Origin of the sequence: Paraburkholderia aspalathi (genome assembly GCF_905220735.1) — a bacterium.
Classification (GTDB): Bacteria; Pseudomonadota; Gammaproteobacteria; order Burkholderiales; family Burkholderiaceae; genus Paraburkholderia; species Paraburkholderia aspalathi.
The window spans coordinates 739,888-796,878 of sequence record NZ_CAJNBA010000003.1 but is presented as its reverse complement, the minus strand read 5'-3'; the positions used below and the strand labels follow the sequence as shown (position 1 = coordinate 796,878).

54 protein-coding genes and 2 tRNA genes (1 of these 56 only partly in view) are annotated in these 56,991 nt (G+C 62.3%); 30 read left to right on the top strand and 26 right to left on the bottom strand.

Features of this window, described 5'->3' with window-relative positions; all coding sequences use genetic code 11:
- Positions 1 to 238 carry the final stretch of an acyl-CoA dehydrogenase family protein gene (locus KHO30_RS22520; RefSeq protein WP_211702370.1) on the top strand. It extends 893 nt beyond the left edge of the window, so the window shows 238 of its 1,131 coding nt (coding positions 894-1,131); its start codon lies beyond the left edge, outside the window; its stop codon occupies positions 236 to 238.
- An 80-nt stretch (positions 239 to 318) separates the two neighbouring features.
- Here the strand turns inward: KHO30_RS22520 and KHO30_RS22515 are convergent, their stop codons facing one another.
- Positions 319 to 927 (bottom strand): ANTAR domain-containing response regulator, encoded by a 609-nt coding sequence (locus KHO30_RS22515; protein WP_093643238.1) that lies wholly within the window; start codon positions 925 to 927, stop codon positions 319 to 321.
- A complete protein-coding gene (locus tag KHO30_RS22510; RefSeq protein ID WP_093643241.1) occupies positions 924 to 2,090 on the bottom strand; it encodes a transporter substrate-binding domain-containing protein in 1,167 nt (388 codons plus the stop codon). Before KHO30_RS22510 ends, KHO30_RS22515 begins: the two co-directional genes overlap by 4 nt.
- 427 nt (positions 2,091 to 2,517) lie before the next feature.
- On the opposite strand from KHO30_RS22510, the gene urtA reads away from it, so the two are divergent.
- From urtA to KHO30_RS22435, 15 genes are all read left to right on the top strand, one after another.
- The gene (urtA, locus tag KHO30_RS22505) at positions 2,518 to 3,711 is read left to right on the top strand and encodes an urea ABC transporter substrate-binding protein (protein ID WP_211702368.1); all 1,194 of its coding nucleotides are present in this window, start codon (positions 2,518 to 2,520) and stop codon (positions 3,709 to 3,711) included.
- Between the two features lie 90 nt (positions 3,712 to 3,801).
- Entirely contained in the window at positions 3,802 to 4,704 is a 903-nt protein-coding gene (gene urtB / locus KHO30_RS22500) for an urea ABC transporter permease subunit UrtB (protein ID WP_211702366.1), read from the top strand.
- Between the two features lie 2 nt (positions 4,705 to 4,706).
- A complete protein-coding gene (urtC, locus tag KHO30_RS22495; RefSeq protein WP_211702364.1) occupies positions 4,707 to 5,846 on the top strand; it encodes an urea ABC transporter permease subunit UrtC in 1,140 nt (379 codons plus the stop codon).
- On the top strand, positions 5,843 to 6,580 hold the full coding sequence (gene urtD, locus KHO30_RS22490; RefSeq protein WP_211702362.1) for an urea ABC transporter ATP-binding protein UrtD: 738 nt from the start codon (positions 5,843 to 5,845) through the stop codon (positions 6,578 to 6,580). Before urtC ends, urtD begins: the two co-directional genes overlap by 4 nt.
- A 2-nt stretch (positions 6,581 to 6,582) precedes the next feature.
- Positions 6,583 to 7,272: an urea ABC transporter ATP-binding subunit UrtE gene (urtE, locus tag KHO30_RS22485; protein WP_093643254.1), complete on the top strand. Its 690-nt coding sequence runs from the start codon at positions 6,583 to 6,585 to the stop codon at positions 7,270 to 7,272.
- Positions 7,273 to 7,335: 63 nt separating this feature from the next.
- Positions 7,336 to 8,376 carry an aliphatic amidase gene (locus KHO30_RS22480; protein ID WP_093643257.1) on the top strand — a complete coding sequence of 347 codons (1,041 nt, stop codon included), beginning with the start codon at positions 7,336 to 7,338 and terminating at the stop codon, positions 8,374 to 8,376.
- 24 nt (positions 8,377 to 8,400) lie between these two features.
- Complete coding sequence (gene ureE / locus KHO30_RS22475; RefSeq protein ID WP_211702360.1) at positions 8,401 to 8,877, top strand: urease accessory protein UreE; 477 nt, start codon at positions 8,401 to 8,403, stop codon at positions 8,875 to 8,877.
- On the top strand, positions 8,870 to 9,598 hold the full coding sequence (locus tag KHO30_RS22470; RefSeq protein WP_211702359.1) for an urease accessory protein UreF: 729 nt from the start codon (positions 8,870 to 8,872) through the stop codon (positions 9,596 to 9,598). The genes ureE and KHO30_RS22470 overlap by 8 nt, the downstream gene beginning before the upstream one ends.
- Before the next feature lie 17 nt (positions 9,599 to 9,615).
- Positions 9,616 to 10,314, top strand: a complete 699-nt coding sequence (gene ureB, locus KHO30_RS22465) for an urease subunit beta (RefSeq protein ID WP_093643268.1) — start codon at positions 9,616 to 9,618, stop codon at positions 10,312 to 10,314.
- A 9-nt stretch (positions 10,315 to 10,323) separates the two neighbouring features.
- Positions 10,324 to 12,027: an urease subunit alpha gene (ureC, locus tag KHO30_RS22460; protein ID WP_280531447.1), complete on the top strand. Its 1,704-nt coding sequence runs from the start codon at positions 10,324 to 10,326 to the stop codon at positions 12,025 to 12,027.
- Between the two features lie 31 nt (positions 12,028 to 12,058).
- Entirely contained in the window at positions 12,059 to 12,754 is a 696-nt protein-coding gene (gene ureG / locus KHO30_RS22455; protein ID WP_244864103.1) for an urease accessory protein UreG, read from the top strand.
- Positions 12,744 to 13,757, top strand: coding sequence for an urease accessory protein UreD (locus tag KHO30_RS22450; RefSeq protein ID WP_211702357.1), 1,014 nt, complete (start codon positions 12,744 to 12,746; stop codon positions 13,755 to 13,757). The genes ureG and KHO30_RS22450 overlap by 11 nt, the downstream gene beginning before the upstream one ends.
- Positions 13,748 to 15,274: an amidase gene (locus tag KHO30_RS22445; RefSeq protein ID WP_093643277.1), complete on the top strand. Its 1,527-nt coding sequence runs from the start codon at positions 13,748 to 13,750 to the stop codon at positions 15,272 to 15,274. Before KHO30_RS22450 ends, KHO30_RS22445 begins: the two co-directional genes overlap by 10 nt.
- Positions 15,271 to 16,101 carry a CbbQ/NirQ/NorQ/GpvN family protein gene (locus KHO30_RS22440; protein ID WP_211702355.1) on the top strand — a complete coding sequence of 277 codons (831 nt, stop codon included), beginning with the start codon at positions 15,271 to 15,273 and terminating at the stop codon, positions 16,099 to 16,101. The genes KHO30_RS22445 and KHO30_RS22440 overlap by 4 nt, the downstream gene beginning before the upstream one ends.
- The gene (locus tag KHO30_RS22435; protein ID WP_211702353.1) at positions 16,098 to 17,885 is read left to right on the top strand and encodes a nitric oxide reductase activation protein NorD; all 1,788 of its coding nucleotides are present in this window, start codon (positions 16,098 to 16,100) and stop codon (positions 17,883 to 17,885) included. Before KHO30_RS22440 ends, KHO30_RS22435 begins: the two co-directional genes overlap by 4 nt.
- Positions 17,886 to 18,036: 151 nt before the next feature.
- Here KHO30_RS22435 and KHO30_RS22430 read toward each other — a convergent pair.
- From KHO30_RS22430 to KHO30_RS22360, 15 genes are all read right to left on the bottom strand, one after another.
- Positions 18,037 to 18,113: transfer RNA gene (locus KHO30_RS22430), tRNA-Pro, on the bottom strand.
- 63 nt (positions 18,114 to 18,176) lie between these two features.
- Positions 18,177 to 18,584 carry a MerR family transcriptional regulator gene (locus KHO30_RS22425; RefSeq protein WP_093643284.1) on the bottom strand — a complete coding sequence of 136 codons (408 nt, stop codon included), beginning with the start codon at positions 18,582 to 18,584 and terminating at the stop codon, positions 18,177 to 18,179.
- A 46-nt stretch (positions 18,585 to 18,630) separates the two neighbouring features.
- Positions 18,631 to 19,041 carry an integration host factor subunit alpha gene (locus KHO30_RS22420; protein WP_054040433.1) on the bottom strand — a complete coding sequence of 137 codons (411 nt, stop codon included), beginning with the start codon at positions 19,039 to 19,041 and terminating at the stop codon, positions 18,631 to 18,633.
- Positions 19,042 to 19,110: 69 nt separating this feature from the next.
- Positions 19,111 to 21,546, bottom strand: coding sequence for a phenylalanine--tRNA ligase subunit beta (gene pheT, locus KHO30_RS22415; protein WP_211702351.1), 2,436 nt, complete (start codon positions 21,544 to 21,546; stop codon positions 19,111 to 19,113).
- A gap of 137 nt (positions 21,547 to 21,683) precedes the next feature.
- Positions 21,684 to 22,697: a phenylalanine--tRNA ligase subunit alpha gene (pheS, locus tag KHO30_RS22410; protein ID WP_028200200.1), complete on the bottom strand. Its 1,014-nt coding sequence runs from the start codon at positions 22,695 to 22,697 to the stop codon at positions 21,684 to 21,686.
- A gap of 157 nt (positions 22,698 to 22,854) precedes the next feature.
- The gene (gene rplT, locus KHO30_RS22405) at positions 22,855 to 23,214 is read right to left on the bottom strand and encodes a 50S ribosomal protein L20 (RefSeq protein ID WP_006052502.1); all 360 of its coding nucleotides are present in this window, start codon (positions 23,212 to 23,214) and stop codon (positions 22,855 to 22,857) included.
- Positions 23,215 to 23,243: 29 nt separating this feature from the next.
- Positions 23,244 to 23,441, bottom strand: a complete 198-nt coding sequence (gene rpmI, locus KHO30_RS22400; protein ID WP_028200199.1) for a 50S ribosomal protein L35 — start codon at positions 23,439 to 23,441, stop codon at positions 23,244 to 23,246.
- A gap of 248 nt (positions 23,442 to 23,689) precedes the next feature.
- Positions 23,690 to 24,214 carry a translation initiation factor IF-3 gene (gene infC, locus KHO30_RS22395; protein ID WP_074263967.1) on the bottom strand — a complete coding sequence of 175 codons (525 nt, stop codon included), beginning with the start codon at positions 24,212 to 24,214 and terminating at the stop codon, positions 23,690 to 23,692.
- Between the two features lie 49 nt (positions 24,215 to 24,263).
- Positions 24,264 to 26,171: a threonine--tRNA ligase gene (gene thrS / locus KHO30_RS22390; RefSeq protein ID WP_211702349.1), complete on the bottom strand. Its 1,908-nt coding sequence runs from the start codon at positions 26,169 to 26,171 to the stop codon at positions 24,264 to 24,266.
- 252 nt (positions 26,172 to 26,423) lie between these two features.
- Positions 26,424 to 26,500 (bottom strand) — tRNA-Val (locus tag KHO30_RS22385).
- Positions 26,501 to 26,650: 150 nt separating this feature from the next.
- Positions 26,651 to 28,894 (bottom strand): RelA/SpoT family protein, encoded by a 2,244-nt coding sequence (locus KHO30_RS22380; RefSeq protein WP_211702347.1) that lies wholly within the window; start codon positions 28,892 to 28,894, stop codon positions 26,651 to 26,653.
- An 84-nt stretch (positions 28,895 to 28,978) separates the two neighbouring features.
- Positions 28,979 to 29,332, bottom strand: a complete 354-nt coding sequence (locus KHO30_RS22375; protein ID WP_028200195.1) for a RidA family protein — start codon at positions 29,330 to 29,332, stop codon at positions 28,979 to 28,981.
- A gap of 106 nt (positions 29,333 to 29,438) precedes the next feature.
- A complete protein-coding gene (locus KHO30_RS22370; RefSeq protein ID WP_211702345.1) occupies positions 29,439 to 30,350 on the bottom strand; it encodes an alpha/beta fold hydrolase in 912 nt (303 codons plus the stop codon).
- 355 nt (positions 30,351 to 30,705) lie between these two features.
- Entirely contained in the window at positions 30,706 to 31,347 is a 642-nt protein-coding gene (locus KHO30_RS22365; protein WP_093643302.1) for a CoA transferase subunit B, read from the bottom strand.
- A 2-nt stretch (positions 31,348 to 31,349) separates the two neighbouring features.
- Positions 31,350 to 32,054, bottom strand: a complete 705-nt coding sequence (locus tag KHO30_RS22360; protein ID WP_054040428.1) for a CoA transferase subunit A — start codon at positions 32,052 to 32,054, stop codon at positions 31,350 to 31,352.
- 250 nt (positions 32,055 to 32,304) lie between these two features.
- Between KHO30_RS22360 and KHO30_RS22355 the strand changes: the two genes are divergently transcribed.
- Positions 32,305 to 32,850, top strand: coding sequence for a LuxR C-terminal-related transcriptional regulator (locus tag KHO30_RS22355; RefSeq protein WP_054040426.1), 546 nt, complete (start codon positions 32,305 to 32,307; stop codon positions 32,848 to 32,850).
- Between the two features lie 37 nt (positions 32,851 to 32,887).
- On the opposite strand, the gene KHO30_RS22350 is transcribed toward KHO30_RS22355, so the two are convergent.
- Together KHO30_RS22350 and KHO30_RS22345 are read right to left on the bottom strand one after the other, a co-directional pair.
- Entirely contained in the window at positions 32,888 to 33,319 is a 432-nt protein-coding gene (locus KHO30_RS22350; protein WP_200651070.1) for an acyl-CoA thioesterase, read from the bottom strand.
- Between the two features lie 91 nt (positions 33,320 to 33,410).
- Complete coding sequence (locus KHO30_RS22345; protein ID WP_093643305.1) at positions 33,411 to 34,187, bottom strand: SDR family oxidoreductase; 777 nt, start codon at positions 34,185 to 34,187, stop codon at positions 33,411 to 33,413.
- 190 nt (positions 34,188 to 34,377) lie between these two features.
- Between KHO30_RS22345 and KHO30_RS22340 the strand changes: the two genes are divergently transcribed.
- Positions 34,378 to 36,051: an electron transfer flavoprotein-ubiquinone oxidoreductase gene (locus tag KHO30_RS22340; RefSeq protein ID WP_200651069.1), complete on the top strand. Its 1,674-nt coding sequence runs from the start codon at positions 34,378 to 34,380 to the stop codon at positions 36,049 to 36,051.
- 134 nt (positions 36,052 to 36,185) lie between these two features.
- Here the strand turns inward: KHO30_RS22340 and KHO30_RS22335 are convergent, their stop codons facing one another.
- The 4 genes from KHO30_RS22335 to KHO30_RS22320 all read right to left on the bottom strand — a co-directional run bounded on the left by KHO30_RS22335 (position 36,186) and on the right by KHO30_RS22320 (position 41,423).
- On the bottom strand, positions 36,186 to 37,661 hold the full coding sequence (locus KHO30_RS22335) for a tetratricopeptide repeat protein (RefSeq protein ID WP_211702343.1): 1,476 nt from the start codon (positions 37,659 to 37,661) through the stop codon (positions 36,186 to 36,188).
- Positions 37,662 to 37,708: 47 nt separating this feature from the next.
- A complete protein-coding gene (gene aroC / locus KHO30_RS22330; RefSeq protein ID WP_093643314.1) occupies positions 37,709 to 38,809 on the bottom strand; it encodes a chorismate synthase in 1,101 nt (366 codons plus the stop codon).
- Positions 38,810 to 38,879: 70 nt separating this feature from the next.
- On the bottom strand, positions 38,880 to 40,817 hold the full coding sequence (locus tag KHO30_RS22325; protein WP_211702341.1) for an MFS transporter: 1,938 nt from the start codon (positions 40,815 to 40,817) through the stop codon (positions 38,880 to 38,882).
- 141 nt (positions 40,818 to 40,958) lie between these two features.
- Positions 40,959 to 41,423: a CBS domain-containing protein gene (locus KHO30_RS22320; RefSeq protein ID WP_054042287.1), complete on the bottom strand. Its 465-nt coding sequence runs from the start codon at positions 41,421 to 41,423 to the stop codon at positions 40,959 to 40,961.
- A gap of 250 nt (positions 41,424 to 41,673) precedes the next feature.
- Between KHO30_RS22320 and KHO30_RS22315 the strand changes: the two genes are divergently transcribed.
- The 3 genes from KHO30_RS22315 (at position 41,674) to KHO30_RS22305 (ending at position 44,466) form a co-directional block, all read left to right on the top strand.
- Positions 41,674 to 43,104 (top strand): O-acetylhomoserine aminocarboxypropyltransferase, encoded by a 1,431-nt coding sequence (locus KHO30_RS22315; RefSeq protein WP_211702339.1) that lies wholly within the window; start codon positions 41,674 to 41,676, stop codon positions 43,102 to 43,104.
- Entirely contained in the window at positions 43,101 to 43,946 is an 846-nt protein-coding gene (locus KHO30_RS22310) for an alpha/beta fold hydrolase (protein WP_211702337.1), read from the top strand. The genes KHO30_RS22315 and KHO30_RS22310 overlap by 4 nt, the downstream gene beginning before the upstream one ends.
- 199 nt (positions 43,947 to 44,145) lie before the next feature.
- A complete protein-coding gene (locus tag KHO30_RS22305; RefSeq protein WP_093643326.1) occupies positions 44,146 to 44,466 on the top strand; it encodes an Mpo1-like protein in 321 nt (106 codons plus the stop codon).
- Positions 44,467 to 44,492: 26 nt separating this feature from the next.
- On the opposite strand, the gene KHO30_RS22300 is transcribed toward KHO30_RS22305, so the two are convergent.
- Positions 44,493 to 45,806, bottom strand: a complete 1,314-nt coding sequence (locus KHO30_RS22300; RefSeq protein WP_211702335.1) for a YihY family inner membrane protein — start codon at positions 45,804 to 45,806, stop codon at positions 44,493 to 44,495.
- Positions 45,807 to 45,926: 120 nt separating this feature from the next.
- Here KHO30_RS22300 and wrbA point away from each other — a divergent pair, with 120 nt between their 5' ends.
- The 5 genes from wrbA (at position 45,927) to KHO30_RS22275 (ending at position 50,186) form a co-directional block, all read left to right on the top strand.
- Complete coding sequence (gene wrbA / locus KHO30_RS22295) at positions 45,927 to 46,529, top strand: NAD(P)H:quinone oxidoreductase (RefSeq protein ID WP_115780521.1); 603 nt, start codon at positions 45,927 to 45,929, stop codon at positions 46,527 to 46,529.
- A complete protein-coding gene (locus KHO30_RS22290; RefSeq protein ID WP_211702333.1) occupies positions 46,526 to 46,978 on the top strand; it encodes a DUF2069 domain-containing protein in 453 nt (150 codons plus the stop codon). The genes wrbA and KHO30_RS22290 overlap by 4 nt, the downstream gene beginning before the upstream one ends.
- An 89-nt stretch (positions 46,979 to 47,067) precedes the next feature.
- Positions 47,068 to 48,486, top strand: a complete 1,419-nt coding sequence (locus KHO30_RS22285) for an FAD-binding oxidoreductase (protein ID WP_211702331.1) — start codon at positions 47,068 to 47,070, stop codon at positions 48,484 to 48,486.
- 51 nt (positions 48,487 to 48,537) lie between these two features.
- Complete coding sequence (locus KHO30_RS22280) at positions 48,538 to 49,344, top strand: metallophosphoesterase (protein ID WP_211702329.1); 807 nt, start codon at positions 48,538 to 48,540, stop codon at positions 49,342 to 49,344.
- A gap of 122 nt (positions 49,345 to 49,466) precedes the next feature.
- The gene (locus tag KHO30_RS22275) at positions 49,467 to 50,186 is read left to right on the top strand and encodes an SOS response-associated peptidase (RefSeq protein WP_211702327.1); all 720 of its coding nucleotides are present in this window, start codon (positions 49,467 to 49,469) and stop codon (positions 50,184 to 50,186) included.
- 135 nt (positions 50,187 to 50,321) lie between these two features.
- Here KHO30_RS22275 and KHO30_RS22270 read toward each other — a convergent pair whose 3' ends face one another.
- Positions 50,322 to 50,480 carry a hypothetical protein gene (locus tag KHO30_RS22270; RefSeq protein ID WP_175051215.1) on the bottom strand — a complete coding sequence of 53 codons (159 nt, stop codon included), beginning with the start codon at positions 50,478 to 50,480 and terminating at the stop codon, positions 50,322 to 50,324.
- A gap of 220 nt (positions 50,481 to 50,700) precedes the next feature.
- Complete coding sequence (locus KHO30_RS22265) at positions 50,701 to 51,639, bottom strand: LysR family transcriptional regulator (protein ID WP_093643346.1); 939 nt, start codon at positions 51,637 to 51,639, stop codon at positions 50,701 to 50,703.
- Positions 51,640 to 51,794: 155 nt separating this feature from the next.
- On the opposite strand from KHO30_RS22265, the gene KHO30_RS22260 reads away from it, so the two are divergent.
- From KHO30_RS22260 to KHO30_RS22245, 4 genes are read left to right on the top strand one after another with little or no spacing between them, the layout of a single operon-like run.
- A complete protein-coding gene (locus tag KHO30_RS22260; RefSeq protein ID WP_244864102.1) occupies positions 51,795 to 53,432 on the top strand; it encodes an efflux transporter outer membrane subunit in 1,638 nt (545 codons plus the stop codon).
- Positions 53,433 to 53,443: 11 nt separating this feature from the next.
- Positions 53,444 to 55,651 (top strand): FUSC family protein, encoded by a 2,208-nt coding sequence (locus KHO30_RS22255; protein WP_211702323.1) that lies wholly within the window; start codon positions 53,444 to 53,446, stop codon positions 55,649 to 55,651.
- A complete protein-coding gene (locus KHO30_RS22250; RefSeq protein ID WP_054042269.1) occupies positions 55,641 to 55,841 on the top strand; it encodes a DUF1656 domain-containing protein in 201 nt (66 codons plus the stop codon). Before KHO30_RS22255 ends, KHO30_RS22250 begins: the two co-directional genes overlap by 11 nt.
- A gap of 13 nt (positions 55,842 to 55,854) precedes the next feature.
- Complete coding sequence (locus KHO30_RS22245; RefSeq protein WP_211702321.1) at positions 55,855 to 56,715, top strand: efflux RND transporter periplasmic adaptor subunit; 861 nt, start codon at positions 55,855 to 55,857, stop codon at positions 56,713 to 56,715.
- Positions 56,716 to 56,991: the final 276 nt, after the last annotated feature.

Genomic DNA, 56,991 nt, shown 5'->3' with positions numbered 1-56,991 from the left:
TGCGGCAGCGCTTGGCGCTGAGCGTACGGCGCGGGAACGCGCGGTGTCAGCGGCGAAATACAGTATCGGCAGGATAGGGACGATGGTCGCCGAGGAATGTATTCAGTTGCATGGCGGTATCGGCATGACGTGGGAGTTGCCGATGGCGCACTATGCGAAGCGGCTTGTGATGATCGACCATCAGTTGGGCGATGAGGATCATCATCTCGAGCGGTTTATCGCGCTTGGTAGAGGGTGAGAGCTGGTTTCCAGGCTTGCTTCGAATCGGCGCCGCTGTGGTGGTTTTCCGGCGGCGCTGCCCTCGTCCGTTTGCATCTGTCAAAATCGCAACACCTCATCCGCCTTGATGATCGCCTCGGCGACGGTTTCGATGTGTTCGCGCTTCACCATGGCTTGTGAGCGCAACAGGTCGTAGGCCTCCTGCTCGGAAAGATTGCGCGTTTCCATAAGAATGGTCTTGGCCCGCTGGATCTGTCGTTGCTCGGCGAGCTTGTCCTCAACGCGCCGCACATAGCGCTCCATTTGCAGGCGGTTGCGGTGCTGATTGAGCGTGACGGCAATCGCCGTCAGCAGGCCGAACGAGCGCACCGGTGACGGCACCACGCAATACGCGCCAAGCTGCATGACCGCCTCGATGATGATCGGATTCTCGTAGCTGACGACCGGAATCACCGGGGGGGCGCCCTTCGCATTCATCCACGGCAGGCTCACCGAAAGTGTCTCTGGACGGACCGCGAGAAACACGACATCGGTGGCGTCCGGCAATGTGTCGAGCGCGGGCCAGGTCATCTGGACCTTGCAGCCGATACGGCACAGCTGCCCCAGTAGTTCCTCCCCGTCCTGATCCTGAGGGTGGATGGCCAGCACGCTTAGCGAGCGGATATCGCGAAGCGCCTGAGGGGTGCGGGAAGACGAGCGCTGCTTCATGAGCGCACCTCGTCTGGTCCACCGTGCGATTCCGCCTCGTCGACTAGCGAGTGCGAAATGACAAACGGATCCGCTCGCGTCCACCCGGGTGAATCGCTCAGGATATCGAACTGGCCATGCCGGTTAAGGCGCCCTATACGAGGATGCAGATAGGTATGGTGATTGTGTTCGTCAATCCGGATACGCCCCTGCGGCGCATTCAGCTCGAGCCCCGGCAGCGTCTTGAGCAAGGCATTGGTGTCATCCCCGCCTGTGATACGCATTGCGTTGGCGAGCACATGCATCTGGAAATAAGCCGCTTCCCAGCACATATCGGTCACGACGCCACTGCCGAAGCGCTGGTGATAGTTGGCGAGGCAACGCTGATTGACGGGGTCGCTCACCGATTGAAAGTAAGTCGCCGCGGTGATGTGCCCTTCGCCGAGCGCGGCGCCCATCGCGGCGACTTCCGTTTCACTGGTTGTCAGGCTCGCGATCGGCGTCTTGTAAGGATCGAGCCCTGCCTCCGCAAACGCGCGGTACATGTGCGAGATACCGCTGCCCACTACGGTCGAGAAGACAAAGTCCGGCGCCTGCGCCGCGATCTTCTTCGCCACGCTTAGATAGCTGGACCAGCCGGCATCGAGCGGCAGATAGATTTCTTCGAGTTTCTCGCCCCCCCGCTCGAACACGAGATCGCTCATGATGCGGTTCGACTCGTAAGGGTAAATGTAATCTGAGCCCACCATGAACACGCGCGAACCGAAGTGGCCCAGCATGTAGTCCGCGAGCGGCAAGCTGTTCTGGTTCGGCGCGGCGCCGGTGTAGATCACGTTGCGGCTGTACTCGAAGCCTTCATAGAGCGTCGGATAGAACAGCAATGCGTTGTGCCGCTCGACGATCGGAATCACCGCCTTGCGCGTGCTCGACATATAGCAGCCCACCACAACACGGATCTGCTCCTCGACGATCAACTGTTCAATCAGTGCGGCGTAACGGGCCGGCGTCGAAGCCGGATCGCGAAACACCAGTTGCAGCTCACGACCATTGATGCCACCGGCGTGGTTGATTTCTTCGGCTGCCAGGATCGTCGCGCGCTGCTGCGACAACTCGATCGGCGCGGTCACACCGGACGAAGAGAACAACACGCCGACCTTGATCGGTTCATTGGGTGATGAGGTCATAGTTCAGCCAGAGAGTGACGGCAGGTTGAGCGGCCCACCAGCGCGCAGCGCTGTGCACGACTCCGGTTCCATGCACGGGCATTGTGCGTGTTCACCCCAGCTTGGGGAACGCACTGCGCGGCGAAGAATGAAACCGGAACGGCGATCACGGCCTGCGAGCTGACGGTAATGTACTGTTCCAAAAGGCATTGCGCGCGGATTGCTTGCATGAGGCCATCAGAAATTCGCATGCACGCTGCCAATGGCACAGCTTTTGCGTTATCGCTGCTCGTGATCGAGTGTGAAGCCGAGACCTGCACCCTCGATCCTAACGAGTTTCGTTGTGCGAGACAAAGGCGTCTTGCATGACACCGGCCAAAAAAGCCCGAAAACCAGCTAATCGCTGGTTTCGGGCTTTTTTTTGTCTTTAACTTTTGTGAAGGGCGCCATGAAGAACAACAGACGTGACTTTTTGAAGACCGCGATCGCCACCGCCGCAGCTGGTGCAATTCCCGGGTCGCTGATGCTGGCCTCGCGTTCTGCTGCGGCTGCGGACCCGGTGAAGGTCGGCATCCTGCACTCGCTTACGGGGACGGTCGCGATTGCTGAAGCCCACGTCGTCGATGCCGAGAAGCTCGCGATCGACGAAATCAACGCCGCGGGTGGCGTCCTCGGCCGCCCGATCCAGGCAATCGTTGAAGACGGTGCGAGCGATTGGCCGACCTTCGCGGAGAAGGCGCAAAAGTTGATGGAAAGCGACAAGGTCGCCGCTGTATTCGGCTGCTACACGTCAGCGTCGCGCAAGGCCGTACTGCCTGTGTTCGAACGCTATAACGGCCTGCTCTACTATCCGACGTACTACGAAGGGCTCGAGATGTCGAAGAACATCATGTACACGGGTCAGGAAGCCACTCAATCGGTGATCCCGGCCGTCAACTGGCTGGCCAAAAACAAGGGCAAGAAGTTCTATCTGATCGGTTCGGACTACATCTGGCCGCGCACGACCAACCGCATCGCGCACCCGACCATTGCGAAAGCAGGCGGCACTGTTGTCGGCGAAGACTACTTCCCGCTCGGCACCGTCGAGTTCTCCTCGGTCATCAACAAGATCAAGGCCGCCAAGCCCGACGTGATTCTTTCGACGATCGTGGGCGGCTCGAATGTGGCGTTCTACAAGCAACTGAACTCGGTCGGCATCACCGGCCAGAATCAGCCGATCATGGCGCTCGCGGTGACCGAAGAGGAAGCCATCGGCATCGGCCGCGACAACCTGACCGGCGTGCTCTCGTGCATGGGCTACTTCCAGAGCGTGCAGAACCCGGTGAACGCGAAGTTCGTTCCTGCGTTCAAGGCAAAGTACGGCGCCGACCGCGTGATTGGCGACACGATGGAAGCGGCCTACACGTCCGTCTATCTGTGGAAGCTGGCGGCGGAAAAGGCCAAAAGCTTCGCCGTGGAGAAGGTGGTAGCGGCGTCGTCGAATCTCAGCTGGGACGCACCAGAAGGACAGATCCATTTCCACGTCAGCAACCATCACCTGTGGAAGCACGCGCGGATCGGCGCCTTCAAACCGGACGGACAGGTCGACATTCTTTACGAATCGCCGCTCATCGAACCGAATCCGTTCCCGAAACTCGGCTGAGCGAATTCTCATGTCATACCCGGCGCCGATGGGTCGCCCCTGCCTATCGCGCCTTGTTTTCCAGGCATCCTTTCCGGCAAAAGAACTGCGATGACTCTCGATACTTTTCTGACCCAGGTCTTCAACGGCTTGTCGCTCTTCACGGTGCTGGCGCTGATGGCCATCGGTCTTGCGATCGTGTTCGGCCTGATGGGCGTCATCAACATGGCGCACGGCGAATTGATGGCGCTCGGCGCGTATATGACTTATCTCACCTCGCTCGTGTTCGCCCGCTATCTGCCTTCGCTGATGGGCGCGTATTTCCTCGTCGGTATCGTGGTGGCGTTCGTGGTAACGGGGGCAGTCGGTTTCGTATTGGAACGCTCGATGATCCGCTTTCTCTACCACCGGCCACTCGACACGATGCTGGCAACCTGGGGGTTGTCGCTGGTGTTGCAGCAGCTCTACCGTCAACTATTCGGACCGATCGATGTGAGTGTGCCCACCGTGACATGGTTGCAGGGTGCATGGAATCCGACGCCTGGGATCGCGATTCCGCTCTCCCGCATCTTCATCATTGGTCTCACGCTGGCGGTGGCGCTCGCGGTGTATCTCTTTCTGTTTCGCAGCCGCTGGGGGCTGCGCATCCGCTCGGTGATGCAGAACCGCGCGATGGCAGGCGCCGCCGGCATCAATACCGAGCGCGTGGACGCAGTGACCTTCGCAGTGGGCTGCGGCCTCGCCGGAATTGCAGGCAGCGCCCTCACGATGCTGGCCTCGACCGGACCGGTAACCGGGCAGCAATACATTGTCGACACCTTCATCGTTGTCGTGTTCGGCGGCGTCGAGAGTCTCGTCGGCACATTCCTCTCGGCGTTTTCGATCGGACAGTTGCAATCGATGTTCGAGCTGGTGCTGAGCGGTTCGATGGCGAAGGCAGCCATTCTGCTGCTGGTGATCGTCGCACTGTACTTCCGGCCCAATGGGCTCTTCGCACTCAAGGTTCGCCGCTAACCATGAAAGACCTCCCTATTTCATCGCCGCGTGCTTCGAGTCCCGCCGCGTCGGCGCATAGCGCTGGATTGCGTGCCACGCTGCTGCTCGAACGCTATTCCGTGGTGATCCTCGCGCTGCTTCTGCTGGTCGCCATTCCGGCGGTGTCCGGCTCGTTCCGCCTCGGCCTGTTCGCGAAGTATCTGAGCTTCGCGTTCTGCGCGGCGGGGCTCGTGCTCACCTGGGGCTACGGCGGCATTCTGAGTCTCGGACAAGGCATTTTCTTCGGCCTCGGCAGCTACATGATGGCGATGTACATGAAGCTCGAGGCGACCTCCGCCGATCCGGCGGCGGCCGTGTTCGGCAATGGCGGGCCGCCTGTGCCCGACTTCATGACCTGGAACAGCATCGACAAGCTGCCCTGGTGGTGGGCGCCCTTCGAGCACGCGTGGTTTGCCCTGCCCGCCATCGTGATCCTGCCGACGCTGCTCGCCTTCATCCTGGCGTACGCGAATTTTCGCAAGCGCGTGGGCGGTGTGTACTTTTCGATCGTGACGCTGGCGCTCGCATCGATCATGTCGATCGTGATCATCGGGCAACAAGGCTACACGGGTGGCATCAACGGCATCACGAATCTGCCCACCTTCATGGGTTACAGCGTGCAGAGCGACACCGCCGTCTACGTGCTGTACTACGTGAGCGCGTGCCTGTTGCTGGCCGCGATCCTTGCCGGCCGGTTCATTCTGAAAAGCCGCCTCGGCAAGGTGTTGATCGCGATCCGCGACCGCGAGGACCGCATCCGTTTCTCGGGCTATGACCCCGCCCTCTTCAAGGGCTTCATCTTCGCCGTGGCAGCGTTGTTCTCGGCGATCGGCGGCGCGATGTTCACGCTGCAGGTCGGCTTCGCGTCGCCCTCGGTCTGCGGCATCGTGCCGTCGATCGAAATGGTGATCTACGCAGCGGTGGGTGGACGGCTATCGCTGGTCGGCGCGGTTTATGGCGCGATCCTCGTCGGTGCCGCCAAGAGTTTCCTGTCCGAGAACTTTGTCGGCTTCTGGCTGTACCTGATCGGCGCCCTCTTTATCTTCGTGCCGATGTTCCTGCCCAAGGGACTCGCCGGCGTCATCGAATGGCTGCGCGAGCGCCAGGGAGCGGCCCAATGAGTCAGATGATCCTTTCGGTCGAGAACCTGACCGTGTCGTTCGACGGCTTCAAGGCGGTCGACGATCTGAATTTCTACGTCGAAGAAAACGAGTTGCACGTCGTGATTGGCCCAAACGGCGCCGGCAAGACCACGCTGCTCGACATGATCTGCGGCAAAACGAAACCCACCTACGGAACGATTGCGTTTAAGGGCTTGAACCTCGAACGCTTGCTCGAATATCAGATCACCCGTGCGGGCGTCGGCCGAAAATTCCAGAACCCGCTCGTCTACGAAGATCTGACCGTGGCCGAGAATCTGGAAATTTCCTACCCGAAGAAACGCGATGTGATCGGCTGCCTGTTCTTTCACCGCGACGATACCGTGCGCAACGAAATCGACCGGGTCGCGCAAATGATTTTCCTCGCCGATCAACTCGACCGCAAGGCGGCACAGTTATCGCACGGCCAGAAGCAGTGGCTCGAAATCGGCATGTTGCTGATGCAGGATCCCGAACTGCTGCTGCTCGACGAGCCTGTTGCCGGCATGAGCGCGAAGGAGCGCGAACAGACCGGCGCGCTGTTGCGCGAGATTGCAAGGGGACGTTCGGTCGTGGTCATCGAGCACGACATGGAATTCGTAAAAGCCGTCGCACACAAGGTCACCGTTCTGCACCAGGGCAAAAAGCTCGCCGAAGGCACGATGGACCAGGTGCAGAACGACCCGCGTGTCATCGAAGTCTATCTGGGACACTGAACATGCTCGCGATCCAGAACCTCAACGTGTTCTACGGCGAAAGCCATATTCTTCACGACCTCAGTTTCGAGCTGACGGCGGGCGAAACGATCGCCGTGATGGGCCGCAACGGTATGGGCAAGACCACCTTGCTGAAGTCGCTGATCGGCATGATTCCGTCGCGCAGCGGCGAAATACGTCTGGGCGGACGCGATCTCGCGGGAACCAAAAGCTACGAGCGGGTTGCCGCGGGCTTCGGCTATGTGCCACAGGGACGGATGATCTTCCCTTATCTCAGCGTGGAAGAAAATATCCTCACGGGCATGGACCGGATGCGCAAGCCGAAGATTCCCGAGTACATCTACGACTCGTTTCCGGTGCTCGCGGAAATGCGCAACCGGCGCGGCGGCAATCTCTCCGGTGGCCAGCAACAGCAGCTTGCGATTGCCCGCGCCCTCGTCTCCGAACCCAAGGTGCTGATCCTCGACGAGCCGACGGAAGGCATCCAGCCGTCGATCATCAAGGACATCGCCCGCGCGCTCAACCGCCTGAAGAAGGAACGCAACTTCGCCCTGATCGTATCGGAGCAGGTGTTGACCTTCACGCTCGAAATCGCCGATCGCTTCCTCATCATCGAGAAGGGGCGCTTCGTGCACGCCGACCGGCGTGAGAACGTCGACGCGGAACGGATCATGCGCTATCTGACCATCTGAGTCGACCAACTGGATTCATGACGCTCCCGCACGGGAGTTCATTCTTACCAAAAAGGAGTACTTATGTTACACGGCGACATTTCAAGCAGTCTCGACACGGTTGGCGTAGCGGTGGTCAACTACAAGATGCCCCGTCTTCACACCAGGGCGGAGGTGCTCGCGAACGCGCGCAAGATCGCCGAGATGGTCAAGGGCATGAAGATCGGCTTGCCCGGCATGGATCTCGTGATTTTCCCCGAATACAGTACACACGGCATCATGTACGACCAGCAGGAGATGTACGACACCGCGGCCGCCGTGCCTGGCGAGGAAACGGAAATTTTCGCCGAAGCATGCCGCAGCGCCGGCGTGTGGGGCGTGTTTTCGCTCACGGGCGAGCGGCACGAGGAGCATCCGCACAAGGCCCCGTATAACACGCTGATCCTGATGAACGACAAGGGCGAGATCGTGCAGAAGTACCGCAAGATCATGCCGTGGGTGCCGATCGAGGGCTGGTATCCCGGCAACTGCACGTATGTATCCGATGGTCCGAAGGGCCTGAAAATCAGTCTGATCATCTGCGACGACGGTAACTACCCGGAGATCTGGCGCGACTGCGCGATGAAAGGCGCCGAACTGATCGTGCGCTGTCAGGGCTACATGTACCCCGCCAAGGAGCAACAGGTGCTCATGGCGAAATCGATGGCGTGGGCAAACAACGTCTACGTGGCCGTCGCCAACGCCGCCGGCTTCGATGGCGTCTACTCCTACTTCGGCCACTCGGCAATCATCGGCTTCGACGGCCGCACGCTGGGCGAATGCGGTGAGGAGGAATTCGGCATCCAGTACGGCGCGCTCTCGAAGAGCCTGATCCGCGATGCGCGCAAAAACATGCAGTCGGAGAACCATCTGTACAAGCTGCTGCATCGCGGCTACACCGGCAAGATCAATTCGCGCGAGGACGCCGACGGAGTCGCCGACTGTCCGTACGACTTCTACTCGAAGTGGATTACCGATCCGGAAGGCACCCGCAAGATGGTCGAGGCACTGACGCGCGGCACGCCAGGCACAGAGGAATGTCCGATCCCCGGCATTCCTAACCCATCCGATCTGGCACACCGCTAAACCGGCCGGCGGGAGCGACACGCGATGATTACCTACACGTCGATCATAGGCAGTGCGGCCGAACCGCGCATTGCCGATCTGTTGCACTCGCTCGAGCATCACGGGCGGGTGGATTATGTGACGCTCGCCGCCGACGATATCAAGCGGCACCGCCTGCGAGCGCGCACTCAGCGCGGCGATGAGTGCGGCATCGCGCTCGATCGCGATATGCATCTGTTCGACGGCGCGGTGCTGCGGCTCGACCGCGACGCGGCGCTTGTCGTGCGCACCGAGGACACGCGCTGGCTGCGGCTTGCGCCACGCGACGCGGCGGCGGCGCTCGAACTCGGCTACTTCGCGGGCAATATGCACTGGAAGGTGCGCTTCGATCGAGGCGCACTGGAAATCGCGGTGAAAGGCGCGCTCGACGACTATCTGCAAAGGCTCGCGCCGATGCTGGCGGATCAACGTATTCGCCTCGCGAACGACGTGTCTGACGGCAGGGAGCATCACCATGTCTGACCTGTCCTCCGCCCGGGCAACCGGCGCAAACCATGGCATCACGGCGTGCCCCGTCAGCCTGCTTGCCAGCTTGCAACAGTCGGACAGCTTCTTTCCGGGCGGCACGATGGCTTTCTCGTGGGGTCTCGAAGGCCTCATGCGTGACGCGCTTGTCACCGACGCTGCAACGCTGTTTGCATTCGTCGAGTCGCAGGCACTGTCGCGCTGGGCCAGTCTGGATCAGGGACTTGTGTGCGCCGCCTGGCGTGCCGGGGATTCATTCGACGCATGGCGTGAGGTCGATGCCCTCGCCGAGGCTACCGCCTTGCCGCCGGCCCTGCGCAATGGCTCGCGCCGGCTCGGGCGCACGCTCGCAGATGTGCACGCGCGGCTCGGCTCGGAAACCGCGAGCCGGATCCGCGAGGCCATCGTGGATGGCCGCACGCGTGGCCATCTCGCCGCTGTTCAAGGTGCCATATGGCGAAGCCTGCACATCACTGAGAACGAGGCGCGCGCCATCACCGCGCACATGACCTGTACCGGCGCGGTGAGTTCAGCCGTGCGCCTCGGCATCGTCGGGCATCTCGACGCGCAGCGTGTGCTCGCGCTCCTGCGCGCGCCGCTTGCACAAGTCCTCGCTCAGCCGGCGCCGCCTCTCGACGACCTGCATGCCACCACCTTCGCGGCCGACATTGCCGCGCTGCGCAGCCAGACCCACGATGCGCGGCTCTTTGCCAACTGACAGGAAGGAAGACCGCGATGCTGCTGACCCCGACCGAATACGAGCGCCTGACACTCTTCACCGCCGCGCAGCTCGCCCGCCGTCATCGCGACAAGGGCCTGAAGCTCAATCATCCGGAAGCCGTCGCGCTGATCGCCGATGAGATTCTGGAGGGCGCGCGCGAAGGCCGCAGCGTGGCCGATCTGATCGCGTACGGATCGACGCTGCTTTGCGAGGACGATGTACTGCCCGGCGTCGCCGATCTGGTGCCGATGCTGCAGGTGGAAGGCTCGTTTCCCGATGGCACCAAGCTCGTCACCGTGCATCAACCGATCCGGCCCGGCATGCACGCGAGCGCCGCCGACGCCGTGGTCCCCGGCGAAATCCTCGCCGCGGAAGGCGAGATCGAACTGAACGCAGGCCGCGTTCGCACCACCGTGCGCGCCGTCAACACGGGCGACCGGCCCATTCAGGTGGGCAGTCATTTCCACTTCTTCGAAGTCAATCGTGCGCTGCGCTTCGACCGTGCCACCGCGTTCGGCATGCGGCTCGATATTCCGGCGGGCACGGCCGTGCGCTTCGAGCCCGGCGATGCGAAGGACGTAACGCTGGTCGCCTTCGGTGGCACACAGGAGATTTTCGGTCTCAATGGTTTGACCGACGGTGCGCTCGACGACCCCGGCCGCCGCGAGGCTGCCATCGCACGCGCCGCACAGCGCGGCTTCGAAGGAGCCTGAATGGTTACGATGACACGCAAGGCCTACGCCGAGATGTTCGGCCCGACCACCGGCGACGCAGTGCGGCTAGGCGACACGTCGCTTCTCGCCGAGATCGAGCACGACTATGCGGTGCCGGGTGACGAATGCCTGCACGGGGGCGGCAAGACGCTGCGCGACGGCATGGGCCTGAAGGCCGGACACGACAGCGCAGACGGCGCACTCGACATGCTGATCTGCAACGCGACGATCATCGATCCGGTACTCGGCATCGTGAAAGGCGACATCGGCGTCAAAGACGGCCGGATCGTGGCGATCGGCAAGGCGGGCAATCCACAGGTGATGGACGGCGTCGATCCGCGCCTCGTGTGCGGCGTCGCAACGACCGTCAAGGACGCCGAGGGGCTGATCGCCACCCCAGGCGGTATCGACGTCCACGTGCATTTCGATTCGGCGCAGCTCTGCGAACACGCGCTCGCCTCCGGCCTCACCACGTTGATTGGCGGTTCGCTTGGCCCCATCACGGTCGGCATCGATTGCGGCGGCGAGTGGAACGTGGGGCGCATGATGCAGGCCTCCGAGCAGTGGCCACTCAACTTCGGTTTTCTCGGGCGCGGCAACTCGAGCAAGCCGGGTTCGCTCATCGGCCAGCTGCGGGGCGGCTGCCTCGGGCTGAAGATTCACGAAGACTGGGGCGCCATGCCCGCGGTGATCGACACGTGTCTGACGGTCGCCGATGAATACGATTTTCAGGTGCAACTGCATAGCGACACGTTGAACGAGTCCGGCTTTCTCGAAGACACCGTTGCAGCGATGAAGGACCGCACGATCCACATGTACCACACCGAAGGCGCGGGCGGCGGCCATGCGCCCGACATCATCGCGGTGGCGGGACGTATGAACTGCCTGCCGTCGTCAACCAATCCGACCAATCCGTACACCGTGAACACCTTCGATGAGCATCTCGACATGATCATGGTGTGTCACCACCTGAACCCGGCGGTGCCCGAAGACGTCGCGTTCGCTGAATCGCGCATCCGCGCGCAGACGATTTCCGCCGAAGACGTATTGCACGATCTCGGGGCGATCTCGATGCTCGGTTCGGACAGCCAGGGGATGGGGCGTATCAATGAGGTGATCTGCCGGACCTGGCAGCTGGCCTCGAAGATGAAGGACCAACGCGGGCGTCTTTCAAGCGAGCGCACGGCGCGCGGCGACAACGAGCGGATCAAGCGCTACATCGCAAAGTACACGATCAACGCCGCGCGCACCTTCGGTATTGCCGACACGGTCGGATCGCTCGAAGACGGCAAGCTCGCCGACATCGTGCTGTGGCGGCCCGCGTTCTTCGGCATCAAGCCCGAGGTCGTGATCAAGGGTGGCTTCATTGCGTGGGGGGCGATGGGCGATTCGGCAGCATCGCTCATGACCTGTGAGCCGCTTGCGATGCGTCCGCAATGGGGAGCGTTCGGACGCGCGCCCGCCTCGCTCGCGGTCAACTTCGTGAATCCGCTTGCGCTCGGCGCCGATTTGCACGGCCGGCTAGGCATCACGCGCAGGCTGGTCGGCGCACATGGCACACGAAGCCTTAGCAAGCGCGACATGCTGCATAACGACGCGTGTCCGTCCATCTCCGTCAATGCGCAGACGTTCGAAGTGTCGGTGGACGGCCAGGTGATCCGCTGCGACCCCGCACGCGAAGTGCCGCTTAGCCGGCGTTACATGTTGCGTTAGCGGCATCGGACGCGATAGAGGAGTGTTTTCGATGAGCACCGATTCTGATTTCTCCGGCAGCATGCAGCTTGCAACGAATCCCTTTGAGAACGCCGCGCGGTCTACTGTGCATGCCGCACGTGCGGCCCGCGTCGGCATAGGCGGTCCAGTGGGATCGGGCAAAACGCGCCTGCTCGAGCAGTTGATTCCGCGTTTCGCCGCACGCGGGATCGACCTCGCGGTGATCACCAACGATCTCGTCACGCGCGAAGACGCCGAACGCGTGCGTCGCAGCGGCCTGATCGATCCGGCACGCGTGCTGGCCGTCGAAACGGGCGCGTGTCCACACACTGCGATCCGCGAAGACCCGACCCTCAACCTGCAGGCGGCCGACGAACTGGACGCGCGTTACCCCGGCTTGCGGCTGGTACTGATCGAATCGGGCGGTGACAATCTCGCGTCGTCGTTCTCGCTCGATCTGGTCGACTACTGGATCTTCGTCATCGACGTTGCGGCCGGTGACGACATCCCTCGCAAACGCGGCCTCGGTGTGCTGTCCTGCGATCTGCTCGTGATCAATAAGTTCGACCTCGCGCCTCACGTGGGTGTCGATCTGCGGCGGATGGTTAGCGAGGCGCGCGAAGTGCGCGGCGAGCGGCCCGTGCTGTTGACCAACTGCGCAACGGGCGACGGGGTCGATGCGGTGGCCGATGCCATTATCGAGAACGTGCTCTTCGATGCGCTCTGAAACACTGCCCGATCACGCCGGCGCGGGCGCTTGCACAGCGTCCTGCATGGATGCCGACCTGTGCGCTCCTCGCGCCCTTGCGGCGGTCCACGGCCATGCGGATGCCGCGCAACTCGATCTGTGTTTCGAACGCGCACCGTCCGGCAAGACGTGGCTCTCGCGGCAACGCAACGGTTATCCGTTCCATGTCGGCCGTATCTTGCCGGTAACACGGTGTATCGATCGTGCGCCGGCCTCCGATGCGACGGCGGAAGTGATCGTGCAGTCTTCATCGGGCGGCCTGTTCGAGGGCGACCGCGTGTTTCAGCGCTTCGTGGCGATGCCGCGCGCGCAAGCTGCCATTCGCACAGCGGCAGCAACCATCGTGCATACGATGACACACGGCATCGCGCATTCGCGGGTCGCCATTGAAGCGCATCCGCAATCGCGATTCGACTATCTGCCGCAGCCGACCATCCTGTTTCCCGCCGCCCGGCTGGTGAGCACCATCGATGTCGTGTTGCATGGCGGCGCGACGGTTCTCATCGCCGATACGTGGCTCACTCACGACCCCACGCGTCGCGCCGCGAGCTTCGGCATGCTGGATGCGACCATCAACATACGCAACGCCGACGCACGACTGCTGGCGCGCGACCGCTTTCGCCTCGCGCCTGGCGCGTCACGCGGTTCGCTCTCCGGCGTGCGCCAGATGTATGGCGCGCACGGCGGCCTGCTCGTGCTCAGGCTCGACGACGGCGATGCAGGCAGCGAAGCAGTGGCGCACGCCATCAACGCAGCCCTTCAGACACTCGACATGCCCCTCTCAATGGCCTATGCCGCAGCCGGTGTGCTGCCGGGCGCGTGCGGCACGTTCGTCAGGATGCTGGCCGCCGACAGCGTCGCGTTGCGCGCCATCTTTTCCACCGCCGTCGAGGCTGTCCATCGGACGCTCGACGGTGTCCACGAAGGGGCGCCGCGCGCGTCCCATTCGTCCCAGAACCGCAACCGAGAGGTATGCCCGTGACACTGCGCCGTCCGTCCAAAACCGATCTGATTGAAATCAGCCGAGCCCGTCATCTGTCTCTGACCGAAGTCGAACTCGACGAGTACTACGAACTCGTCTGCGAAAACCTGTCGCTTTACGACACGCTCGATCAGTATTCCGAACCTGCATTCGACGTCCTGCCGGCGGTGCGTGTCGCGGGCACGCGTCCGGCTCCGCACGACGATCCGCTCAACGCAGTGGTGCGCAACTGCTCGGTGCATCTGCCCGGCGCGCAGGGGCGGCTCTCCGGGAAAACCGTCGGGCTCAAGGATACGATCAGCGTCGCCGGCATTCCAATGTCGTGCGCGTCGCGCCTGCTGTACGACTACGTGCCCGAGCGTGACGCAACCATCGTGAAGCGGCTGCTCGCCGACGGCGCGCACATCACCGCGATTCTCAACACCGACGACTTCGCGTTTTCGGGCGGCGGCCACACGAGCACTTACGGCCCTACTCTCAACGCAGCGAACCCGGCGCATCTCGCGGGCGGCTCGTCATGCGGCTCGGCCGCGGCGGTTGCCAGCGGTCTGGTCGATCTCGCGATCGGCGGCGATCAGGGTGGCTCGATCCGGATTCCGTCGTCGTGGTCGGGCACCGTCGGCCACAAACCGACGCACGGCCTCGTGCCGTATACAGGCATCGTCGGCTTCGACCTGACGATCGACCATATCGGTCCGATGACGCGTACCGTCAGCGATGCCGCCCTGCTGCTCTCGGTCATCGCCGGGCTCGACGATGCCGACGCCGACCCGCGTCAGACGAAGCCAGTTGAAAAGTGCGACTACACGCGTGCGCTGACGGGCAGCATTCATGGCCTGAAGATCGCGGTCGTGTCGGAAGGATTCGGCTCGGAGGAAGCGCTGCCTGAAGTCGACGAAGCCGTACGCGTTGCGGTGCAGGCGCTGACGCGTCTCGGCGCGACGGTCGACACGATCTCCGTGCCGGAACATCGGATGGTCGTGCCCGTGTGGAACGCGGTCGCAATCGAGGGAGGCGTCGCCAATTTCTATGCGGGGCATCACGCCTACCAGAACAAAGGGCTCTACGACCCACGCCTGATGTCAGCGATGGGACGCGGCATCAAGACTCACGGCGGCGACTTCTCGCCGACCGCCAAGATGGGTGTCCTCGTCGCCGCATACATGACGGACTACTACCAAGGCGTGTTTTATGCGCGTGCCCGCAATCTGGCGCGCCAACTGAACGCTGCGTACGAGCGCGTGTTCGGTACGTACGATCTCGTCGTCATGCCGACTACGCCGCAGACGGCGCATGCGCGGCTTGCCGGTCAGGAGACCGATCGCAAGACCTTTGTGAGGCAAGCGCTCAACATGTGCGCCAATACAGCCGCGTTCGATCTGACGGGTCATCCTTCGATTTCGGTGCCATGCAAAGCGGTGGATGGTTTGCCCGTGGGTCTGATGATCACGGGGCGGCATTTCGCCGATGCCACCGTACTACGGGCTGCGCATGCCTACGAACAGGGGGGCGCATGACGAGACCGCAACTCGCGCCGGCCGGCGCACCGCTGGACGCGTGGCGCGTCGCGCAGGAGCCGTGGTATGAACCGGTCGACCATGAACTGGCGTGGTTCGAAGCGGCTTACCATGCGCGGCTGCCGATCATGCTCAAAGGACCGACGGGCTGCGGCAAGACGCGCCTGGTCGAACACATGGCATGGCGGCTGAAACGCCCGCTCGTGACCATTGCCTGTCACGAGGACATGAACGCAGGCGATCTCGTCGGGCGCTACCTGCTCGACGGCAACGGTACCTACTGGCAAGACGGGCCGCTCACGAACGCCGTCAGGCATGGCGCGATCTGCTACCTCGATGAAGTGGTCGAAGCCCGTCAGGATACGACCGTGGTCATCCATCCGCTCACCGATTCGCGCCGCATTCTGCCGATCGACAAAAGCGGCGAGCTGATTACCGCGCATCCGGATTTCACCCTGGTGATTTCGTTCAATCCGCATTATCAGCATGTATCGAAAAATCTGAAACCGTCGACACGTCAGCGCTTTGTCGCGCTCGACCTCGGCTGGCCGGGTGCGCAGACGGAAGCCGCAATCGTCGCGCATGAAGGCAATGTGCCGCACGAAGTGGCTGAAAAGCTCGTGACAATTGCGGCGCGGACCCGCGTACTCGACGATCCCGCCTTGCCGGAGGGGGCTTCGACGCGCATGCTGATCTACGCTGCGACGTTGATTGCACACGGAATGGATGCACTGGCCGCGTGCCGGATCGGCATCATCCAGCCGCTCAGCGACGACGCCGATCTGTGCGCCGCGCTGACGGCAATCGCCAGTGGCGTGTTCGGATGAACGCCGGTACGGCGGTAGCAGCGAGCCCTAGCATCGACGAGGGACCCTGTGCGATCGCAACGCGTGAGGTCTTTCCGTTCACGCGCTTCGAGCGGACGCTCGGTTTGTATCTGCGCGCGGCGTGGCAAATAAGCACTCCCGTGCAGGCGCTCGTGCACAACGAACAGACAGCCGCCGCACGGCCATGTCCGATCGTGACGGGCACCGCGCTGATGTTGCCGCGTGAGTATGAGGCCGATGGTCCGGATGACGCGCGCCGCTTCTACCTGGCGTGTGCGGCACATGCGGCAGCCCATCTGACTTATTCGACAGTGCGTTTCGATCCCGCCAGACTGCGGCCGCTGCAGTTGACGCTGGTTGGTGTGATCGAGGACGCAAGGGTCGAACGGCTCGCGATTGCGCGCTATCCGGGACTGCGGCGCTGGTGGCTGCCGTTTCATCGAACGGGCTCAGAAAGCAGCGGCACCGCGGCCGCTTTGATCGCGAGACTTGCGCGCGGTCTGCTCGACCCTGGCTATGTCGATCGCGACGGTTGGGTCATAAAGGGTCGCACGCTATTCGAAGCGGCGTTCAGCAGAACCGCTGGTACGGACGCGGGTATCTCACGCCATCTGGGCAACTTGCTGGGCAACGACCTCGGGCAGATGCGGATCCAGTTCAACGCGAAGACTTACACCCCAGCCGCCATCTATCGTGACGACAACAGCGGAATGTGGGACTTGCCGCCGACAGCGGTCGCGCCGGTATCCGGCGATGTCGCGCCCGAGCGCAATGTTGCACCACAGGAAAGCGAGGGAGCCGGCGAGATTCCACCAGATCAGCCAACGCCGCCCAGGCGGATTGCGGATAGACCCGGAGACACGCCGGCAGCCGCTGCCCCACACGATGAAGAACTGCCCACACGCGTCGTATCTTTGCACCGCTATCCGGAGTGGGACTACGTGATTCGACGCTATCGCGGCGACTGGTGCAGCGTCGAGTCACTGAGTCTGGATACCGCTTTGCCAGACTGCCCTGCCCTTCACGATTACGCCGCGCCGGCACGGCGCGTCAGGGCGGTGCTCAATACGACACGGCAGCACGCCGTCACGGGCAGGACGCGCGAGTTCGAAGGCGATCTGCTTGATCTCGATGCATGTATCGCGGGACGCATTGATGCGCTGCGCGGCGAGCGGGACCGCTTTAAAGGCTTCGTGGCGCCCCGCCGCGAGGCGCGCGGTGTGCCGCTCGCGATACTGCTCGACCTCTCGGCATCGAACGCGTTCGACGGGCGCATCGATACCGTGCTGGACGTCGCGCGCGTACTTGGGCAAGCGCTGCGCACGGGCGATCGACCTTATGCGATGTACGGCTTTCATTCCGATGGGCGCCAACGGGTGCGCTTTCACGTGTTCAAAGATTTCGACGAGGCGTGGAGCGCCTCGACCGAGGCCTATATTGCGCGGATTCGACCAGGGCTTTCCACCCGCTTTGGTGCTGCGCTTCGGCATGCCGGTGCGCGGGTGAGCCACGAAGCCGCGCGTATAGGCTTGTCCAGCGCCAGCTTGTTGACCGTATCCGATTGCGTTCCGTTTGATATCGATGTCTTCGATCCTCGCTATTTGCGCGAAGACATGCGGCGGGCATTGAACGAGCTCGCTGTGCGCGGGATCGAATGCGGGTGCCTCGCTCTTGATCCGCAGACGCTTGAGGATGCGAAAGCGCTATTCGGCCGACGCCGGGTTGCGCCTCTCAGTGACCTGCGTGGTTTGCCATCGGCGCTGGTCGCGGTTGCTTCACGATAAGAATGGCTAGGCGAGCGAGTCCAGAGGAACCGTCAGGTTGTTGGTGCGGGCACGTAAGAGCCGACCGTGGTGTGAGAGCAACCGTGGGGGCAAAATCCACCCCTAAACGAAAAAGGCCTCACAAGCGTTGCTTGTAAGGCCTTGATTTCTTTGGTCGGGGCGAGAGGATTTGAACCTCCGACCACCTGCACCCCATGCAGGTACGCTACCAGGCTGCGCTACGCCCCGAACAGCTAAAAATTATAACAGACACTTCAATCGATTAGAACCGCTCTGCGCTAACAAAGAAAACTAGTGACCCAACAGGTCGATCACGTGCAGCAATTCCTTGCGCAACTGCTCCACATCTACCGCAGCCGTTGCTGCGGCCGGAACCGCCGCGCCCTCGCCTTCCTCGACCAGGTCAGCCGGTCCACCCTGCGCACCGCCGCCATGCGAATCGAGCCGATTGCGTGCACCGTTGATCGTAAAGCCCTGCTCGTACAGCAACTCACGAATCCGCCGGATCAACAGCACCTCATGATGCTGATAGTACCGACGATTGCCTCGCCGTTTGACCGGCCTCAACTGCGTGAACTCCTGTTCCCAATAGCGCAGCACATGCGGTTTCACGCCGCATAGTTCGCTGACCTCACCAATCGTGAAGTAGCGCTTCGCCGGAATCGGAGGCAAGACGACTTTTTCGATCGTCGCTGTCATCGTCAGTTAGCCGTCGTGGTGGGTTGCGCAGGGACGCGCCAGTCGATCAGCGCGCGAAGCTCGCTTCGGCGCCGTTCTCGACCAACGCTTTCAGCTTTTGACTTGCATGGAACGTCACAACGCGGCGCGCGGCGATCGGAATCGCCTCGCCGGTTTTCGGGTTTCTGCCGGGACGCTGGGGTTTGTCGCGCAACTGGAAGTTGCCGAACCCCGACAGCTTCACGCTGTCGCCACTCTCCAGCGCATCGCGGATCACCTCGAAGAATGCTTCGACCATGTCTTTCGCTTCCCGCTTGTTGAGCCCGACATTGTCGAACAGCAACTCGGCAAGTTCAGCCTTGGTAAGCGTCGGCGTTTCGGTGGAAACGGCCGCGGGTGATGTCGGAATATCGCGAATCATGGCGCTGCGTTGCGCCGTAAGAAGGGCTTCGAAATCACTCGAGTTCATTTCATTCATATCTATCAAATGGCGCGCCAAGCAGAAACGGAGGTTGCGAAAAAATGCCGTGCAAATGTTAAATGCGGGTTATCCACGCAACCGTGCGCCATATACTCGAGCCAGACGTTCCACCAGAGTTTGAATGGCCAGATCGACCGTTTCATCCTGAAGGGTCCCGCCAGTATCTTGCAAGGTCACACGGAACGCAAGGCTTTTCTCGTGAGCAGCCAAGCCACCGGAAGTGTTTGATTTTGGACGGAATTCGTCGAAAAGCACAACCTTCTGAACAGTCTTGCAGGCCTCTTCGGACTGAGCCTTCTGGAGCTCGTCCAGCAGCGCCTGCACCTCGATTTTCTGATCGACAACCACCGCGATATCGCGACGCACCGGCGGGAATTTAGACACATCCGCCGGAGTCGGCAATACGCGCTGCATTAATGCTTCCGATTCGATTTCAAACAGAATCGGCGCATGCGGCAAATCATATTTCTGCATCCAGCGCGGATGCAATTCACCAATCCAGCCCACCGCGCGGCCATTCAGTTCAATACGCGCGCTGCGGCCCGGATGCAATGCCGGATGCTCCGCTTTCACGAAGCGCGCCACTGCCGGCGCGAGCACGGCTTCCAGATCGCCCTTCACGTCGAAGTAGTCGACTGTACGCGTTTGCGCGCCCCACTGCTCTTCGAGCACGGGACCGTAGGCGAGGCCGCCGATCATCTTCGGCTGCGCGAAACCTTCGACGGTCAATTCGCCTGCCTTGATCGACGGATCGTGCAGGAACACGCGGCCGGCTTCGAACACGCGCACGCGATCGGCCGCGCGACGGTTCAGGTTCGTGCGCAGGACCTCGATCAGGCTGCCGAACAGCGTGGTGCGCATGACCGACAACTGGCTCGCAATCGGATTCAGCAGACGAACAGGCTTGTCGTTGCCGGCGAAGTCCTGCTCCCACTCGGCATCCACAAAGCTGAAGTTAACTGTTTCTGCGTAATCGCGCGCGGCGAGCGCATGACGGATCACGTGAATCGAGCGCTGCGTCTCGTTGGTCGGCAGCATTTCGCTGGTCGCGACCGGCGGACGTGCGGGGATCTTTTCGAAGCCGTAAATACGCGCGACTTCTTCGATCAGATCTTCTTCGATTTCGATATCGAAGCGGTACGACGGCGGGATCACCGAGAACGTATCGCCGTCGCGTTCGAACGTGAGGCCGAGGCGCGTGAAGATCTGCGCAATTTCGTCCGCGTCGATCTTGATGCCGATGATGCGGTTCGCACGCGAGACACGCATCTTCACCGGCTCGCGCTTCGGCACGTTGACGATCTGATCGTCGACCGGTCCGGCTTCGCCACCGCAGATATCGAGGATCAGTTGCGTGATGCGTTCGATGTGTTCGACGGTGGTCGCGTAATCGACGCCGCGCTCGAAACGATGACCTGCATCAGTCGAGAAGTTGTACTTGCGCGAGCGGCCACGAATGCTATCCGGCCACCAGAACGCGGCTTCGAGATAGATGTTCGTGGTGTCGAGCGTAACGGCCGTGCTGTCGCCGCCCATGATGCCGGCGAGGCTTTCGATGTGTTGTTCATCGGCGATCACGCCGACGGTTTCATCGAGTTCGACGGTGTTGCCGTTCAGCAGCTTGAGCGTTTCGCCCTTGCGGCCCCAACGCACGTCCATGCCGCCTTGGATCTTGTCCAGATCGAACACGTGCGACGGACGGCCCAGTTCGAGCATCACATAGTTCGAGATGTCGACGAGTGCGGAAATGCTGCGCTGACCCGAACGCTCGAGACGCTGCACCATCCATTGCGGGGACTTCGCGCGCGCATTCACGCCGCGAATCACGCGACCCGAGAAGCGGCCGCACAAATCGGGCGCCGAGATTTTGACGGGCAACGTTTCGTTCAACTTGACTTCGACCGGCTTGATCTCGAGCGGACGCAGCGGCGCGCCGGTGATGGCCGATGTTTCGCGCGCCACGCCGAACACCGACAAGCAGTCCGCCTTGTTCGGCGTCAGCTTGATTTCGAAAACCGTGTCGTCGAGATTGAGCGTTTCGCGGATGTCCTGGCCGATCGGCGTAGCTTCCGGCAGGATCATCAGGCCACTATGATCTTCCGAGAGCTTCAGTTCGCGTGCCGAGCACAGCATGCCCTGGCTTTCCACGCCGCGCAGCTTCGAGAGCTTGATTGCGAACGGCGTGCCGTCCTCTTCGGCCGGCGGCAATTGCGCGCCAACCAGCGCGACCGGCACCTTGATGCCCGGCGCGACATTCGGCGCACCGCATACGATATTCAGCGTCGCGCCCGTGCCGGCGTCGACCTGGCACACGTTGAGCTTGTCCGCGTCCGGGTGCTTGACGACTTCCAGCACCTGGCCGACGACGATCTTCGAGGTCGGCGGCGCGGCCGGCCGCAGGTCTTCGACTTCGAGACCCGCCATCGTCAACGCGTGCGACAGCTCATCGGTCGTCAGTTGCGGATCGACAAAGGTTCTCAGCCAGGATTCCGGGAATTGCATGGTTCTGTGGTCGTTCTGATCAGGTTAGGTCCAGGTCCGGCAGGCGGCCCATTGATTCACTGGGCTCTGCCGGGGACGCTGCTGCGGCACTGCGTGCAGTGCCGCGCTCTATGCTTGTCGCGTTCGTACGCGCCAGTTCACGCGAATTGACGCAGGAAACGCAGGTCGTTTTCGAAGAACAGACGCAGGTCTTGCACGCCGTAGCGCAACATCGTGAGCCGCTCGAGGCCGCTGCCGAAAGCAAAACCGATGTAGCGCTCAGGGTCGAGGCCCATATTGCGGATCACCGTGGGGTGAACCTGGCCGGAACCCGAAATTTCGAGCCACTTGCCGGCGTTCTTGCCCGTTTCGAACAGCATGTCGATTTCAGCCGACGGTTCGGTAAACGGAAAGTACGACGGACGGAAGCGCACCTGAATATCGTCGCGCTCGAAGAATTTCTTGAGGAAGTCTGAGTAGACGCCCTTCAGATCCGCGAAGCTGATGTTCTCGTCGATCCACAGGCCTTCGACCTGGTTGAACATCGGCGAATGCGTTGCGTCGCTATCCACACGATACGTGCGGCCCGGCACGATCACCTTGATCGGCGGCGTATTGGTACGGGCGTAGCGCACCTGCATCGGGCTGGTGTGCGTGCGCAGCAGCAGTTGACGGCCGTCGGCATCTTTGCCGTCGACGTAGAAGGTGTCCTGCATCGAACGCGCCGGGTGGTTCTCCGGGCTGTTCAGCGAGGTGAAGTTGTACCAGTCGGTTTCGATTTCGGGACCGTCGGCCACGTCGAATCCGATCGTACGGAAAATCTGTTCGACGCGTTCCCATGTGCGCATCACCGGGTGCAGACTACCTGCGCCGGTGCCGCGGCCTGGCAACGTAACGTCAATGGCTTCAGCGGCGAGGCGCTGGTTCAGCAACGCGTCGGCGAGCGCCTGACGGCGGGCCGTCAACGCGGCCTCCACTTGTTGCTTGACGAGGTTGATCCGTGCGCCTTCGGTCTTGCGCGTTTCGGGATCGAGTTTGCCAAGGCCCTTCAATAGCTCGGTCAACGCACCCGATTTGCCGAGAAAGCGGGCTTTCTCGTTCTCGAGGGTGGTGACGTCGGAGGCTTCTGCGAAGGCTTTTTGCGCGTCGGCGACAATCTGGTCCAGATCCATTGATCCCATCATTTCAACGTCAGTGTTCTATCGAAGCAAATCCGGTTCTACCAACAAAAACGGGGCTCGGTGAGGAGCCCCGTTTTTGCTGCAGCGTCACCGAGACTACCGGATGTTCGCTGCAACGAACCACGCAGTTTAATTGCCCAAAGCGCAATCAGGCTGCAACGGCGGCTTTCACCTGCTGAACGATCGCAGCAAAAGCAGCCTTGTCGAACACAGCCATGTCGGCCAGCACCTTGCGGTCGAGTTCGATCGAAGCCTTCTTCAGGCCGTTGATGAACACGCTGTACGTCATGTCGTGCTGACGCACCGCCGCGTTGATACGCGTGATCCACAATGCACGGAACACACGCTTCTTGTTGCGGCGATCGCGGTAGGCGTATTGGCCTGCGCGCATGACCGCCTGCTTGGCGATGCGATAGACGTTATTGCGACGGCCGCGGTAACCCTTGGCCAGCTTGATGATCTTCTTGTGACGGGCCCGTGCGGTAACCCCACGTTTTACTCGAGGCATGTCTTGCTCCTATGAGTGTCGGTTAAGGGTTAAGCGAACGGCAGCATTGCGCGCACGGAGTTCATATCTGCTTCATGAACTGCCGTCGAACCGCGCAAATGGCGTTTGTTCTTGGTGGTCTTCTTGGTAAGAATGTGGCGCTTGAAGGCTTGACCGCGCTTGACGGTACCGCCCGGACGCACCACGAAGCGCTTTGCAGCACTCTTCTTGGTCTTCATCTTCGGCATGACAACTCCATTATTAGATGGATATGGGTGTGCGGTCGGCCAGATGGCCATTACCCGCCCTTCGAAACCCATTCCACTTGGTATGCAGACCGCCGTTACTGCCGGCAGCCGCTTTTCAGGAAGCGACGCACATTTGCATATGCGCCGTTCCGAAACCTGCCGATGCTGCGCCGGACACTCGGCACAGCATCGTTTCAATCTTTCACGACCGGAGCGCGCACCACACGGTGCGCCGCTGCTCCAGCGGCTTACTTCTTTTTCTTCGGCGCGAGCACCATGATCATCTGGCGCCCTTCCATTTTCGGCATCTGCTCGACCTGACCAACTTCGTCAAGGTCCGTGCGCAGGCGCTCGAGCATGCGCATACCGATTTCCTGGTGAGCCATTTCGCGGCCACGGAAACGCAACGTGATTTTCGTCTTGTCGCCGTCGTCGAGGAAGCGGATGAGGTTGCGCAGCTTGACGTTGTAGTCGCCGTCATCAGTGCCCGGGCGGAATTTAACTTCCTTGACCTGGACGATCTTCTGCTTGAGCTTGGCCTCGTGTTGCTTCTTCGCTTCCGAGTACTTGAACTTGCCGTAGTCCATCAAACGGCAGACCGGAGGAACCGCTTGCGGAGCGATTTCAACCAGATCCACATCCTGCTGTTCCGACATGCGGAACGCATCAGCGAGTTTCACGATGCCGAGCGGTTCGTTCTCGACTCCGACCAGACGCACCTCGGGTGCTGTAATTTCACCGTTGATGCGGTGCGCAGACTTATCAGTAGCGATGTTACGTTTCCTCTAAAAATTAAAAAAACGAGCCGGGCTGCCAAGTGGCTCAGTTGAACGACTGCACATCCTGGCGCAGACGCTCAATGAAGGTATCGAGAGGCATCACGCCCAGATCGACACCACCACGGGCACGCACGGCTACCGTTTGGGCTTCACGCTCTTTGTCGCCGACCACAAGCAGGTACGGCACCTTTTCCAGCGTGTGCTCCCGTATTTTATAGCTAATCTTCTCGTTGCGCAAATCGGCCTCTACTCTAACCCCTTGTTTTTGCAACGATTGGGCTAGCGACTGCGCATATTCGGCCTGACTTTCCGCGATATTCATCACCACAACCTGCATCGGCGCGAGCCACGACGGCATTGCACCAGCATGGTGCTCGATCAGAATGCCGAGGAAACGCTCCATTGATCCGACGATTGCCCGGTGCAGCATGATCGGGCGGCGGCGGCTGTTGTCTTCGGCAACGTATTCCGCGCCCAGACGCTCCGGCAGCACCATATCGAGCTGCAACGTGCCGCACTGCCACGAGCGGCCGAGTGCGTCCTTGATGTGGTATTCGACCTTCGGGCCATAGAACGCACCCTCGCCCGGCAACTCTTCCCACGTCACGCCGCAGGCCGTCAGCGCCTCGCGCAGGCCTTGCTCGGCACGATCCCATGTCTCGTCCGTGCCGGCGCGCGCATCCGGGCGCAGCGACAGCTTGATCTCGACATTGTCGAAGCCGAAGTCCTTGTAGACGCTCATCGCCAGCGTGTTGAACGCGATCGATTCGCTGATGAACTGGTCTTCGGTACAGAAAATGTGCGCGTCGTCCTGCACGAAGCCGCGCACGCGCATCAGGCCATGCAGCGCGCCCGACGATTCGTTGCGGTGGCACGAGCCGAATTCCGCGTAACGCAGCGGCAGATCGCGGTAAGAACGCAGACCGTGGTTGAACACCTGCACGTGACCAGGGCAGTTCATCGGCTTGATCGCGTAGTCGCGCTTTTCCGATTCCGTCGTGAACATGTTTTCACGATAGTTCTGCCAGTGGCCCGACGCTTCCCAGAGCGAGCGGTCCATGATCATCGGCGTCTTGATTTCGAGGTAGCCGGCGTCATTCACGCGGCGGCGCATGTACTGCTCGACCTGCTGCCACAGCGTCCAGCCACGCGGATGCCAGAACACCATGCCCGGCGACTCGTCCTGCATATGGAACAGGTCGAGTTGCTTGCCGAGCTTGCGGTGATCGCGCTTTTCCGCCTCTTCAAGCATGTGCAGATACGCTTCCTGGTCTTCCTTCTTCGTCCAGGCCGTGCCATAGATGCGCTGCAGCTGCTCGTTCTTCGAGTCGCCGCGCCAGTAGGCGCCCGCAAGCTTCATCAGCTTGAAGACCTTCAGCTTGCCGGTAGACGGCACGTGCGGGCCGCGGCACAGATCGGTGAAGCCGCCGTGCGAGTAAAGCTTGATTTCGTCGGTAGCCGGAATCGATTCGATGATCTCGGCCTTGTACTTTTCGCCGATGCTCTTGAAGTAGTCCACGGCCTCGTCGCGCGAAACCACACGGCGCGAAACCGGCTCGTCTTTCTTCGCGAGTTCCTGCATGCGCTTTTCGATCTTCTCGAGATCTTCCGGCGTGAAGGGACGGCTATATGCGAAGTCGTAGTAAAAACCGTTGTCGATCACCGGGCCGATCGTAACCTGCGCTTCCGGGAACAGATCCTTCACCGCGTATGCGAGCAAGTGCGCCGTGGAGTGACGAATGATGTCGAGGCCGTCGGCGTCTTTCTCGGTGATGATGGCAAGCGCCACGTCATGATCGATCAGCGCGGACGTATCGACGAGTTCACCGTCGATCTTGCCGCCGAGCGCAGCTTTCGCGAGGCCGGGGCCGATCGAGGCGGCCACTTCGGCGACGGTCACCGGATGCTCGTACTGTCGAACAGAACCGTCAGGCAGACGTATCGAAACCATTGCGTTCTCCGTGGTGCCGACCGGCGGCGGCACATACAACCAGGTCAAAAACCAAAAAAAATGCGGCCCCGCTTTCGAGGGGCCGCATTCACATTTCCTGCTAACTACAGTGGCGAAAGTGGTCCTCGACTAGCGTCGCTCCGAAGTAGTTTCGGTCAACGTTCGCGGTGCCATAACCGTATTTTGCCTTTTTGCGCCGAAGCGCTTACTGCAGTTTGCGAAACCCCGGCAAAACCGGAATTTCTCTTTCGTTGGTAGGCTCGATTGGACTCGAACCAACGACCCCCACCATGTCAAGGTGGTGCTCTAACCAGCTGAGCTACGAGCCTGAAGAAACGAGATTATATGGAGCCCCACACCGCTTGGCAAGTACTTTTATGCGCCGACTTTAAATTTCTACTCACGCGCGCGAGCGCATCGAACCGATGCATACCGGGCACCTGCACGAATCCACAGGCACCCGCCGCCGCGTCCGCGCATCAACTCTTGCGTGAAGCGCGCACCACGCCGACTACTTCACCGAGCAACGTACACGCGCGCTGAATTTGCGCGGCGCTCGACACCTCGACAGTAAATTGCATGAACGCAGCGTTGCGACGCGACTGCGTCTTCACGCCGATCACATTCATCTTCTCGCGCGCGAAAACTTCGGAGATATCGCGCAGCAGACCTTGCCGATCCGTGGCCTCGATGCTGAGGTCGACGGGATAGACCGACTGCCCACGGCCGCTCATGACATCTGCCGACCACGCGGTTTGCAACACACGCTCCGGCGCGCGATCGGCCATGCGCATGAAGGTCGGGCAATCGCTGCGGTGAATCGACATGCCCTTGCCACGCGTGACAAAGCCGCTGATGTCGTCGGGCGGCGCCGGACGGCAACAGCGCGCGAGTTGCGTAAGCAACGCGTCGACGCCGACCACGAGCACACCCGTCGAAGCCCCACGGGCTACGCTCGCGCCGCTACTGCGCTTCTCGAACTGTTCCGGCGCTTCGACCACAGGCTCGGGCGGCGGCGCATCGTGCAGCGCCTGCTCGACGAGCCGCAGGCTGAATTCTTCCTTGCCAACCACCGAGAACAGATCGTCAGTGGTCTTGAATCCGAGCTTGGCGGCGAGCTGATCGAGATTGACCGACGTCTTGCCCTCGCGCTGCAGGGTCTTTTCGACCATCGCACGGCCGCTCGAGATGTGCTCCTGCACTTCGACCGCGTTGAACCACGCGCGCACTTTCTGCCGCGCCCGATGGCTCTGCAGATACCCGAGTTGCGGGTTGAGCCAGTCACGCGACGGACCGCCCTCTTTCACCGCGACGATCTCGACCGTCTGGCCGTTCTGCAACGCCGTATTGAGCGGCACCATCGCGCCATCGACACGCGCGCCACGGCAGCGATGCCCCAGTTCGCTATGCAGGTGATACGCGAAGTCCACCGGTGTCGCACCGTGCGGCAGCGGAATCACGCGTGCTTGCGGCGTGAGCACGTAGATGTGGTCGTCGTCAAGCGTAGCCTGGCGCAGTTGCTCCCACGGCTGCGCGGCGCGCTTCTCGCCGTGCTCGCCTTCGGAGACATCGTCTTTCCACGCGAGCAATTGACGCAACCACGCAATCTTCTCGTCGTATTTCTCATTGGCGCTGAACTGCCCGCCGTAACCACGCGTGCCGGCTTCCTTATAACGCCAGTGCGCCGCCACGCCATACTCGGCGAACTGATGCATTTCCTGCGTGCGGATCTGTACTTCGAACGCGCGGCCGTCGTCGCCGATCACGACCGTGTGCAGCGACTTATAGCCGTTCGGCTTCGGCCGCGAGATGTAGTCGTCGAACTCTTTCGGCACCGGTTGCCACAGGTTGTGCACGATACCGAGCACGGTGTAGCAATCCTTGATGTCCTGCACGATCACGCGAAACGCGCGCACGTCGTACAGTTCGGCGAAATCCAGCTCCTTGCCGTGCATCTTGCGCCAGATGCTGTAAATGTGTTTTGGCCGGCCGCTGACTTCAGCCTGCACGTGCGCCGCAGCCAGTTCCTGCTGCAGCCGCTCGATTGCCTGCGCAACATAGCTCTCGCGCTCAACGCGTTTCTCGTCGAGCAGCTTGGCGATGCGTTTGTAAGTGACCGGCTCTTCGAAGCGGAGCGCGAGATCCTCGAGCTCCCACTTCAGCTGCCAGATGCCGAGCCGGTTGGCGAGCGGCGCGTAAATATCGAGCGTTTCACGCGCCACATCAGGCGACGGCGTGATTTTCGCCGCCGCGTAATAGCGCAGCGATTGCAAGCGCGACGCGAGCCGTATCAGCACGACGCGAATGTCCTGCGCAAACGCGAGCAGCATCTTGCGCAGCGCCTCGACCTGCGCGCGGCGCGCGGCCTGCGCATCGCGCCCGGCTTCGGGCATCGCATTCTGCGCGGCGCGCAAGCTCACCGTACCGAGGCGCAGCAACTTGCGCACGTCGCCGACCAGTTGCGCGACTTCTTCGCCGAAGTTATCGGCGATCACGCGTTCCGGGTCTTGCAGATGCGGCGTTAGCGCAAACAAGGCCGCCGCCAGCACAGCCGACGGATCGACGTTGAGCGTGCGCATGATCGACGCCGTACCCGCCGCGTGATCCGCCAGCAACTCGCCCGACGAGAGCCGCACTTCGCCCGCATGTTCGCGCACGAACGCCATCGCTTCGTCGAAGGAAGGGATGGGGGTCGGCGTGCTCGTAACGATTTCGGTAGTCATGGTGCGACGGCCCACCGGGCCAGACGGATCAACGGATTTTCAACAACAACTGCGAGACGACGCTAAAGCCAGCCTCAGCCACGCTCAATCGCGCTGCGCCGCGACCACGACGATTTCGACGAGGCACTTCGGGTTAGCGAGCTTCGCTTCGACGGTAGCGCGCGGCGGCGTGGCGCCTTGTGCGACCCACTCGTCCCACACTGCGTTCATGCCGGCGAAGTGCACCATGTCCGAGATATAGATCTGCACGGACAGCAAGTGCGACTTGTCGCTGTTGACTTCTTCCAGCAGACGGTCGATGTGGCCGAGCACTTCGCGCGTCTGACCCGTGATGTCCTGATCCGCGTCTTCGGCGATCTGGCCGGCGAGGTACACGGTGCCGTTGTACACAGCGGTTTCCGAGAGGCGCTTGCCGACGTGGTGACGAATGACTGCCATGAAGAATCCTGAGGTTGGTTGAAAATTGATCGCAGATGCGTTCCGCATTGCACCTACGCATCGCATCCACGGGTGGCCAATAAAGGACGCCGCGCGGAACTCGATATTATGACGCGTCGGCGACCGGCCCGATAAAGAACTCCCGAGCGATGTCGATCTGATCGGCCGACAAAAACGCCGGCGCATGCCCGACGTCCGCAATTTCGGCGCTCGTTACAGCGCGCCCGGTCTCAATCATCTTCGCGACCGTCTCGCGCGAGAGCAGATCCGATTGCTCGCCGCGCACCACTAACACAGGCCCCTGAAACGCAGCCAGCGAATGCCACAATGCGGCCTCGCCGAGTTTGGCCGCCTCCTCAGTGGTCGCGGTAAACGGCTGTGCGATCCGCGGGTCGTAGCGGAACAACCATGCGCCGTCCTGCTCGTGCAAAAGCGGCGTATTGATCTCGCGCCACTCCTCTGGCGTGAGCGGACCGAAGGTTTGCGCAAGCAACGCCGCGTAGTCGATGCCCTGCTGCGGCGTTTCGAAACGCACGGGCTTGCCGAGGTAATCGCCGATGCGCTGCACGGCCACCGGCTCCAGATGCGGCCCGACGTCGTTCAACAGCATTTTACGAATCGGCGTTTCCGGCAGCCCGGCCAACGCGAGCCCGATCAAACCGCCCATCGAGGTGCCGAACCAGTCGACCGTTTCGACGTTCAGGCGCGCGATCAGCGTGACCATATCGGCGACGTACTGCGGCACGCTATAGAAGTTGGGGTTGGCGAGCCAGGAAGACAAGCCCCGCCCCGCTATATCCGGACATACCACGCGGTAAGTGCCGGCGAATTCCGCAGCAAGGCGGTCGAAATCGCGCCCCGAGCGCGTCAAACCGTGCACGCACAGCAGCACACGTGGATTAGCGGGGTCGCCCCACTCGGTGTAGGCGATCCGGTGCAGGCCACCGGCGCTCGCGCACTGCACATAACGTTGGCGCGGCGCGGGCCGCCCGGCGGTGGATGCGGACGTCTCGGTCATCTGGGTTCCTTGCAAAAGCTCCATGGGCTCGACGCAGACCAAGCGGCGGGAAATGAATGTCGAATCTTCAAACGATTGTAAACCGCTTTGCCGCGCGGCAAGGATCGGCCGAACGGCCTAAGACTGATCAGGATGCACCAGGGTATAAGCCGCAGCGCCGGCGCCCGGATCCGGGCAGCGCAAAAACGGCGCGAAAAGGCGCCACCAAAACAAAACGGGCGAGACTCGCGCCTCGCCCGCCTACAACCTCGCGTCAATTCAATTCGCTTCGCAAGCCACCCCAAGACCTACAAGGCAACTCGCGTTGCCACCACCTTCCGTCACAAGGACCAAAGCAGGCGGCTCACACCACCACTCAGCTCACCGCGCTCACATCCAGCGGTGCGCCCGTCTTCGTCTGGATTTCCTCGACGCTGACACCCGGCGCCAGTTCGGTCACCTTCAGACCGTCTTCCGTTATTTCGATCACGCCGAGATCGGTGATGATCTGATCGACCACGCCCACGCCCGTCAACGGCAGCGTGCATTCTTCGAGGATCTTGTGCTGGTCGCCCTTCGCGACGTGCTCCATCAGCACGACCACGCGCTTGACGCCCGCGACCAGATCCATCGCGCCGCCCATGCCCTTGATCATCTTGCCCGGGATCATCCAGTTGGCCAGATCGCCCTTCTTGCTGATCTGCATCGCGCCCAGAATAGCCAGATTGATGTGGCCGCCGCGAATCATCGCGAACGAATCCGCCGACGAGAAAATCGACGAACCCGGCAACGTGGTCACCGTCTGCTTGCCGGCGTTGATCAGGTCAGCATCCACTTCTTCTTCGGTCGGCGACGGGCCGATGCCGAGCAGGCCGTTTTCCGACTGCAGCCACACTTCGACGCCTGCCGGAACGTGGTTCGCCACCAGCGTCGGCAAGCCGATGCCGAGGTTTACGTAAAAGCCGTCCTGCAATTCCTTCGCCGCGCGTGCGGCCATTTCGTCACGAGTCCATGCCATGATCAGTCTCCTTTCGCGCGGACGATGCGTTGTTCAATGCGTTTTTCCGGATTCGCATTGAGCACAATGCGCTGCACGAAAATGCCCGGCGTGTGGATCGCATCCGGATCGAGTTCGCCCACTTCAACGATTTCCTCGACTTCCGCGACCGTGATCTTGCCGGCCATCGCGCACATCGGGTTGAAGTTGCGCGCGGTGCGGCGATAGATCAGGTTGCCCGATTTATCGGCTTTCCACGCCTTGACCAACGCGACGTCGGCCGTCAGCGAATGTTCGAGCACGTAATGGTTTTCGCCGAACTGGCGGGTTTCCTTGCCTTCGGCGATCAGCGTGCCGTAGCCGGTGTTCGTGAAGAAGGCCGGGATGCCCGAGCCGCCGGCGCGCAGCTTCTCGGCGAGCGTGCCTTGCGGCGTGAATTCGAGCTCGAGTTCGCCGGCCAGATATTGGCGTTCGAACTCCTTGTTCTCGCCCACGTACGACGAAATCATCTTCTTGACCTGGCGCGTTTCGAGCAGCAGACCGAGGCCGAAACCGTCGACGCCCGCGTTGTTGCTGATGCAGGTGATGCCCTGCACCTTCGAATCGCGCAGTGCCGCGATCAGCGCCTCAGGAATGCCGCACAGCCCGAAACCGCCGACGGCGAACGTCTGCCCGTCCTTGACGATGTCTTTCAGCGCCTCGGCGGCGCCTGGATAGACCTTGTTCATCAGTATGTCCCTTCCTTTATGGAAACCCGAAAACGGAATTCGGATCGTTGCGACTTCGATATGACGCTTAGCGGGCAAGCGCCCGACACGTCATTCTAGTCATCCGCGGCCTGTTCTGCGCTCAGGTTACCCTGCCTCACGCAAATGCCTGCTGCAAACATTTCGCCGCGTTGTCATGTGCCCGAAAGAGTACGCTGGGCGCGCCATGCGGCACAATACGCAAAAATACATAAGTACTTGCCGCCAGCCCATGCCCGCACTGGATTACCAAACCGCGTTTCACCTCGCTCCGATCGGACTCGTGCTGTCACGCGAACGCATCATAGAAGACTGCAACGACGAGCTGGCGTCGATATTCGGCTGCACGCGTGAGGCGCTGCTCGGCCAGTCGTTCCAGGTGCTGTATCCGTCGACGGACGAATTCGAGCGGATCGGCGCGCGGATTCCGCCGATCATGACCGCCCAAGGCAGCTACGCGGACGACCGGATCATGAAGCGGGCCAATGGGGAATTGTTCTGGTGCCACGTGACGGGCCGCGCGCAGCAACGCATGGACCCGCACGCAGCGGGTGTGTGGACTTTCGAGGATTTGAGCGCGACGCGGCGCGTGGCGGTCGAGCTAACGCCGCGCGAGCGGGAAATCGCCGCGCAACTGGTGACGGGCAAAACCAGCAAGCAGATCGGACGGGCGCTGGATATCAGCCCGCGCACGGTCGATGTCTACCGTGCGCGGCTGATGCGCAAATACGATACGGGGAATGCGACCGAGCTGTTGCAGCGCTTGCTCGGGCATTGAAGAGGCGCTGAGAAGGCGCTGGGAGCGCTGGGAGCTACTAAGCCGCCTTGACCAGCGCCGCGCTCTCGATGGTCTCGCGCAGCATATCCGGCACCGGCACGGACTTGCCGGCGGCATAGTCGATCCACACGCAACGCGCAGCACCGCGAGCGTAGACGGTGTTCGGATCATCGGCGCGCACGAGTTCGAACGCCGTGTCGAAACTGCTGCGCCCGGGCGTGGCCACGGACATCCGGCCGATCACATCGCCCGGATAGTGCAACTGCTTGAGAAATTCCATCGACGCGTTGACGATCACCGGCCCCTGCCCGTCGGCGTTGCTGCCGGCCAGACCCAGTTGCTCGAACCAGGAAATCCGCACCTGCTCCATGTAACGGAAATAGACCGTGTTGTTCACATGGCCGAATGCGTCCATGTCGCCCCAACGGATCGGCATAGACATCTCAAAAACTGCGTGAAAATCGCTCATCGTACTTCTTTGACGGGTTGAAACGAGGGTGAAACCGGCACGCGGGCCGGGGCAAACATGACAAACCACGAACGGCGGCGCAAAGCTACGTTCAGGCGAGACCGAAGCCATCGTCGGCGGCAATCACCGAGCCGTTGATGAATTGCGATTCATCGGCCGCCAGCAGCAGCAACAGCCCATCCAGATCCTCCGGCTTGCCGACACGGTGACGCGGCAGCAACGAGACCAGCTTCTGCCCCTGCTCGGTCGACCAGTGATGATGGTTGATCTCGGTATCGATATAGCCCGGGCAGATGGCGTTCACGTTGATGCCGTGCTTGCCCCACTCCAGCGCCATGGCTTTCGTCATATGGACGACTGCGGCTTTGCTCATCGAGTACAGGCCGATCTGCGGCAACACCCGCAGACCCGCCATCGACGCGATATTGATGATCCGGTATGACGGCTTCTGCGCGCTATTGCCACGCATGATCATGCGCTTGGCGACTTCCTGGGCAACGAAGAATGCGCCGCGCGTGTTAGTGTCGAACACGTATTCGAAATCGGCCGGCGTGACTTCCGAGAGCTTCTGAGTGGTCGACACACCTGAATTGTTCACCAGAATGTCGATCGTGCCCGCCTCGGTTTCCGCGTGGGCGACAGCCGACTTGATGCTTTGATAATCCGTGACGTCGAGCGAGACGACGTGCGCCGCGCCCCCGGAGGCTTCGATCTCGGCGCGCAACTCCTTCAAGCGCTCAGTGCGGCGGCTTGCCAACACGACCTTGGCGCCAGCCTGCGACAATACTTGAGCAAAGCGCTTCCCCAACCCGCTCGAGGCGCCGGTGATCAGCGCGACCTTGCCTTCCAGATTGATCGAACGGCCCATTGTCGTTCCTTGTTCGGTTGTTGTTACAGACGCGGTTGACAGGTGCGGTAGGACCATCACTGCGGGTCATACCGTATCACAGAAATAGAACGATCGTGCTAATCTCTGCTCATCTGGTTGCAGTGGCGGAGACCATCGCCCACAATACGATCCCGAAAAAAGCATTCTAACGGTAAGAAGAGGAGCATCAATGACCCCCGCAAGCCTCATTGAGCAATACGGTCCACGCGAGTCGATGGAATACGACGTTGTGATCGTCGGCGGCGGCCCGGCAGGCCTGTCCGCAGCGATCCGCCTGAAGCAGCTGGCGGCGGAAAAAGGCGTCGAGCTTGGCGTGTGCGTACTGGAAAAAGGCTCGGAGATCGGGGCTCATATCCTGTCGGGCGCGGTGATGGATCCGCGCGCCATCACCGAACTGATCCCGGACTGGAAGGAAAAAGGCGCGCCGCTGACGGTGGACGTGACCGAAGACAAGTTCCTGTTCCTGACGGAAACCGGTTCGAAGAGCGTGCCGACCTGGGCGCTGCCGGACAACTTCAAGAACCACGGCAACTACGTGATCAGCCTCGCGAACGTCACGCGCTGGCTGGGTCAGCAGGCTGAAGCGCTGGGCGTGGAGATTTTCCCGGGCTTTCCGGCCGCTGAGATTCTGTATAACGACGATGGCTCGGTCAAAGGCGTCGCCACTGGCAATCTGGGGATCGGCAAGGATGGCGAGCCGACCGAGAACTTCCAGCTCGGCATGGAGCTGCACGCGAAATACACACTCTTCTGCGAAGGCGCGCGTGGGCATCTCGGTCGTCAACTGAACGACAAGTTCAAGCTGCGCGAAGGCGTCGATCCGCAGGTCTACGGTATCGGTATCAAGGAATTGTGGGAAATCGATCCGGCGAAGCACAAGCCGGGTCTGGTGATGCATACCGCCGGCTGGCCGCTGGAGAACGACACGTACGGCGGCTCGTTCCTCTATCACATGGACAACAACCAGGTGGTGGTGGGCTTCGTGGTCGGTCTGGGCTACACGAATCCGTACCTGTCGCCGTTCGAGGAATTCCAGCGCTACAAGACGCATCCGGCAATCCGCGCAATTCTGGACGGCGGCAAGCGCGTGTCGTATGGCGCGCGGGCGATTACTGCGGGCGGTCTGTTGTCGCTGCCGAAGCTCGTTTTCCCGGGTGGCGCGCTGGTGGGTGACGATGCAGGCTTCCTGAACGCGTCGCGGATCAAGGGTTCGCATGCGGCGATCAAGACCGGCATGCTGGCGGCTGAGGCTGCTTTTGAGGCTGTCCAGGCTGGCCGCACCAGCGACGAGCTGACGGGTTATCCGGAGTCGTTCAAGACTTCGTGGCTGCACACGGAACTGCATCGTGCGCGTAATTTCAAGCAGTGGATGAGCAAGGGCCTGTACCTCGGCACCCTGATGGTCGGCATCGAGCAGAAGCTGCTGGGCGGCAACGTGCCCTGGACGCTGCATCACCAGCATTCCGATCACGAGATGCTGAAACCGGCGTCGCAATGCAAGCAGATCACGTATCCGAAGCCGGATGGAAAGCTGACGTTCGACAGGCTGTCTTCCGTGTTCATTTCGAACACCAACCACGAAGAGAATCAGCCGGCTCACCTGACGCTGAAAGACCCTTCGGTGCCGGTGAATGTGAACTGGCAGACGTATGCCGGTCCGGAGTCACGCTACTGCCCCGCCGCGGTGTATGAGTTCGTGAAGAACGACGACGGCAGCGAGCGTCTCGTGATCAACGCGCAGAACTGCGTGCATTGCAAGACCTGCGATATCAAGGACCCGACCCAGAATATCGTCTGGGTGACGCCTGAGGGTGGCGGCGGTCCGAACTATCCGAATATGTGATTCGGTGTTTGTTTGCCGTGCGCGGAGCTTGTTTGTCCGCGCACCGCATGCAGGCAAGCTCCACGCAGGTAAAAACAAAGCGGCATCCATTGCAGACGTGCTGCCAACGTCGCCGCAAAGCAACAAGCTCAAACTCACCGCATCATTTCAATCCGCTCCCGCACTTTAGCCAGCACCGGCGCCCATGCGCCAATCTCAGGCTGTCGGAAGAGCTCAATAGAATCGTACCAGGCCGTGGTGCCCGATTCGTCGCCCCAAAACCATGCCGACACGTGATCGATCATCAAACACGTCGGCACGCCAAGCGCCCCTGCCAGATGCGCGGGTCCGCTATCAATCGTGACTACCAGATCCAGATTCGCCAGCAGCGCAGCGACATCGTCGAATCCGGACTGAAAATGGTGGGTCAGGTCGACGACATCGAGCCCCTTGGCGCGCCACTGCGCGACTGTCTCGCTGCGCCCAGGCGACAACGCAAACCAGGTCACGCCCGGCACGCTCAATAACGGCTCGAGTTGCTCGACAGGCACCGACCGCCGCGTATCGCGGATATGCTCGGGATTACCGTTCCACACCAAACCGACGTTGCGATTACCCGCGCCCGGCTTGCGGGCTGTGTGCGCATGAACCCGCTCGCGCCATTTCTGCACGCGCGTGGGCTCGGCGCTGAGATACGGCGCACCCCACCCCGCTGCATCGAAGACGCCGAGCCGCAACGGCAAGCTCATCAACCCGCAATGGAAATCCGGCCGCGTTTCAAAGCTCGTTTCGAGCGGCAAGTCAGCGGGTAGCATCCGTTCGAATAGATGCCGCAACGGCCCGTCGTGACCGAAAATCACCCGGCCGCCTTCGCGTCGCGCCCGCTCGGCCAGGAGCGGCAGAAAGCGCACCGCCCAAAGGCAGTCGCCGTTACCTTGCTCGCCGTAGACGACCAGCGTTTTGCCTTGCAGCGATTCGCCCTGCCAATGCGCACTGATCGCAGCGAGCGCATGCTGCGCGTTATTCAGATCGTCGCCGAACGCGACGCGTGATTCGTAATGCGCCCAGCCTTCGGCGAAACGTCCCGTCCGGATTTCAAGTTCCGACAGATCGAATAGCGCATGCACGTTATCCGGCGACAACGCCAGCACTTGCCTGAGCAAGGCTTCCGCTTCGGCCAGCCGCGCCTGCTCCTTGATGCACAACGCGAGCTTGTGAAGCGCCACCGGGTTGCCGGGTACGATGCGCACCGCTTCGCGCAGTAGCCGCTCGGCCATGTCGAAGTCATTGCGCTGTTGCACGGCCGCCGCACGCCAGATCAGCGCGTTGGCGTCTTCGGCGTTTTGCGCGAGCAACAGCGTCGTGGCGGAGTCGACGAGCGACCAGTCGCGCACGATGAAGGCCGTCTGCGCGATGGTGTGTAGGAGCGTAGGTTCGCAGGAGGGATCAAGCTGGTAAGCGCGCACCAGCGCCGCGAGCGCCTCGCGCCGAAGCGACTTGTCGCGGCCGGCGCGCTCCAGCAAGAAATGTCCGAGTGCAAGGCAGTCCGCGGCGCCAGCGTGTGGCGCGGTGGCACGCGCGCGCAGGTCCGCGAGTTGGCTATCGGCCGGCTCGGTGTTCGTATCGGTCATTGAAACGAGAGGCCACGCGCACTACGAAGACGCCCAGAAAGCGCCCTTTACGGCGCGCTCGCCGCGATCTTCGGCGTGCTGACGGCGACGTCGCCGCATTGCGCACGGTGGCGCAACGCATGGTCGATCAGCACCAGCGCGAGCATGGATTCGGCGATCGGCGTGGCGCGGATGCCGACGCACGGGTCGTGACGCCCGAACGTTTCGACAACAACGGGCTGCCCCGCCTTGTCGATCGAGCGGCGCGGCGTACGGATGCTCGAAGTCGGCTTGATCGCGATCGACACCGTGATGTCCTGGCCGGTCGAAATACCGCCGAGCACACCACCCGCGTGATTGCCGACGAAGCCTTCCGGCGTCAATTCGTCGCCGTGGACCGAACCGCGTTGCGCGACGCTGGCGAAGCCCGCGCCGATTTCGACGCCCTTCACCGCATTGATGCCCATCATGGCGTGCGCAATGTCTGCGTCGAGCCGGTCGAACAGCGGCTCGCCCAGCCCAACCGGCACGCCGGAAGCCACGACGTTAATGCGTGCGCCGATCGAGTCGCCGTCTTTACGCAAGGCGTCCATATACGTTTCCAGCTCCGGCACGATCTCCGCATTCGGCACGAAGAACGGGTTCTCACGCACATGCGACCAGTCGACGAACGGCACGTCGATTTCTCCGAGCGCCGCCATGTAGCCGCGGATCTCAACACCGAACTTTTCACGCAGCCATTTCTTCGCAACCGCACCGGCCGCTACCGTCGGTGCGGTCAGACGGGCCGACGAACGGCCGCCGCCGCGATAGTCGCGAATGCCGTATTTCTGCCAGTAGGTGTAGTCGGCGTGACCGGGACGGAAGGTGTCGGCGATGTTGCCGTAGTCTTTGCTGCGCTGGTCTGTATTGCGGATCAGCAACGCGATCGGCGCGCCGGTGGTCTGGCCTTCGAACACGCCCGACAGGATCTCGACCTTGTCTTCTTCCTGGCGCTGCGTGACATGGCGCGACGTGCCGGGTTTGCGGCGGTCAAGTTCGAGCTGGATGTCGGCTTCGCTAAGCGCCATACCCGGCGGGCAGCCGTCGATCACGCAGCCGATAGCGGGGCCGTGCGATTCGCCGAAGGTCGTGACAGTGAAAAGCGTACCGAGCGTGTTGCCGGACATGGGCGTCGTCCAAAGAAATGCGGGGAAAACACCATTATGCCAGCCCTACAGGGGCTAAGTCCCGGCCGCCCTACTTCCGCGCCCCGCGCAACTCGGTGACGATCTTCTGCAGCACCTCAGGCGTCGCCTCGGCCGGATCGATCGGCTCACCCACCGCCAGCGTCAGCCGGCTCATTACGCCCTTCTGGATCGGTCGCGGCCAGCGCGCGTCGTTGGCGCGTGAAAACACGCTCCCCCACAGCCCGCGCAGCGCCATCGGTATCACCGGCGCCGGCGTGCGGCGGATGATCTCAGTCACGCCATGGCGGAACGGATTCATCTCGCCAGTCTTCGTCAATTTGCCTTCCGGGAAGATGCAGACCAGATCGCCCTCGGCGAGCGCCTCTGCGCAGCGTTCATAGGCGCGCGTCAGCAGCTCCGGGTCCTGATGGGCGGGCGCAATCGGAATCGCCTTCGCATGGCGGAACACCCAGCCGGCGAGCGGCGACTTGAAAATCTGATGGTCCATCACGAAGCGGATCGGCCGCGGACTCTCGGCCATGATGACGATCGCGTCGACGAAGCTCACGTGATTGCACACCAGCACGGCCGCACCCTCTTCCGGAATCCGTTCGGCATGCACGAGGCGAATCCGGTAGAACGTATGCACCAGCACCCAGGCGATAAAGCGCAGCAAGAACTCAGGCACGAGCGAATAAATGTATGTCGCGACGACAATGTTCAGCAGCGCGGTGACGAGGAAAATCGCCGGAATACTGAAGCCCGCCGCGGTCAGCCCCATCGCCATCAACGCCGAGACGATCATGAACAGCGAATTCAGAATATTGTTCGCGGCGATGATGCGCGCGCGGTGGGTCGGCTGGCTGCGGCTCTGGATCAGCGCATAGAGCGGCACGCTATAGAAGCCGCCGAACATGGCCAGCAGGAACAGATCGGCCAGCACGCGCCAATGGGCGGGCCGCACGAGGAATTCGCCGACGCTCAACAGATGCCCGACGGCCGGCAACGCATGGCTCGCGAAGAACAGATCGATCGCGAACACGCTCATGCCGATCGAGCCGAGCGGCACGAGGCCGATTTCGACGCGCCGCTTCGAGAGCTTTTCGCACATCAGCGAACCAAGGCCGATACCGATCGAGAACGTGCCGAGCAGCACGGTCACCACGTCCGGATCGGCGGACAGCACGTTTTTCGCAAAACTGAAAAACGAAGACAGAAAAGTCGCGCCGACGAACCACAGCCAGGAAATCCCCAGCAGGCTCAGAAACACAGTCCTGTTTTCGCGCGCGAGCTTCAGGTTGCGCCACGTTTCACTGACCGGATTCCAGTTGACGCGCAGATCGGGCTGCGGCGCCGCCGTGACAGGCACAAAGTTCGACACCAGCCGCCCCACCAGAGCAATCCCGACACAGGCGCAGGCCAGCACCACCGCGCCATGCTCGACGAAACCCGCACCCACGCCGCCGATAATCGTCCCAATCAGAATCGCGACGAAGGTGCCCATCTCGACCATGCCGTTGCCGCCGACCAGTTCCGACTTCGACAGATGCTGCGGCAGATACGAATACTTGACTGGTCCGAATACGGTCGAATGGACGCCCATCAGAAACGTGCACAGATATAGCAAGGGCGCGCTGTGCATCCAGAAACCCGTGCCGCCGATCAGCATCACGACGATTTCGAAGCTCTTAACGAAGCGCGTGAGCATCGCCTTATCGTACTTGTCCGCGATCTGGCCGGAGGTGGCCGACAGCAGCACGAACGGCAGAATGAAGATCGCCGAGATCAGGAACGCCGCGGTTTTCGGATCGACGCCGGAAAAGCGCGCCGCCTGGTACGTGACGAGCGACGTGAAGCCGATCTTGAAGACGTTGTCGTTCATCGCGCCGAGAAACTGGGTCCAGAAAAACGGCGCGAAGCGGCGCTGGCTCAGCAGGCGGAACTGGGACTCGTGCGTCTCGTGAGAGCGGGCGGCACGGCGGGCGGCAGGTATCGGGCGATCGCTCATGAGGTTCGGAGAACAGGCTAAGAGAGCAGCAAAGGGGAAAGGGCCGGACACAAAAAAAGCGCACGCTTTCGCGCGCGCCTTGATCGCATTTTCATACTCACGGCAACGGCGCGAGCGCCGCGGTGAGCCACCGCACGTGAGTTAACGCGGCGCCGGTTGTTGATCCTGCGGTTCTTCCGGCCAGTCGCGGATATAGGCCTTGAGCATGCGGTTTTCGAAGCCCTGCTCTTCGACCACCGCCTTGGCGACGTCGTAGAACGAGATCACGCCCATCAGCGTGCGGCTTTCCAGCACCGGCAAATAGCGCACGTGGTGCTCGAGCATCATGCGGCGAACCTCGTTGACGTCCGTTTCGGGCGTGCAGGTGAGCGGATGGTCGTCCATCAACTTGCGGATCGTGGAGGTACCGAGGCTGCCGCCGTGCTTGCTCAAGGTCAGAATAATTTCGCGAAACGTCAGCATGCCGACGAGGTCGCCGTATTCCATCACGACCAGCGAGCCGATATCGTGCTCGGCCATGGTATTGACTGCGTCGTGCAGCGTGGTATCCGGCGTGACCGTGAAAAGGGTGTTGCCTTTGACTTTAAGAATGTCGCTGACTCGCATAATCTGTCTCCGTGATACCCGCTAAGCTGATAGTGCCTGAATGACTTTCGATCCTAGCGGAAAGGTCCATAAAAGGAAAGCGGCCCGCCCACCAAGGCGCAACGGGCGTTTGCAAGGTCGGCCCGGCGCCGTTCAGCGCGCCCACATTGTCCGACCCGCGGGAAAACCGCGCTTGAAGCGATCCATGCCGGTGATAGGATGGCCGCCACTTTCACCTTTCGCGAGGCCGTCCGTGGCCTCGCCGCACAGGATGTCCGCCAACCGTTTCGATACGCTTGCGCTGCACGCCGGCGCCGCGCCCGACCCGACCACCGGCGCGCGCGCCACGCCTATTTACCAGACTACCTCGTTTTCGTTCCGCGACTCGGACCACGCCGCGGCGCTCTTCAATATGGAGCGCGCCGGCCACGTCTATTCGCGCATCTCGAATCCGACCGTGGCCGTTTTCGAGGAGCGCGTGGCCGCGCTGGAAAACGGCGCAGGCGCGATCGGCACGGCCAGCGGCCAGGCCGCGCTGCATCTGGCGATCGCCACGCTGATGGGCGCCGGCTCCCATATCGTCGCCTCCAGCGCACTGTACGGCGGCTCGCACAACCTGCTGCACTACACGTTGCGGCGCTTCGGCATCGAGACGACCTTCGTCAAACCCGGTGACATCGACGCATGGCGCGCCGCGCTGCGCCCGAACACACGCCTGCTGTTTGGCGAGACGCTCGGCAACCCGGGCCTCGACGTGCTCGATATCGCCGCGGTGGCGCAACTCGCGCATGAGCACCGCGTGCCGCTACTGGTCGATTCGACCTTCACGACACCCTACCTGCTCAAGCCGTTCGAGCATGGCGCCGACTTCGTCTATCACTCGGCGACCAAATTCCTCGGCGGCCACGGCACCACGATCGGCGGCGTACTCGTGGACGGCGGCACGTTCGACTTCAACGCATCCGGCCGCTTCCCCGAATTCACCGAGCCGTACGAGGGCTTTCACGGCATGGTGTTCGCCGAGGAAAGCACCGTCGCACCGTTCCTTCTGCGAGCACGCCGCGAGGGCTTGCGCGACTTCGGCGCGTGCCTGCATCCCCAGGCCGCCTGGCAACTGCTGCAAGGCATCGAGACGCTGCCGCTGCGCATGGAGCGGCACGTCGCGAATACGCGCAAGGTGGTCGAATTCCTGAGCGCACACCCTGCCGTCGAAGCCGTCGCCTACCCGGAACTGCCGACGCATCCAGACCATGCGCTCGCGAAGCGTCTGCTGCCGCGCGGCGCGGGCGCGGTGTTCAGCTTCAATCTGCGTGGCGACCGCGCCGCCGGGCGTAGCTTCATTGAAGCGCTTTCGCTGTTCTCGCATCTCGCGAACGTCGGCGACGCACGCTCGCTGGTCATCCATCCCGCATCGACGACGCACTTCCGCATGGACGCCGCCGCGCTCGCTGCAGCCGGCATCGCCGAAGGCACGATCCGCCTGTCTATCGGCCTTGAAGACCCCGACGATCTGATCGACGACCTCAAACGCGCACTGAAAGCCGCGCAGAAAGCGAGTGGGACGACCACGGGAAGTGGGCCATCCGGTAGCCCGTCCAGTACGGTAAAAACCGGCCCGGTCAGTTCATCCGCCGCTCCAGCAATCGGCAACGCCTCCGCCTCGCCTGCCGATGCCGCCAAACCCCGCCCGGAGTCCGCATGATCCTCACCGTTCAAGGCAAGCCCGCCTACGCGTACGCCGGCGGCAAACCCTTCGATCCTAGTCTGCCGACGGCGGTGTTCATCCACGGCGCCGAGCATGACCATAGCGTGTGGGCATTGCAAACGCGTTACTTCGCGCATCACGGCTTCAGCGTACTGGCGGTCGATCTACCCGGTCACTGCCGCAGCGCCGGCCCGGCGCTCACCACCGTGACCGCAATGGCCGACTGGCTGGCCGCCCTGCTCGACGCCGCCGGTGTGCAACGCGCCTTCGTGGCCGGCCACAGCATGGGCTCGCTGATCGCCCTCGACTTCGCCGGCCGCTATCCGGAACGCGCGACGCACCTCGCGCTGCTCGCCACCGCCGTGCCGATGGCTGTCTCCGACGCCTTGCTCGACGCCGCCCTGCATCGCGAGCCCGATGCAATCGACATGGTCAATCAATGGTCGCATTCGACGCTCGCCGCCAAGCCGTCGTGCCCCGGCCCGGGCTTCTGGCTGCACGGCATGAACCAGCGGCTGATGGAGCGTGTCTCGGCGAGTGGCGAGCCGCAGCTGTTCCACACCGACTTCACGGCCTGCAATAGCTACGCGGACGGCCTCACACGCGCCACCGAGGTCCGTTGCCCGACGCGCCTGATCGTGGGCCGACGCGATGCGATGACGCCGCCGCGTGCGGCCAAAGCGCTCGCCGCCACGCTCTCCCAGGCCGGCGTACCGGTCGACACCGTCACGCTCGAGGCCGGCCATGCCTTGATGACCGAACACCCGGATGCCACGCTCGACGCGCTTTTCAGCTTCGCCTCGAAAGCCGCAGGCGCGGTTCCAACCGGCGTTCGATAGTCGCTGCGAGTCGTCACGATAGCCGGGCACGTGGAGACGCGCCATCGGCCGAATGGCCTAGTTGCGCGCATGGTCCGATAGCCGCACAATGGGCCAAGCCTGTCCTGTTTCGAGCGCGTTCCGAGCATGCCCGCGCGCGGCGAAGCAACCTGGGAGCGACGGGCACGGAATCGAGTAGCGTCGACATTCGGAGGCCGTGATGGCTCAAACCGCGCACACCGATCACTTCGCGAGTTTCGCGGAGTTCTACCCGTACTACCTGAGCGAGCATCGCAACACGGTATCGCGGCGGCTGCATTTCGTGGGGTCGCTCGGCGTGATCGGGTGCCTCGCCATGGCGCTCGCCACCGGTGACTGGCTATGGCTGCCGGCTGCCGTGATCTGCGGATACGGCTTTGCCTGGGTCGGGCATTTCTTCTTCGAGAAGAACCGGCCGGCTACCTTCCGGCATCCGTTTTATAGCCTGATGGGCGATTGGGTGATGTTCAAGGACATCTGCGTGGGGAAGATTTCGCTGTAGGTTTGCCGCCGCTTCAGGCGGCCTGCTCATGCAGCCTGATGCGGCATTGAAGAAGTACCCTGCTCACTTTCCTGCACACGCGCTGCCCGCGCGGCAGCACGCGCCGCCAGCAGCACAGCGAGCGTCACTTTCAGCTTGTCGTTTTCCAACGCCGCCAGAAGCGTCTGGCCATCCACGCGCGTAGAGTTCAGTTCAAGCTGATATTCGAGTTCCGCCCGATCGATCACGAACAGGTCGAACAGACGCTCGACGGTGATCTGCGCGGGATTTGCCAGCAGCAGGAAGTACGGACGCGTGTCGTCGTCCTGCAAGCGCGCGATCCACTCGATCTCCTCGAGTTTTAGCAGCAGCCTGACCGTGGTATCCATGTCGCGACGAAGCATTCGCGAGATCTCCGGCATCGTGTAGCCGCGCTTACCCGCATCGCGTGCTTCCGAGAGCCGCGCGAGGAGTTCAAGCGAATCGAACAGATCGCTGCCCTCGAAAGTCGGCCGGTGAAACTGGCCAATGCGGATTGCCGGTAACGCCGATGCGATCATCGCGCCGGCCAGCGCAATGAACCAGCACAGGTACATCCACAGCAGGAATAACGGCACAGCGGCAAACGCACCGTACACCGCGGTGTAGGTGGGAATGCGGCGTACGTAGTAGCCAAAGCCGCGCTTGGCGAGTTCGAAGGCGATCGCGGCAGTAATCCCGCCGATCACCGCGTCGCGCCACTCCACCCGGCAGTTCGGCAGAAATACGTAAAGCATCGTGAAGGCGAGCGCCGTCAACGGCAGCGCGGCGCCGGTCAGCGCCCAGTCGATCACCGACGGAATATGCTGGACGGCCGTGACCGCCATGGACCGGGTGAACAGATAGGAAGAAATCGACAGGCTCACGCCAATCAGAATCGGGCCGAGCGTAATGATCGCCCAGTAGACCAGGATGCGCTGCGCGATCGGCCGCGCCTTGCGCACCCGCCAGATCACGTTGAACGCGGATTCCACGGTCATCATCGTCATCACGGCGGTGACGAACAGAAAAATCATGCCGATGGTCGTAAGGCCCTTGGCCTTCGACGCGAACTGATTCAGATAATCGAAAATCTGACTGTTGAGCTGCGCAGGCATCAGATGGTCGGCGAGGAAAATCTGCAGCGACATCTGAAACGAGCTGAAAATCGGAAACGCCGTGAACAGCGCAAACGCGACCGTGGCGAGCGGCACTAGCGAGAGCATGGTGGTGAACGTGAGGCTGCCGGCCACCTGCGGAATGCGGTCTTCGCTACTGCGCTTCGCCGCAAACTGCGCGAGCCGTTTGAGCGTGTCGAGATCGAAACGCACCCTGGACAACAAACCCACCTCCTTGCTTCATAAAACGGTGTTTCAGGACCGTGCCCGAGGCCTGGCCGAATGGCTATGGATGGCCTGTGCAGCGGACCCAGCCCCTATAATACCCGTTCACCGATGAGGCCTATGAAAGACATTCTCGTGCTCTATTACAGCCGTCACGGCGCCACGCGCGAGCTTGCGCTGGCGATCGCGCACGGCGTCGACAGCGTCCCCGGCATGCAGGCGCGTGTGCGCACCGTGCCGGCGGTTTCCACCGTCTGCGAAGCAACCCAGCCGGACATTCCCGCTGAAGGGCCGCCCTACGTCGAACTGCGCGACCTCGAAGAATGCGCCGGTCTCGCGCTCGGTTCGCCCACCCGCTTCGGCAACATGGCGGCGTCGCTGAAATATTTTCTCGACGGCACCACGCCGCAGTGGCTTTCTGGCGCGTTGTCCGGCAAACCGGCCTGCGTGTTCACGTCCACCGGCAGCTTGCACGGCGGCCAGGAGTCCACGCTGCTATCCATGATGCTGCCGCTTCTGCACCACGGCATGCTGATCGTCGGCATTCCGTACACCGAGAGCGCGCTCTCCACTACGCAAACCGGCGGCACGCCCTACGGCGCGTCGCACTTCGCACGCGCGGGCACGGCCGAACAGGGCATCTCCGCCGACGAAAAAACGCTTGCGATTGCCCTCGGCGCCCGCGTTGCCCGCACGGCGGCCTCCATGAGCGAGCGGCCGTGAATACAGCCGCCCTGCCGGTGCAGCAAAAACGCGCCGTCGCTTTCGGCGCCACCACCGCCTTGCTCGCGCTGATCGTTTTGTCAGTCGCGTGGGAATGGTGGCTCGCGCCGCTGCGCCCGGGCGGCTCGGTGCTGGTGCTCAAAGCCGTGCCACTGCTGCTCGCCCTGCCCGGCGTGTGGCGGCACCGGCTTTACACGCTGCAATGGGCGTCCATGCTGATCCTGCTGTATTTTGCCGAGGGCATCGTGCGCGGCTGGAGCGACCGGGGCCTGAGCGCCCGCCTCGGCTGGCTCGAAACCGCGCTCTCCGTGGTTTTCTTCGTCTGCACGCTCGCCTATGTCGCGCCGTTCAAGCGCGCGGCAAAACGGGCAGCGAAGCTGGCGGCAAAGCAGGCCACACAAGAAAACGCACAGCAGAACAGCGGCCAGGCCGAGGGAAGCACACGATGAGAACAGCGCTTTTCGCGTCGCTTTTTACGTTTCTTTTCGCCTCACCTCCCGCGTAATCTATCCGCCGCCGAACATCCTGACCGACCAACATGACCCAAGCCGCTTTCCTCACCGCTTGCCGCAACGTCATCGGCGCCGCCCAGGTGCTGACCGACCCGCACGACACCGCCCCCTACCTCACAGACTGGCGCCGCCGCTACACCAGCGCAGCCTGTGCGGTGCTCTGCCCGGCCACGCCTGACGAAGTCGCGGCGCTCGTCAAACTTGCCGTCGAACATCGCATCGCGCTGGTGCCGCAAGGCGGCAACACCGGTCTGGCCGGCGGCGCCACGCCGGACGCAAGCGGCGCGCAGGCGGTGATCAGTCTGCGGCGTCTGAATCGCGTGCGCGACATCGATCCGCACAACAACACGATCACCGTCGAAGCGGGCGTCATCCTTGCCGAAGTACAGAAGCACGCCGAAGAAGCCGGCCGCCTGTTTCCCCTGAGCCTCGCCGCAGAAGGCAGTTGCACGATCGGCGGCAATCTCGCCACCAACGCGGGCGGCACCGGCGTACTGCGCTACGGCAACACGCGCGAGCTGTGCCTGGGCCTCGAAGTGGTCACCGCGCAAGGCGAACTGTGGGACGGCCTGCGAGGACTGCGCAAGGACAACACCGGTTACGACCTGCGCGATCTGTTCATCGGCGCGGAAGGCACGCTCGGCATCATCACCGCCGCCGTGCTCAAGCTGCATCCGCAGCCGGCCGCGCGCGTCACGGCGCTCGCCGCGCTCGCGTCGCCGCATGCGGCGCTCGATTTCCTCTCGCTCACGCAACGCGTCGCCGGGCCGCTGCTGACCGGCTTCGAACTGATGTCGGATTTCTGTCTGCGGCTAGTGGGCCGGCACTTCGAGCAGATGCGCTATCCGTTCGCCGAATCGCATGCGCAAGTCGTGCTGTTGGAGCTGTCGGACAGCGAGAGCGAGGAACACGCACGCGGACTATTCGAGCGACTGATGGAAACCGCGCTCGAAGACGGCCTGGTCGAAGACGCGGTAGTCGCGGAAAACCTCGCGCAGTCGCGGGCATTCTGGAATCTGCGCGAACATATCCCGCTCGCGCAAGCTGAGGAAGGCCTGAACATCAAGCACGATATCGCGGTACCGATTTCGCGCATCGGCCACTTCATCGAGGAAACCGACGCGGCAATCGCGCAAGCCGTGCCGGGCGTACGCATGGTCACGTTCGGGCATCTTGGCGACGGCAATCTGCACTACAACGTGCAGGCGCCTGAGGGCGTCGACGCAAAGGCATTCCTTAACACCTGGCAAAGCCCGATCAACCAGATCGTGTACGACAGTGTGCACCGGCATCGCGGCAGCATCAGCGCGGAACACGGCCTCGGCCAGTTGAAGATCGACGAGGCGATGCATTACAAGCAGGACGTCGAGGTGCAATTGATGCGCGCCGTCAAACGCGCGCTGGATCCGCTGAACCTGATGAATCCGGGCAAGGTGCTACGCTAGGGTTTGAAGCCTTCGCCGTCTGGTGCGAGGCTAATTGCAGGAGTCGCTGTCGTGAAGATTCGAGTGTTGTCCGATCTGCATCTGGAAAACGACGAGCCCGAACTGGTCCCGCACGCCGAAGCGGATCTGATCGTGCTGGCCGGCGACATCCACAATCACGCGGCGGGTCCGCGCTGGGCCGCGCAGACTTTCGACGGCGCCGTGCCGGTGGTCTATGTGCCCGGCAATCACGAGTACTACGACGGCGAATTCAGCGCGCTCGACACGGCGCTGTACGACGCAGCGGCCCAGGTCGACAACGTGCACGTGCTGAACAATGCCGCACTGGTCGACCCGCAAGGCCGCTGGCGCGTGCTCGGCACCACCTTATGGACCGACTTCGCGTTATACGGCGCGGATCCGGACACGCTCGCCGAGTCCATCGATGCATCGCGCCGGGTGATGCTCGACTTCCGCGGCCTGATCCAGATGAACTGGCCGCACGACACGCAGGATTCGCCGCGCGACTTCACCCCGGACGATTCCCTCGCGCTGCACCGGCGGGCGCGCGCCTGGCTCGAAGGCGAACTGGCGCGACCGTTCGACGGCAAGACGATCGTCGTCACCCATCACGCGCCGCATCGGCTGAGTCTGGCCGAGCGCTACGCAGAAGACCGCGTCTCGGCCGGTTTCGTCAATCATTTGCCGGAACTGGTGCGCTCGCCCGTTACCCTGTGGATTCACGGACATACGCATACGCCGTTCGATTACACGGTGAACGGCACGCGCGTGGTCTGCAATCCGCGCGGCTATTTCGACCGGCGCACCCGCCAGTGGGAAAATCCTCAATTCGCGTGGGACAAAGTCGTCGAGATATAGCGTCGGCTTGGGGCCGATCTGGGTAGCGCGGCCAGGCGCCACGCACTACGCTGTTGTTGTCGTGGGATTCGGGTCTTCGACTCGGCCAAACCCGCCAGCCCGGTCATCTCCGGAGGTCGCTCATGTGTGGTCGAATCAGCCAGTACCGCGATCCGCATCTGTACGCACGGCAGCTCGGCCTCGCCGATCCGCTCATGCTATTCGACGACGCCGACCGCCGCCCCGGCTACAACCTCGCGCCGGGCACTCACCCGCTCGCGATCTACCCGGACCAGACGCTGCACGCGATCCATTGGGGTTATTGCCCGGATTGGGCTCGCGAGCAGCATCTGCCGCAGACCATCAACGCGCGCGCCGAAACCGCGCCGCATACGCGCTACTTCAAAGATCTGTGGAAAACCGGGCGAGTATTGGTGCCGGCGGACGGCTGGTTCGAATGGCGCATGGAAGCGGCGCCCGGAACACCGCACGGGAATGACGCGGCGGAAGCCGACGCGACGGTCCGCCAACCCTACTTCGTGCACCTGAAAAGCGACGCGCCGATGTACCTCGCGGCGCTATCGAGCGTACGCGGCACGGAACTGCAAACGGAAGGCATGGGACTGGTGATCGTGACGGCCACCGCCGACAAGGGTCTGATCGACGTGCACGGCCGACGCCCGCTGGTGTTCGCGCCGGAGGCGGCGCGCAGATGGCTGGATCCGGCCCTGCAATTCGACGAACTCGAACAGCTCGCTCGCAGCGCCTGCCTGCCCGCTGCACGGTTCCGCTGGCACCGGGTGAGCCCGGAGGTGGACCGCACGCTCAATGACGAGCCGGGCCTGATTGAAGCGCTGCACTGAACGTGCGGAGCGCGGATCGACACTGATCGGCGACCGGACCGCAACGGCGCGGCAACGCACGCGCAAGGCACACCGAAAAGGTACAAAAGCAAGCTCAAATGCCGCGCGCCCAGCAACCTGGCGCACTGGCCAACTTCAACGATCGCGCTGCTGTCCTTGCAAATCGGGGCGCTCGACCTTGATCGGCACCAGTTGCGGCTGCTGGTCACGCAGGCGGCGCAGCAAATCGCGCGATGCGGCGATTCCGATCAGTCCCAGCATGACGGCCACGCCGATCATCAGATGCGTATCCATGAATCCCTCTTCCTTCGATTGTTGCGGATCTTGCGATTTGCCGAACAGCGGCTAATTGAACGCGTCCGGCAGGATGCCGGCAGCGCATGAACCACACGTTAGCAAATCGACCCCGGCGCAGAAGTAAGGAAATGTTGCGACGCGGCACTTATGTAACAGTCTGTCACGCCACCGCCGCCTGGAACCGTCAACAATGGTCAACCGCTCGCGTAGCGCCGCTTCAGCTGCGCGCGAACTGGCGCAACTCTTCCTGGTCGACGGCCAGCGTGGCGGGCAGTTCGTCGCGCAAAAATTCGACCCAGGTGCGAATTTTCGCGTCCAGATACTGCCGTGACGGATACAGCGCATACAGATTCATTTCCTGCGAGGTGTATTCCGGCAACAGCCAGACGAGGTCACCGCTGCGCAGGCCGCTAATCGCCGAGTAGATCGGAATCAGCCCGACCCCCATGCCGCTGCTCACCGCGACCGCCATCGCTTCGGCGACATTCACCTGAAAAGTGGTCGGGCCGAGGTTGATGGTTTCTTCGCCGTTCGGGCCGTCGAAGATCCATTTGTCGGTCGGGAATATCGGCGTCACCATTTGCAGACACGTGTGGTGCGCGAGGTCTGAGGGTTTTTCGGGCACGCCGTGCCGCTCCAGATAAGCCGGCGACGCGCACGCGATGCTGAACGCGCTGCACAGTCGCTGCGACACGAGCCCCGAATCCGGCAGACCGATTGCCAATGTCAGCGATACGTCAAAACCTTCGTCGAGAAGATCGGGCATGCGCTGCGCGAGCGTCAGTTCAATGCTCACGTCCGGGTAGCGTTGCTGATAGCGGCCCACCGCCGGCACCACGTAGTGCTGGCCGAAGCTTGTCATCGCGTGGACCTTGAGCTTGCCGGACGGGCGCGCGTGGGCGTCGCCGGCCTCCGCTTCCGCCTGATCCACGTACGCGAGGATCTGCTCGCAGCGCTGCAGATAGCGCTCACCCGCCTCGGTCAGCGCGATACGGCGCGTGGTGCGGTTCAACAGCCGCGTGCGCAGGTGCGCTTCCAGGTCGGAAACCGCGCGCGACGCGTACGCCGTGGTCGTGTTGAGGTGTTGCGCGGCACCCGTGAAACTGCCCGCTTCGACGACGCGGACAAATACGCGCATGTTTTGAAGCGTATCCATACTTTTCCCTAGTAATCCGCTGCGATTGTTACACGATTCGCAAAGGCGATTATCTCATATCGCGTAAAAATGCCTTGCATCTTTACCGGTTATTCCCCAATCAATCAAAAAATATAATGACGCACATGCTTCTATAGCCAATTTTGGAGGAAATCGTGCAGTCTCCGGTACAGAAAGGGGTCGCCGCAGCCGCGGTTCTTACGATCCTATTAACAATCGCCGGCTGTGCCAGTACCGGAGGCATCGCGCCGCAGGATCGCGGAATGGAGCCCTCCTCGCTCGACGTGGGCAACGCCATCCGGGCCGCCAACGCGGACGCCCAATGGCCTGCCGCTGACTGGTGGCGCGCCTATAACGACCCGCAGCTCAATGAGTGGATCGAAGCCGCGCAGACGAGCAACCCGAGTCTCGCTGTCGCCCAGGCGCGCGTGCGCGAGGCCATGTCGATGGCGGGTGTCGCCCGTTCGGCGTTATCGCCGCAAGTGAACGGCAGCCTGTCGATCCAGCGTCAGAAATGGGCCGACAACCTCTACTACGGCCCGGGCCCGCTCGCAGGCCAGCAGTCATGGAACAACACCGGCACGCTGGGTCTCTCATACAACCTCGATCTCTGGGGCAAGGACAAGAACGCCGCCGAGAGCGCGCTCGACGCAGCCCATGCAAGCGCGGCGGACTTCCGCGCCGCCCAGCTCGAACTGGAAGGCAACGTGGTGCGCACGTACATCGAGCTGTCGCTGAACTACGCGCTGCTCGATATCGCCAAGTCCACGCTGCAGCAACAGCAGCAGATCGTCGACCTGGCGAACCGGCGTCTGAAAGGCGGCATCGGCACCCAGCTCGAAGTGAGCCAGGCCGAAACGCCGATGCCGGAATACGAACGCCAGATCGATGAGATCGAGGAAAAGATCGCGCTCGGCCGCAATCAATTGGCCGCGCTGGCCGGCAAGGGGCCGGGCGCGGGCGATGCGATCCAGCGTCCGACGCTCTCGCTCGACAATTCGCCCGCCGCTCTGCCGAGCGCACTGCCCGCGGATCTGATCGGCCACCGGCCCGACGTGGTTGCGGCGCGCTGGACGGTCGCGGCGCAAGCGCGCGGCATCGACGTCGCCAAGGCCAGCTTCTATCCGGACATCAACCTGCTGGCGTCGATCGGCGGCTATGCCGCAATGGGCCCGCTGTTCCAGTTCCTGAAGGACCCGTCGCATAGCTGGAGCGCGGGTCCGGCACTGTCGTTGCCGATCTTCGACGGCGGCCGTCTGCGCTCGCAGCTCGGCGCGGCGTCGGCTGGGTACGACGAGGCGGTCGATCGCTATAACCAGTCGATCGTCGGCGCGCTGAAGGACATCTCCGATCAGGTGATCCGGATCCGTTCGCTCGCGACCCAGGCGCAAGACGCAGACCGTTCGGTCGCAGCGGCGCGTAAGAACTACGACCTCGCCCGCGAAGGCTATCGGCGCGGCTTGACCGACTATCTGAACGTACTGATCGCGCAAAGCCAGTTGCTGCACGCGCAGGAAGGCGTCGCGAAGATTCAGGCCGAGCGGCTGGGCGCGCATGCGTCGCTGGTCACGGCGTTGGGTGGCGGACTCGACGAACCGGCCAATGGTCCGCAGGCGAACGAGACGCTGCCGGCGCATGGAAAGGGTAAGGGCAACGCCGCGCCAGCCAGTTCGAACACCGCGGCCAAACCGTCGGCCGCGCCGGCGCAAACCGGCTCCGCCGGCCATGCGGATAATGCCGCGGCAAGTACGAACCACGCTTCCGCCAGCGTCAACGCCGGCGCGGCTGAGTGAAGAAGCCGACCATGTCAGCGCCCCCTTCTCCCTCGCGCGCGTCGTCGTTCGCCGCGCTCTACTCAGCCGCCGCCGACTGGGCCCGCACCGACGGTCTCACGTGGGTCTATCTGTTCAAAGCGCTCGCCGCCTGCTTCCTCGCGCTCGGCATCGCGATGAAACTCGACCTGCCGCAGCCGCGCACCGCGATGACCACCGTGTTCATCGTGATGCAGCCGCAAAGCGGGATGGTGTTCGCCAAGAGCTTTTACCGGATCTGCGGCACGCTGGTCGGCCTCGTCGTGATGCTCGCGTTGATCGGCCTGTTCGCGCAGCAGCCGGAACTGTTCATCGTCACCACCGCGATCTGGGTCGGCATCTGCACCGCGGGTGCCGCGCGCAATCGCAACTTCAAGTCGTACGGTTTCGTGCTGGCCGGCTACACCGCCGCACTGATCGGCATTCCCGCTTCACAGCATCCGGATGGCGCGTTTCTCAGCGCGCTCACGCGGGTGGCCGAAGTGGTGGTCGGCATCATCTGCGCGGGTGCCGTCAGCGGCCTCGTGTTTCCGCAGTTCGCCGGCTTGCAGATGCGCAGCACCGTGCGTGCGCGTTTCTCGGCGTTCGTCGAGTATGTGTCGGCCTCGTTGGCCGGCCGCAACGATCGCGCGCAGATCGAAGCGACCAATGCGAGATTTGTCGCCGACATCGTCGGTTTCGAAGCCGCGCGCAGTGTCGCCGTGTTCGAAGGTCCCGATTCACGGATGCGCGGCGGGCGTCTCGCGCGTCTGAACAGCGAGTTCATGACCGCCTCGACGCGCTTTCACGCACTGCATCAGTTGATGAACCGGCTGCGCGACTCGCAGACTAGCGGCGCGATGGTCGCGGTCGAAGCGCTCGAACCGTACTTCAAGGAAATCGCCCCGTTGCTCGCGAAATCCGGCGAACCGGTATTGAGCGCCACGGATGCCGCCCACGCCGCCGCGCAGCTCGACGCGTACAAAGCAGAGCTGCCCAAGCGGGTGCGCGAGACACGCGCCGCACTGGAAACGCAGCCGGACGCACCGCTGCTCGACTTCGACACCGGCGCCGAACTGCTGTATCGCTTCATCGACGATCTGCACGCGTACGCGGCCACCTATGCATCGCTTGCCGTCGACATACATGAACGCGAGCGCTGGATCGAGCGTTACGAACCCAAGACGAATGGAATTGCCGCGGGCGTCGCCGGTTTGCGCGCGGCCATCGTCATGATCGTGCTCGGCGCGTTCTGGATCGCGACCGCGTGGCCGAGCGGCTCGACCTTGACGCTGGACGCCGCGGCGGTCTGCGCGCTGGCATCAGCGTCGCCGGATCCGAAGCGCACCGCGTTCCAGATGGCCGCCGGCACGCTGGTCGCCTCAGTGATGGGGATGATCGCGGTGTACGGCGTGTATCCGCACATCGACGGTTTTCCACTGTTGTGCGCCGCGCTCACGCCGTTCCTGCTGCTTGGCGTATTCATGACGACGCGGCCCGCGCTGGCCGGCTACGGCGTCGGTTACTGCATCTTCTTCTGTTTCCTCGCCGGCCCGGACAACCTGATTCACTACGACCCGAGCGGCACCATTAACGATGCGATTGCGCTGGTGCTGTCGATGCTGGTGTGTGCGGTGGCCTTTGCCGTGCTGCTGCCGCCCTCGACGCCCTGGCTGCGCAACCGCCTGCTGATCGACTTGCGCCGTCAGGTGGCGCTGGCGAGCCGCGTGGGCATGCGCCGGGTGCGTTCACGCTTCGAGAGCGGCGCACGCGATCTGATGTCCCAGATCAACGCGCTCGCGCAGAACGAACCCGAGGTCAAACGCGATACCTTGCGCTGGCTCTTCGCGGTGCTCGAAGTGGGCAACGCGATGATCGACCTGCGCGGCGAAGTGGCGGCGCTGCCTCGCGACGCGCGCTACGCGAAGTCGATGCCGTGGCGCGTCACATTGCGTGCGATGCGCGATGCGGTGACCGCGCTGTTCGAGCGACCGCGTGCGGACCGCTTCGACCGCGCGCTCGCCGCCACCACCGATGCGATTGCCGCCGTTCAACTGATGCTCGCCACCTTCACGCCGCCGCGTGAGGATCGGCATCGGCTGCAACGCATTCTGAGTCAACTGCATTTCATTCGTACCGCGCTGCTCGATCCGCAATCGCCGCTTGAACCGCTGATGAGCGGACGTGCCGACGCGTCAGAAGGAGTTCGTCATGCCACGTGATATCGCCGTTTTCGACGCCTACGTGCCGGCCATTGTGCTGCTGTTTGTCGCGGGCGCCGCGCTTACCTGGGTGCTGGACCGCGTGATCGCCTATACGGGCCTGTATCGCGTGGTGTGGCATCCGTCCTTGTTCCGGGCCAGCTTGCTCGTGTGTGTGTGCGGCGTGCTGGGTCTCGCCGTTTATCGTTGATCAGAGTCGAAACATGACCATCCGAAATGTTGTGGGCTTCGTCGCGACAGCCGTTATTTTTATTGTCGCGATTTTGATTGGGCGCGTGTTGTGGGTTCATTACATGGATGAGCCGTGGACACGTGATGGGCGCGTGCGCGCTGAAATTGTGAATGTGGCGCCTGATGTTTCTGGCGCTGTTGTGGATTTGCCTGTTAAAGACAATCAACTGGTTAAGAAGGGGGATCTGTTGATGCAGGTCGATCCTTCGCATTATCAGATTGCTGTTGAGCAGGCGCAGGCTGCTGTTGCTGCGCGCAAGGCTGAGCTGCAGATGAGGCGGGATGATGCGCAGCGGCGGGCTGATATGGATGCTTTGGTTGTCTCCAAAGAGAGTCGCGAGAATGCGACTCATACTGCTTCGGCTGCTGAGGCTTCTTATCAGCAGGCTTTGGCTGCGCTTGATGCGGCTAAGTTGAATCTTGAACGCACTCGGGTTGTTGCGCCGGTGGACGGTTATGTCACTAACCTGAATGTGTTTCGTGGGGATTATGCTACTGCTGGGTCAGCTAAGTTGGCTATTGTTGATAGTCATTCTTTTTGGGTTTATGGCTACTTCGAAGAGACTAAGTTGCCTCATGTGCGTGTTGGGGATAAGGCTGAAGTTCGGTTGATGAGTGGGGGGACCCTGCAGGGGCATGTCGAGAGCATCTCTCGTGGGATCTATGATCGGGATAATCCGGAAAGCCGTGAGCTGCTCGCTGATGTTAATCCGACTTTTAATTGGGTTCGATTGGCACAGCGGGTGCCTGTGCGGGTGAGGATTGATTCTGTGCCTAATGGGGTTGTGCTTGCTGCGGGGATTACTTGTACTGTTGTTGTTAAGCCAAGCTAAGGTTTTTTTGCCTTCGCGGCGCTTGTTGTCTGTGTTCTTAGGGCTTTGGCCTTTCCTTGGTTTGTTAGTGGTCTATTAGTGTTGCCCCTGTGCGGGGCGGCACTTACTTTCTTTGCCGCCGCAAAGAAAGATAAGCAAAGAAAGCGGCTAGAAGCCCCTGCTAAGTGGGCACCGTGGTCTGCTACGGGTAGTGGTGCGACTGGAATCCGGGCCCTCGCATGTTCATGCGCTTGTGACAAAGGATTCATCAGCTCCCACTCCGCACTGCGTGCGTCG

Bases quoted from the DNA above. Each gene is read 5' to 3' on its own strand.
- ureC (WP_280531447.1), top strand. From the start codon at position 10,324: ATGACACGCAAGGCCTACGCCGAGATGTTCGGCCCGACCACCGGCGAC.
- ureB (WP_093643268.1), top strand. From the start codon at position 9,616: ATGCTGCTGACCCCGACCGAATACGAGCGCCTGACACTCTTCACCGCC.
- KHO30_RS22370 (WP_211702345.1), bottom strand. From the start codon at position 30,350: ATGACCGAGACGTCCGCATCCACCGCCGGGCGGCCCGCGCCGCGCCAA.
- aroC (WP_093643314.1), bottom strand. From the start codon at position 38,809: ATGTCCGGCAACACGCTCGGTACGCTTTTCACTGTCACGACCTTCGGC.
- rpmI (WP_028200199.1), bottom strand. From the start codon at position 23,441: ATGCCGAAGATGAAGACCAAGAAGAGTGCTGCAAAGCGCTTCGTGGTG.
- rplT (WP_006052502.1), bottom strand. From the start codon at position 23,214: ATGCCTCGAGTAAAACGTGGGGTTACCGCACGGGCCCGTCACAAGAAG.
- KHO30_RS22245 (WP_211702321.1), top strand. From the start codon at position 55,855: ATGACCATCCGAAATGTTGTGGGCTTCGTCGCGACAGCCGTTATTTTT.
- KHO30_RS22265 (WP_093643346.1), bottom strand. From the start codon at position 51,639: ATGGATACGCTTCAAAACATGCGCGTATTTGTCCGCGTCGTCGAAGCG.
- urtD (WP_211702362.1), top strand. From the start codon at position 5,843: ATGAGTCAGATGATCCTTTCGGTCGAGAACCTGACCGTGTCGTTCGAC.
- urtA (WP_211702368.1), top strand. From the start codon at position 2,518: ATGAAGAACAACAGACGTGACTTTTTGAAGACCGCGATCGCCACCGCC.
- thrS (WP_211702349.1), bottom strand. From the start codon at position 26,171: ATGGTTTCGATACGTCTGCCTGACGGTTCTGTTCGACAGTACGAGCAT.
- KHO30_RS22350 (WP_200651070.1), bottom strand. From the start codon at position 33,319: ATGAGCGATTTTCACGCAGTTTTTGAGATGTCTATGCCGATCCGTTGG.
- KHO30_RS22420 (WP_054040433.1), bottom strand. From the start codon at position 19,041: ATGAATGAAATGAACTCGAGTGATTTCGAAGCCCTTCTTACGGCGCAA.
- KHO30_RS22250 (WP_054042269.1), top strand. From the start codon at position 55,641: ATGCCACGTGATATCGCCGTTTTCGACGCCTACGTGCCGGCCATTGTG.
- KHO30_RS22275 (WP_211702327.1), top strand. From the start codon at position 49,467: ATGTGTGGTCGAATCAGCCAGTACCGCGATCCGCATCTGTACGCACGG.
- KHO30_RS22310 (WP_211702337.1), top strand. From the start codon at position 43,101: ATGATCCTCACCGTTCAAGGCAAGCCCGCCTACGCGTACGCCGGCGGC.
- KHO30_RS22435 (WP_211702353.1), top strand. From the start codon at position 16,098: ATGAACGCCGGTACGGCGGTAGCAGCGAGCCCTAGCATCGACGAGGGA.
- KHO30_RS22440 (WP_211702355.1), top strand. From the start codon at position 15,271: ATGACGAGACCGCAACTCGCGCCGGCCGGCGCACCGCTGGACGCGTGG.
- urtC (WP_211702364.1), top strand. From the start codon at position 4,707: ATGAAAGACCTCCCTATTTCATCGCCGCGTGCTTCGAGTCCCGCCGCG.
- KHO30_RS22365 (WP_093643302.1), bottom strand. From the start codon at position 31,347: ATGGCATGGACTCGTGACGAAATGGCCGCACGCGCGGCGAAGGAATTG.
- KHO30_RS22320 (WP_054042287.1), bottom strand. From the start codon at position 41,423: ATGCGAGTCAGCGACATTCTTAAAGTCAAAGGCAACACCCTTTTCACG.
- KHO30_RS22515 (WP_093643238.1), bottom strand. From the start codon at position 927: ATGAAGCAGCGCTCGTCTTCCCGCACCCCTCAGGCGCTTCGCGATATC.
- KHO30_RS22480 (WP_093643257.1), top strand. From the start codon at position 7,336: ATGTTACACGGCGACATTTCAAGCAGTCTCGACACGGTTGGCGTAGCG.
- urtE (WP_093643254.1), top strand. From the start codon at position 6,583: ATGCTCGCGATCCAGAACCTCAACGTGTTCTACGGCGAAAGCCATATT.
- KHO30_RS22345 (WP_093643305.1), bottom strand. From the start codon at position 34,187: ATGGGCCGTTCGATCAATCTGGAAGGCAAGGTCGCGCTGATCACCGGC.
- KHO30_RS22425 (WP_093643284.1), bottom strand. From the start codon at position 18,584: ATGACAGCGACGATCGAAAAAGTCGTCTTGCCTCCGATTCCGGCGAAG.
- KHO30_RS22510 (WP_093643241.1), bottom strand. From the start codon at position 2,090: ATGACCTCATCACCCAATGAACCGATCAAGGTCGGCGTGTTGTTCTCT.
- KHO30_RS22450 (WP_211702357.1), top strand. From the start codon at position 12,744: ATGCGCTCTGAAACACTGCCCGATCACGCCGGCGCGGGCGCTTGCACA.
- pheS (WP_028200200.1), bottom strand. From the start codon at position 22,697: ATGGATCTGGACCAGATTGTCGCCGACGCGCAAAAAGCCTTCGCAGAA.
- KHO30_RS22360 (WP_054040428.1), bottom strand. From the start codon at position 32,054: ATGAACAAGGTCTATCCAGGCGCCGCCGAGGCGCTGAAAGACATCGTC.
- wrbA (WP_115780521.1), top strand. From the start codon at position 45,927: ATGAAAGACATTCTCGTGCTCTATTACAGCCGTCACGGCGCCACGCGC.
- ureE (WP_211702360.1), top strand. From the start codon at position 8,401: ATGATTACCTACACGTCGATCATAGGCAGTGCGGCCGAACCGCGCATT.
- KHO30_RS22340 (WP_200651069.1), top strand. From the start codon at position 34,378: ATGACCCCCGCAAGCCTCATTGAGCAATACGGTCCACGCGAGTCGATG.
- KHO30_RS22285 (WP_211702331.1), top strand. From the start codon at position 47,068: ATGACCCAAGCCGCTTTCCTCACCGCTTGCCGCAACGTCATCGGCGCC.
- ureG (WP_244864103.1), top strand. From the start codon at position 12,059: ATGAGCACCGATTCTGATTTCTCCGGCAGCATGCAGCTTGCAACGAAT.
- KHO30_RS22445 (WP_093643277.1), top strand. From the start codon at position 13,748: ATGCCCGTGACACTGCGCCGTCCGTCCAAAACCGATCTGATTGAAATC.
- KHO30_RS22380 (WP_211702347.1), bottom strand. From the start codon at position 28,894: ATGACTACCGAAATCGTTACGAGCACGCCGACCCCCATCCCTTCCTTC.
- KHO30_RS22325 (WP_211702341.1), bottom strand. From the start codon at position 40,817: ATGAGCGATCGCCCGATACCTGCCGCCCGCCGTGCCGCCCGCTCTCAC.
- KHO30_RS22305 (WP_093643326.1), top strand. From the start codon at position 44,146: ATGGCTCAAACCGCGCACACCGATCACTTCGCGAGTTTCGCGGAGTTC.
- KHO30_RS22270 (WP_175051215.1), bottom strand. From the start codon at position 50,480: ATGGATACGCATCTGATGATCGGCGTGGCCGTCATGCTGGGACTGATC.
- pheT (WP_211702351.1), bottom strand. From the start codon at position 21,546: ATGCAATTCCCGGAATCCTGGCTGAGAACCTTTGTCGATCCGCAACTG.
- KHO30_RS22355 (WP_054040426.1), top strand. From the start codon at position 32,305: ATGCCCGCACTGGATTACCAAACCGCGTTTCACCTCGCTCCGATCGGA.
- KHO30_RS22315 (WP_211702339.1), top strand. From the start codon at position 41,674: ATGTCCGCCAACCGTTTCGATACGCTTGCGCTGCACGCCGGCGCCGCG.
- KHO30_RS22375 (WP_028200195.1), bottom strand. From the start codon at position 29,332: ATGGCAGTCATTCGTCACCACGTCGGCAAGCGCCTCTCGGAAACCGCT.
- KHO30_RS22255 (WP_211702323.1), top strand. From the start codon at position 53,444: ATGTCAGCGCCCCCTTCTCCCTCGCGCGCGTCGTCGTTCGCCGCGCTC.
- KHO30_RS22470 (WP_211702359.1), top strand. From the start codon at position 8,870: ATGTCTGACCTGTCCTCCGCCCGGGCAACCGGCGCAAACCATGGCATC.
- KHO30_RS22335 (WP_211702343.1), bottom strand. From the start codon at position 37,661: ATGACCGATACGAACACCGAGCCGGCCGATAGCCAACTCGCGGACCTG.
- urtB (WP_211702366.1), top strand. From the start codon at position 3,802: ATGACTCTCGATACTTTTCTGACCCAGGTCTTCAACGGCTTGTCGCTC.